The sequence below is a fragment of the Rhizobacter sp. SG703 genome (assembly GCF_012275445.1).
Classification (GTDB): domain Bacteria; phylum Pseudomonadota; class Gammaproteobacteria; order Burkholderiales; family Burkholderiaceae_C; genus Rhizobacter.
The window spans coordinates 171,505-227,564 of sequence record NZ_JAAZQK010000005.1 but is presented as its reverse complement, the minus strand read 5'-3'; the positions used below and the strand labels follow the sequence as shown (position 1 = coordinate 227,564).

Annotated in this window: 51 protein-coding genes (2 of these 51 only partly in view); 14 read left to right on the top strand and 37 right to left on the bottom strand. The window is 68.4% G+C overall.

The window, feature by feature from the left end; genetic code table 11:
• The 15 genes from sucC to araD1 form a co-directional block, all read right to left on the bottom strand.
• Positions 1–468, bottom strand: the start of a protein-coding gene (gene sucC / locus FHT26_RS11730; protein WP_168560314.1) for an ADP-forming succinate--CoA ligase subunit beta. Its footprint begins 696 nt before the window's first position; 468 of the gene's 1,164 nt are visible here — the first part of the coding sequence; its start codon is at positions 466–468; the stop codon falls past the left edge of the window.
• 32 nt (positions 469–500) lie between these two features.
• Positions 501–1,088 (bottom strand): DUF2889 domain-containing protein, encoded by a 588-nt coding sequence (locus FHT26_RS11725; protein ID WP_168560313.1) that lies wholly within the window; start codon positions 1,086–1,088, stop codon positions 501–503.
• A gap of 121 nt (positions 1,089–1,209) precedes the next feature.
• Positions 1,210–1,974, bottom strand: a complete 765-nt coding sequence (locus tag FHT26_RS11720) for an ATP-binding cassette domain-containing protein (protein ID WP_168560312.1) — start codon at positions 1,972–1,974, stop codon at positions 1,210–1,212.
• The gene (locus FHT26_RS11715; protein WP_168560569.1) at positions 1,974–3,104 is read right to left on the bottom strand and encodes an ABC transporter permease subunit; all 1,131 of its coding nucleotides are present in this window, start codon (positions 3,102–3,104) and stop codon (positions 1,974–1,976) included. The genes FHT26_RS11720 and FHT26_RS11715 overlap by 1 nt, the downstream gene beginning before the upstream one ends.
• A 53-nt stretch (positions 3,105–3,157) precedes the next feature.
• A complete protein-coding gene (gene xylF / locus FHT26_RS11710; protein WP_168560311.1) occupies positions 3,158–4,192 on the bottom strand; it encodes a D-xylose ABC transporter substrate-binding protein in 1,035 nt (344 codons plus the stop codon).
• Between the two features lie 199 nt (positions 4,193–4,391).
• Positions 4,392–5,648: a carbohydrate porin gene (locus FHT26_RS11705; protein WP_168560310.1), complete on the bottom strand. Its 1,257-nt coding sequence runs from the start codon at positions 5,646–5,648 to the stop codon at positions 4,392–4,394.
• A 77-nt stretch (positions 5,649–5,725) separates the two neighbouring features.
• Positions 5,726–6,745 (bottom strand): galactofuranose ABC transporter, permease protein YjfF, encoded by a 1,020-nt coding sequence (gene yjfF / locus FHT26_RS11700; RefSeq protein WP_168560309.1) that lies wholly within the window; start codon positions 6,743–6,745, stop codon positions 5,726–5,728.
• Positions 6,742–7,782: an ABC transporter permease gene (locus tag FHT26_RS11695; protein ID WP_168560308.1), complete on the bottom strand. Its 1,041-nt coding sequence runs from the start codon at positions 7,780–7,782 to the stop codon at positions 6,742–6,744. The genes yjfF and FHT26_RS11695 overlap by 4 nt, the downstream gene beginning before the upstream one ends.
• A complete protein-coding gene (locus FHT26_RS11690; RefSeq protein ID WP_168560307.1) occupies positions 7,779–9,299 on the bottom strand; it encodes a sugar ABC transporter ATP-binding protein in 1,521 nt (506 codons plus the stop codon). Before FHT26_RS11690 ends, FHT26_RS11695 begins: the two co-directional genes overlap by 4 nt.
• Positions 9,299–10,492, bottom strand: a complete 1,194-nt coding sequence (gene mmsB, locus FHT26_RS11685) for a multiple monosaccharide ABC transporter permease (protein WP_168560306.1) — start codon at positions 10,490–10,492, stop codon at positions 9,299–9,301. The genes FHT26_RS11690 and mmsB overlap by 1 nt, the downstream gene beginning before the upstream one ends.
• Positions 10,482–12,083 carry a multiple monosaccharide ABC transporter ATP-binding protein gene (gene mmsA, locus FHT26_RS11680; RefSeq protein WP_168560305.1) on the bottom strand — a complete coding sequence of 534 codons (1,602 nt, stop codon included), beginning with the start codon at positions 12,081–12,083 and terminating at the stop codon, positions 10,482–10,484. Before mmsA ends, mmsB begins: the two co-directional genes overlap by 11 nt.
• 80 nt (positions 12,084–12,163) lie before the next feature.
• Complete coding sequence (chvE, locus tag FHT26_RS11675; protein ID WP_168560304.1) at positions 12,164–13,252, bottom strand: multiple monosaccharide ABC transporter substrate-binding protein; 1,089 nt, start codon at positions 13,250–13,252, stop codon at positions 12,164–12,166.
• A 99-nt stretch (positions 13,253–13,351) separates the two neighbouring features.
• Complete coding sequence (locus FHT26_RS11670) at positions 13,352–14,284, bottom strand: ABC transporter substrate-binding protein (protein WP_210427349.1); 933 nt, start codon at positions 14,282–14,284, stop codon at positions 13,352–13,354.
• 163 nt (positions 14,285–14,447) lie between these two features.
• Positions 14,448–15,884 (bottom strand): aldehyde dehydrogenase family protein, encoded by a 1,437-nt coding sequence (locus FHT26_RS11665; RefSeq protein ID WP_056807798.1) that lies wholly within the window; start codon positions 15,882–15,884, stop codon positions 14,448–14,450.
• A 13-nt stretch (positions 15,885–15,897) separates the two neighbouring features.
• Positions 15,898–16,899 carry an AraD1 family protein gene (gene araD1, locus FHT26_RS11660; protein WP_168560302.1) on the bottom strand — a complete coding sequence of 334 codons (1,002 nt, stop codon included), beginning with the start codon at positions 16,897–16,899 and terminating at the stop codon, positions 15,898–15,900.
• A gap of 159 nt (positions 16,900–17,058) precedes the next feature.
• On the opposite strand from araD1, the gene FHT26_RS11655 reads away from it, so the two are divergent.
• On the top strand, positions 17,059–18,027 hold the full coding sequence (locus FHT26_RS11655) for a LysR family transcriptional regulator (RefSeq protein WP_168560301.1): 969 nt from the start codon (positions 17,059–17,061) through the stop codon (positions 18,025–18,027).
• Between the two features lie 76 nt (positions 18,028–18,103).
• Here FHT26_RS11655 and FHT26_RS11650 read toward each other — a convergent pair whose 3' ends face one another.
• A complete protein-coding gene (locus tag FHT26_RS11650) occupies positions 18,104–18,886 on the bottom strand; it encodes an SDR family NAD(P)-dependent oxidoreductase (RefSeq protein ID WP_168560300.1) in 783 nt (260 codons plus the stop codon).
• A gap of 174 nt (positions 18,887–19,060) precedes the next feature.
• Between FHT26_RS11650 and FHT26_RS11645 the strand changes: the two genes are divergently transcribed.
• Positions 19,061–20,794, top strand: coding sequence for an IlvD/Edd family dehydratase (locus tag FHT26_RS11645; protein WP_168560299.1), 1,734 nt, complete (start codon positions 19,061–19,063; stop codon positions 20,792–20,794).
• Positions 20,795–20,798: 4 nt separating this feature from the next.
• Positions 20,799–21,716, top strand: a complete 918-nt coding sequence (locus FHT26_RS11640) for an SMP-30/gluconolactonase/LRE family protein (RefSeq protein ID WP_168560298.1) — start codon at positions 20,799–20,801, stop codon at positions 21,714–21,716.
• A gap of 104 nt (positions 21,717–21,820) precedes the next feature.
• On the opposite strand, the gene FHT26_RS11635 is transcribed toward FHT26_RS11640, so the two are convergent.
• Together FHT26_RS11635 and FHT26_RS11630 are read right to left on the bottom strand one after the other, a co-directional pair.
• Positions 21,821–22,087: a hypothetical protein gene (locus FHT26_RS11635; protein ID WP_168560297.1), complete on the bottom strand. Its 267-nt coding sequence runs from the start codon at positions 22,085–22,087 to the stop codon at positions 21,821–21,823.
• 19 nt (positions 22,088–22,106) lie between these two features.
• Positions 22,107–22,379: a hypothetical protein gene (locus FHT26_RS11630; RefSeq protein WP_168560296.1), complete on the bottom strand. Its 273-nt coding sequence runs from the start codon at positions 22,377–22,379 to the stop codon at positions 22,107–22,109.
• Positions 22,380–22,536: 157 nt separating this feature from the next.
• On the opposite strand from FHT26_RS11630, the gene pyrF reads away from it, so the two are divergent.
• The 4 genes from pyrF to FHT26_RS11610 are packed head-to-tail and all read left to right on the top strand — an operon-like array spanning position 22,537 to position 24,969.
• The gene (gene pyrF, locus FHT26_RS11625) at positions 22,537–23,238 is read left to right on the top strand and encodes an orotidine-5'-phosphate decarboxylase (protein ID WP_168560295.1); all 702 of its coding nucleotides are present in this window, start codon (positions 22,537–22,539) and stop codon (positions 23,236–23,238) included.
• Positions 23,229–23,789, top strand: coding sequence for a GNAT family N-acetyltransferase (locus FHT26_RS11620; protein WP_168560294.1), 561 nt, complete (start codon positions 23,229–23,231; stop codon positions 23,787–23,789). Before pyrF ends, FHT26_RS11620 begins: the two co-directional genes overlap by 10 nt.
• 19 nt (positions 23,790–23,808) lie before the next feature.
• Positions 23,809–24,285, top strand: coding sequence for an SET domain-containing protein (locus tag FHT26_RS11615; protein ID WP_168560293.1), 477 nt, complete (start codon positions 23,809–23,811; stop codon positions 24,283–24,285).
• Between the two features lie 18 nt (positions 24,286–24,303).
• Positions 24,304–24,969 carry a DNA-3-methyladenine glycosylase I gene (locus FHT26_RS11610; RefSeq protein WP_168560292.1) on the top strand — a complete coding sequence of 222 codons (666 nt, stop codon included), beginning with the start codon at positions 24,304–24,306 and terminating at the stop codon, positions 24,967–24,969.
• 3 nt (positions 24,970–24,972) lie between these two features.
• On the opposite strand, the gene malZ is transcribed toward FHT26_RS11610, so the two are convergent.
• Genes malZ through FHT26_RS11595 form a run of 3 tightly spaced genes read right to left on the bottom strand, consistent with a single transcriptional unit; the run spans position 24,973 to position 28,398 of the window.
• Complete coding sequence (malZ, locus tag FHT26_RS11605; RefSeq protein WP_168560291.1) at positions 24,973–26,796, bottom strand: maltodextrin glucosidase; 1,824 nt, start codon at positions 26,794–26,796, stop codon at positions 24,973–24,975.
• A 48-nt stretch (positions 26,797–26,844) separates the two neighbouring features.
• The gene (locus FHT26_RS11600; protein ID WP_168560290.1) at positions 26,845–27,744 is read right to left on the bottom strand and encodes a pirin family protein; all 900 of its coding nucleotides are present in this window, start codon (positions 27,742–27,744) and stop codon (positions 26,845–26,847) included.
• 51 nt (positions 27,745–27,795) lie between these two features.
• Entirely contained in the window at positions 27,796–28,398 is a 603-nt protein-coding gene (locus FHT26_RS11595; protein ID WP_168560289.1) for an FMN-dependent NADH-azoreductase, read from the bottom strand.
• A gap of 124 nt (positions 28,399–28,522) precedes the next feature.
• Between FHT26_RS11595 and FHT26_RS11590 the strand changes: the two genes are divergently transcribed.
• Positions 28,523–29,515: a LysR family transcriptional regulator gene (locus tag FHT26_RS11590; RefSeq protein WP_168560288.1), complete on the top strand. Its 993-nt coding sequence runs from the start codon at positions 28,523–28,525 to the stop codon at positions 29,513–29,515.
• Between the two features lie 85 nt (positions 29,516–29,600).
• On the top strand, positions 29,601–30,125 hold the full coding sequence (locus tag FHT26_RS11585) for a LapA family protein (RefSeq protein ID WP_168560287.1): 525 nt from the start codon (positions 29,601–29,603) through the stop codon (positions 30,123–30,125).
• 62 nt (positions 30,126–30,187) lie between these two features.
• On the opposite strand, the gene FHT26_RS11580 is transcribed toward FHT26_RS11585, so the two are convergent.
• From FHT26_RS11580 to FHT26_RS11515, 14 genes are all read right to left on the bottom strand, one after another.
• The gene (locus FHT26_RS11580; protein ID WP_168560286.1) at positions 30,188–30,703 is read right to left on the bottom strand and encodes a hypothetical protein; all 516 of its coding nucleotides are present in this window, start codon (positions 30,701–30,703) and stop codon (positions 30,188–30,190) included.
• Positions 30,704–30,887: 184 nt separating this feature from the next.
• Positions 30,888–31,178: a YrhB domain-containing protein gene (locus FHT26_RS11575; protein WP_168560285.1), complete on the bottom strand. Its 291-nt coding sequence runs from the start codon at positions 31,176–31,178 to the stop codon at positions 30,888–30,890.
• The gene (locus FHT26_RS11570; RefSeq protein ID WP_168560284.1) at positions 31,178–34,804 is read right to left on the bottom strand and encodes a toxin glutamine deamidase domain-containing protein; all 3,627 of its coding nucleotides are present in this window, start codon (positions 34,802–34,804) and stop codon (positions 31,178–31,180) included. The genes FHT26_RS11575 and FHT26_RS11570 overlap by 1 nt, the downstream gene beginning before the upstream one ends.
• Before the next feature lie 11 nt (positions 34,805–34,815).
• Positions 34,816–37,854 (bottom strand): SpvB/TcaC N-terminal domain-containing protein, encoded by a 3,039-nt coding sequence (locus FHT26_RS11565; protein ID WP_168560283.1) that lies wholly within the window; start codon positions 37,852–37,854, stop codon positions 34,816–34,818.
• A 198-nt stretch (positions 37,855–38,052) separates the two neighbouring features.
• On the bottom strand, positions 38,053–38,748 hold the full coding sequence (locus tag FHT26_RS11560) for a Bax inhibitor-1/YccA family protein (RefSeq protein WP_168560282.1): 696 nt from the start codon (positions 38,746–38,748) through the stop codon (positions 38,053–38,055).
• Positions 38,749–38,759: 11 nt separating this feature from the next.
• Positions 38,760–39,521, bottom strand: a complete 762-nt coding sequence (locus FHT26_RS11555; protein ID WP_168560281.1) for a TerC family protein — start codon at positions 39,519–39,521, stop codon at positions 38,760–38,762.
• Between the two features lie 118 nt (positions 39,522–39,639).
• Complete coding sequence (locus FHT26_RS11550) at positions 39,640–39,999, bottom strand: hypothetical protein (RefSeq protein ID WP_168560280.1); 360 nt, start codon at positions 39,997–39,999, stop codon at positions 39,640–39,642.
• A 47-nt stretch (positions 40,000–40,046) separates the two neighbouring features.
• Positions 40,047–43,145: an efflux RND transporter permease subunit gene (locus tag FHT26_RS11545; RefSeq protein WP_210427348.1), complete on the bottom strand. Its 3,099-nt coding sequence runs from the start codon at positions 43,143–43,145 to the stop codon at positions 40,047–40,049.
• A 34-nt stretch (positions 43,146–43,179) separates the two neighbouring features.
• The gene (locus FHT26_RS11540; RefSeq protein WP_168560279.1) at positions 43,180–44,331 is read right to left on the bottom strand and encodes an efflux RND transporter periplasmic adaptor subunit; all 1,152 of its coding nucleotides are present in this window, start codon (positions 44,329–44,331) and stop codon (positions 43,180–43,182) included.
• A 43-nt stretch (positions 44,332–44,374) separates the two neighbouring features.
• Positions 44,375–45,835: an efflux transporter outer membrane subunit gene (locus FHT26_RS11535; protein ID WP_168560278.1), complete on the bottom strand. Its 1,461-nt coding sequence runs from the start codon at positions 45,833–45,835 to the stop codon at positions 44,375–44,377.
• On the bottom strand, positions 45,832–46,578 hold the full coding sequence (locus tag FHT26_RS11530; RefSeq protein ID WP_168560277.1) for a CerR family C-terminal domain-containing protein: 747 nt from the start codon (positions 46,576–46,578) through the stop codon (positions 45,832–45,834). Before FHT26_RS11530 ends, FHT26_RS11535 begins: the two co-directional genes overlap by 4 nt.
• 54 nt (positions 46,579–46,632) lie before the next feature.
• Positions 46,633–46,824 (bottom strand): helix-turn-helix transcriptional regulator, encoded by a 192-nt coding sequence (locus FHT26_RS29865; protein WP_168560276.1) that lies wholly within the window; start codon positions 46,822–46,824, stop codon positions 46,633–46,635.
• Between the two features lie 38 nt (positions 46,825–46,862).
• On the bottom strand, positions 46,863–47,258 hold the full coding sequence (locus FHT26_RS29860) for a hypothetical protein (RefSeq protein ID WP_246867839.1): 396 nt from the start codon (positions 47,256–47,258) through the stop codon (positions 46,863–46,865).
• 157 nt (positions 47,259–47,415) lie between these two features.
• On the bottom strand, positions 47,416–48,588 hold the full coding sequence (locus tag FHT26_RS11515) for a hypothetical protein (protein ID WP_168560275.1): 1,173 nt from the start codon (positions 48,586–48,588) through the stop codon (positions 47,416–47,418).
• 171 nt (positions 48,589–48,759) lie between these two features.
• Here FHT26_RS11515 and FHT26_RS11510 point away from each other — a divergent pair, with 171 nt between their 5' ends.
• On the top strand, positions 48,760–49,749 hold the full coding sequence (locus FHT26_RS11510) for a helix-turn-helix transcriptional regulator (RefSeq protein ID WP_168560274.1): 990 nt from the start codon (positions 48,760–48,762) through the stop codon (positions 49,747–49,749).
• A gap of 18 nt (positions 49,750–49,767) precedes the next feature.
• On the opposite strand, the gene FHT26_RS11505 is transcribed toward FHT26_RS11510, so the two are convergent.
• On the bottom strand, positions 49,768–51,609 hold the full coding sequence (locus FHT26_RS11505) for a diguanylate cyclase domain-containing protein (RefSeq protein ID WP_246867862.1): 1,842 nt from the start codon (positions 51,607–51,609) through the stop codon (positions 49,768–49,770).
• 172 nt (positions 51,610–51,781) lie between these two features.
• On the opposite strand from FHT26_RS11505, the gene FHT26_RS11500 reads away from it, so the two are divergent.
• The 4 genes from FHT26_RS11500 to FHT26_RS11485 all read left to right on the top strand — a co-directional run bounded on the left by FHT26_RS11500 (position 51,782) and on the right by FHT26_RS11485 (position 55,249).
• On the top strand, positions 51,782–52,060 hold the full coding sequence (locus FHT26_RS11500) for a DUF427 domain-containing protein (RefSeq protein ID WP_168560272.1): 279 nt from the start codon (positions 51,782–51,784) through the stop codon (positions 52,058–52,060).
• A gap of 204 nt (positions 52,061–52,264) precedes the next feature.
• A complete protein-coding gene (locus tag FHT26_RS11495) occupies positions 52,265–53,158 on the top strand; it encodes a transporter substrate-binding domain-containing protein (RefSeq protein WP_168560271.1) in 894 nt (297 codons plus the stop codon).
• 40 nt (positions 53,159–53,198) lie between these two features.
• The gene (gene cuyB, locus FHT26_RS11490; protein WP_210427347.1) at positions 53,199–53,996 is read left to right on the top strand and encodes a cysteate racemase; all 798 of its coding nucleotides are present in this window, start codon (positions 53,199–53,201) and stop codon (positions 53,994–53,996) included.
• Positions 53,993–55,249 (top strand): D-amino acid dehydrogenase, encoded by a 1,257-nt coding sequence (locus FHT26_RS11485; RefSeq protein ID WP_168560270.1) that lies wholly within the window; start codon positions 53,993–53,995, stop codon positions 55,247–55,249. The genes cuyB and FHT26_RS11485 overlap by 4 nt, the downstream gene beginning before the upstream one ends.
• Here the strand turns inward: FHT26_RS11485 and FHT26_RS11480 are convergent.
• On the bottom strand, positions 55,233–56,060 hold the 3' portion of the coding sequence (locus FHT26_RS11480; RefSeq protein WP_168560269.1) for a LysR family transcriptional regulator. It continues 78 nt past the right edge of the window; only the last 828 of its 906 coding nucleotides appear in the window; its start codon lies off the right edge, out of view; it ends in the stop codon at positions 55,233–55,235. The genes FHT26_RS11485 and FHT26_RS11480 overlap by 17 nt on opposite strands.

The following is a 56,060-nucleotide window of genomic DNA, read 5'->3' as shown; positions in this document are numbered from 1 at the left end:
GGTCATGCCGGTCAGCGGGTCGATGAAGACCTTCAGGATCTTGTCGGGCGTGTTGTGGGCCACCTCTTCGATGTCCATGCCGCCTTCGCTGCTGGCCATCATCGCGACCTTCTGCGTCGCACGGTCGGTGACGGCGGCCACGTAGTATTCCTTCTTGATGTCGGCGCCTTCCTCGATCAGCAGGCGGCGCACCTTCTGGCCTTCGGGGCCGGTCTGGTGGGTCTTCAGCTGCATGCCGAGGATCTCGCCGGACAGCTTCTTCACGTCGTCGAGCGAGCGCGCGAGCTTGACGCCGCCGCCCTTGCCGCGACCGCCGGCATGGATCTGCGCCTTCACGACCCAGACCGGGCCGCCCAGCTTCTGGGCCGCCTCGCCGGCTTCCAGCACGCTGAATGCCGGGTAGCCCTTCGGCACCGGGACACCGGCCTGGCGCAGGATTTCCTTGCCTTGGTACTCATGGATTTTCATCGCGGACTCTCTCGCTCAGTTTCTAAAAATGTTCAACGGGCAGGCCCGTCGATGGGAGTGCCTGGCACAGGCAACGCTCGGTACCAGCGGGGGTAGAAGGTGCGCACCACCGGCCCGTCGGTGCGCAGCGCGTGGCAGCGGTCGAGCTGGAACGGCTGGCGGCCGGACGCATTGTCCTCCCGCGTGTCCAGCACCTCGCCGGCAAAGGCCTGCACGACCGCGGTCGGCAGCACCTGGGTCATCTCGGTCAGGTGGGTGCAGCCCTGCACGCCGCCGAGCCGCTCGCGCACCGCGGCGCGGAAGCCCTGCAGCAGGTTCAGGCCGACCAGCGCGGCGTAGGCGTCACCCAGGTCGTCGCAGTGGCCGGGGTACGGCATCCAGCGGGTTTCGGAGCCGGCCTCGAGGATGTTGAAGGCCTCGTCGATCACCAGCCGCAGCAGCATGTCGTGGATCGGGTCGCCGGCATGGCGGACCTGGCCGGCCAGCGTGGCGTCGCGGGTCTTGATGTCGCTCAGGTGGGCGTCGACTTCCCACAGGCCGTTGCCGCGCGCATAGACGCGCACGTCGATGCTGCGTCGATGCTTGAGCTGACGCTCGGGCGCGGCGGTGGGCAAGGCCATCAGGTTGGGTTTCAGGGTGGTTACAGCCGCGGACGAGCCGGGAGGCGTCGGTCCGCGCGGCCCCTAGGGCAAACCCCCGAAATGTAGCATCCCGCACCGCAACAAGCGGCCGGGCGGGTCGTCAAACCGGTGCGAATGCCTGCGTTTTGCCCGCCGGTTGCTTGCCGAGGATGATCATGCCGAGCACCTCGTCCTCGGTGACGTCGCTGGTGCGGTAGGTGCCCACCAGCTTGCCGTTCTTCATCACCGCGAGCCGGTCGCTGAGCTCGAACACGTCGGGCATGTCGTGGCTGATCAGGAAGATGCCGACGCCCTCGGCCTTCAGCTGGCGCACCAGGTTGCCGACCATGCGCGTCTCCTCCGGGCCGAGCGCCGCGCAAGGTTCGTCCATCACCAGGATGCGCGCATTGAAGTAGATGGCCCGCGAGATCGCGACCACCTGCCGCTGCCCGCCCGACAGCCGGCGCACCGGCGTGCGGATGTTGGTGAAGTTCTTGTTCAGGCGCTGGAAGACCTGCCGCGCCTGCACTTCCATGAAGTGGTCGTCCAGCGTGCGCCACGGCGTCAGCTTCTCGCGGCCGAGGAACAGGTTGGCCACCGAATCGAGGTTGTCGGCCAGCGCGAGCGTCTGGTAGATCGTCTCGATGCCGTGCGACTGCGCCTCGGCCGGCGTGCGGATCTGCACCTTCTGCCCGCCGATGCGGGTCTCGCCGCTGTCGATCGGGTAGGCGCCGGCCAGCATCTTCATCAGCGTGGACTTGCCGGCGCCGTTGTGGCCGAGCAGCGCGACCACCTCGCCCGGGTACAGCGTCAGGTTGACGCCCTCGACGGCGCGCACGCCGCCGAAGGCCTTGTGGATGTCGACCAGTTCGACCAGGGGTTCCATCAGCTTTCCTGCACGTAGCGGCGGTACAGCACGTCGAACACGACGGCCACGATCAGCACCTGTCCGATGATCACCATGCGCTTGCCGATCGGCACGTCGAGCAGCAGCATGCCGCTGTCGAGCGACTGCATGATCAGCGCGCCCAGCACCGAGCCGAGGATCGAGCCGCTGCCGCCGGACAAGGCGGTGCCGCCGATCACCGCGGCGGCGATCACGTAAAGCTCCATGCCGCTGCCCAGCGAGTTGGTGCCGGCGTTCAGCCGCGCCACCGACACGATCGCGGCCACCGTGATCAGCACGCCCAGCAGCGCGAACAGCATCAGCGTGACGCGCCGCACCGGGATGCCGACCAGCGCGGCCGCATCGGGATTGCCGCCCATCGCGAACACATAGCGGCCGAAGCGGGTTCGGTGCACGATGAACGACAGCGTGCCGGCCACCACGCCCCAGATCAGCACCGGCACCGGGACGCCCTGCGCCTCGGTCTTCGACGAGATCCGGTAGGCCGACATCACCGCAACGAAGCCGAGCAGCAGCGCGATCGTCAGCCCGACCAGCAGCCCGTCGACCCACAGCGGCTGCAGCGCCATGCCGTGGCGCTGCTTGGCGCGCCGGCGCAGCAGCATGCGCACGACCAGCGCCGCGCCCAGCAGCCCGCCCAGCACCCAGCTCGGGCCGACGCCGATCGCGCCGTCGTAGCCGCCGCCGAGGTTGACGAAGAAGTCGTCGCTGACCGGTTGCGTCTTGCCGTCGGCGACCAGGAAGGCCGCGCCGCGGAACGACATCAGCCCGCCCAGCGTCACGACGAACGACGGCACGCCGAGCACCGCCGTCAGTCCGCCCTGGTACACCGACACCAGCAGCGCGACCGCGAGGCCGGCCAGGCACGAGGCCTGCCACGACCAGCCGGCGGTGTACTGCAGGTACGCGATCAGCACGCCGACGAAGCCCATCGTCGAGCCGACCGACAGGTCGATGTGGCGCGCGACGATCACCAGCACCATCACCGTCGAGACGATGCCGACCACTGCCGTCTGCTGCGCGATGTTGTAGAGGTTCTCCGGCGACAGGAAGATGCCGCCGGACATCGCATGGAACACCACCGACATCACGGCGAGCACCAGCCCCATCAGCACCAGCCGCCAGTCGACGGCGGCGTGGCGCAACTGCTGAAGCAATGAACTCACTTGCAGGCCGAGGGCACCTTGTCGCCCGTCACGCCCTTGCACAGCTCGTCCTTCTTGATCCAGCCGGCCTTGACGACGACGTCGAGGTTGTCGCGCGTGATCGCGACCGGCGCCAGGAAGCGCGACTGCAGCGCGATCTTCTTCTCGCCGCCGTTCCAGCTGACGGCCTTCTCGGGCGACTTGCCGCTGCCGAGCGCCACCGCCGCGCTGGCTGCTTCGCGGCCCAGGTCGCGCGCGTCCTTCCAGACCGACACCGTCTGCGAGCCGGCGGCCACGCGGTTCAGCGCGGCGAAGTCGCCGTCCTGGCCCGACACCGGGATGCCCTTGATGCCCTTGCTGGTGAGCGCGGCCACCACGCCGCCGGCGGTGCCGTCGTTCGACGCGACGACCGCATCGATCTTGCCGCCGTTCTTCGTGATGATCTGCTCCATGTTCTTCTGCGCGACCTCGGGCTTCCAGCCGTCGGTGTACTCCTCGCCGACGATCTTGATGTCGCCCTTCTTGACGGCCGCGTCGATCACCTCCTGCTGGCCTTCGCGCAGGAAGTTCGCGTTCGGGTCGGTCGGCGAGCCCTTGATCATCACGTAGTTGCCCTTCGGCTGGGCCTTGTAGACGGCACGCGCCTGCAGGCGGCCGACCTCCTTGTTGTCGAAGGTGATGTAGAACACGCCCGGCGCCTCGATCAGCCGGTCGTAGGCCACCACCGGCACCTTCTGCTTCGCGGCCTTGTTGACGGCCGGCAGGATCGCGTCCTTGTCCATCGCCAGCACGATCAACACCTTGGCGCCCTTGGACATCAGGCCCTCGATGTCGGCCAGCTGCTTCTCGGGCGAGCCGCCGGCATCGGCGCTGACGTACTTGGCGCCGAGCTTCTCGAGCTGGGCCTTGATGGCCGCCTCGTCGGTCTTCCAGCGCTCTTCCTGGAAGTTCGACCAGCTGACGCCGACGGTGAGTTGCGCCTGCGCGGCGCTGCTGAGGCCGCCAAAGGCGAGCGCGAAGGCGACGGCGCCCAGGGTGTGCTTGATCTGCATGTCTCTCTCCAGTCTTGTGGGGTGCATCACTTCGGTCGTCGGCGGGCGCAAGTTCGACCGCACCGACATAGTTTGAGTGACGAACGAAATGTCGCTTCAGATGGTTTTGGCGTCATCGGGACAAGCCCTGATGCCAAGCGCGGACAACAAAAAAGGGCCCCGCAGGGCCCTTGGAAAAGGAGTCGTCAGCAGTCGTGCATCAGAACCAGATCTCGGCCTGGGCACCATAGGAGGTGCCCTTGGTCTTGCCGTCGGCGTTGCCGGTCAGGCCGTTGGCGCCGGAGGCGGCGTTGGCGGCGTTGTTCCACTTCGCGGTGGTGACGTACAGGCGCAGTTCCGGACGGTTCCAGAAGCCCGGGCCGGTCGCCAGCGTCGGCGCAAAGGTGAACTTCGCCAGCTTCTGCGTGTCGCTGTCGTCCGGCTTCTTCTGCACGTACGCCGCTTCGGCCACCAGCTTGAAGTTCTTGGTCAGCGCGTACGAGCCGCGTCCGCCCACCGACACCGACTTCACGTTGGTCGTGTTGCCCAGGCCGTCGTCCAGCTTGTCGTGCTGGAACATCACCATGCCCTGCCCGCCGAACGGGCCGACCTGCCAGCCCGGGCTCTCGACGATGCGGTAGCTCTTGTTGCCCGAGTTCGCACCCAGGTTGCCGAAGTTGCCGTTCAGCCCGGCCGAGCCTTGCGCGTACTGCACCCACAGGATGTTGGTGCCGCCCAGGCCCAGCGCGTTGTCCTGGTTGTGCTGCGCGGTCAGCCCGAAGCCGTTCTTGCCGTCGGTGAAGTCGCCCTTCGTGATCGTGCCCACGATGCGCAGCTTGCCGCCCGGGTTCACCACCAGCTCCGAGAAGTCCACGTTCACGCGCGAGCCCGGCTTGGTCGAGTCGGCGCTGTCCGAGCGGAACGCCGCGATCGCCAGCTTGCCGCCGCCGACGTCCATGCTGTCCGCACCGGCGCCCACGCCCGACAGGTTCACGAAGAACGTGTCGACGATGTGCACGTCCGCACGGCCGTAGAAGCGCTTGCCGATCCAGAAGTTCGTGTTCGGGGCGATGTCGTAGCCCTTGCCCTCGACATACATCTGGTTGATGCCCAGCTTGCTGTGGTCCAGCGACTGGTTCGTCGCCGGCTGCCCGCTCAGGCCGCGGTCCACCGCGCCGGTGTCGGTGCCGTTGCTGTACAGGTTCGTCATCAGCGCGGCCTTGTATTCCACGCCATCGGCCTTGAAGCCCTGGCTCAGCAGGAACTCGCCGTAGAAGTCGCACTCGTTGCCGAGCCGGTACTTCATGCCTTCTCCGCCCAGCCCGTAGCATGCGCGCGACGAGTCCTTCGACGTGGCACCCGGGCCGGTGCGGAAGTAGCCGCCCCAATCGACGGCTTGTGCAGAGGTGGCGCTCAACACGCTGGCTGCGGCGGCAGCCAGGGCGAGCACGGTCTGGCGGTGGGGGAATGTCTTCACGGAATGGTCTCCTTGGTTTTTGGATGCACAGGTGGAACACAGGGCCTGGGGGAGCCCTGTCGGGGGAACGGGGAGCGTCAACCGCGCTTGCGGCTCGATTCGAAGAGGCGTTGCAGCAGGCAGAACACGAACAGCAGCCCGCCGATCACGATGCGGGTCCACCATGAGCTCAGGCTGCCGTCGAACATGATCAGCGTCTGGATGATCCCGAGCATCAGCACGCCGAACAGCGTGCCCAGCACGTAGCCGACCCCGCCGGTCAGCAGCGTGCCGCCGATCACCACCGCCGCAATCGCGTCCAGCTCCAGCCCGACCGCGTGCAGGCCGTAGCCCGACAGCATGTAGAAGGTGAACACCACGCCGGCCAACGCCGAGCAGAAACCGCTGACGGTGTAGACGCCGATCAGCGTGCTGCGCACCGGCAGGCCCATCAGCACCGCCGAATGTTCGTTGCCGCCGATCGCGTAAACCGTGCGGCCGAACTGCGTGTAGTGCGCGACGAACACCGCGAGCAGCACCACGGCGACCGCGATGATCGCGCTGACCGACAGCTCGGCGCCTTCCCACAGCGGCACGCGCAGCTGCGACAGCGCGGTGTAGAACGGGTTCGTGATGCTGATCGAATCGATGCTGATCAGGTAGCACAGCCCGCGCGCGAGGAACATGCCGGCCAGCGTCACGATGAAGGGCTGCAGCCGGAAGCGCTGGATCAGCACGCCCTGCAGCGCGCCGAAGCCGATGCCCATCAGCAGCACCAGCGGGATCACCACGGCCGGGCTCCAGCCGTGCTTCTCGACCAGCGACGCCGACACCATCGTCGTCAGCGCGATCACCGAGCCCACCGACAGGTCGATGCCGCCCGACAGGATCACGAAGGTCATGCCGACCGCGACGATGCACAGGAAGGCGTTGTCGATCAGCAGGTTCAGGAACACCTGGGCCGAGAAGAAGCCGGTGTAGAGCACCGAGCCGAGGATCGCCATCACGACGAACAGCGAGATCGTCGCCGCCAGCGGGATGAACTTCGGGTCGAAGCGCAGGCGCTTCGCAGCGGCCGTGGCCGGCATCGGCGCCATCGGTTGCACGTGCGCGTTCATGCGCGTCCTCCCGCCGGCGGCCGCTGCACCAGCGCGCGCAAGCTCTGGCGGAACTCCGGCGACTGCAGCAGCATCACCGCGAACACCACGCCGGCCTTGACGACCAGGTTGACCTCGGGCGGCACGCCCAGCGAGTAGATGGCATAGGTGAGCGTCTGGATGATCAGCGCGCCGATCACGCTGCCGGCCAGGCTGAAGCGGCCGCCGGTCAGCGCGGTGCCGCCCAGCGTCACCGCGAGGATCGCGTCCAGCTCCATCAGCTGCCCGGCGTTGTTGCCGTCGGCGCTCTTGACGTTCGAGCTGACGATCAGCCCGGCCGCGCCGGCGCACAGCCCGCAGAATGCATACACCCACACCGTGATGCGGCGGGCGCGCACGCCGGCCACCCGCGCGGCCGACGGGTTCACGCCGACCGCCTGGATGAACAGCCCGAGCGCGGTGCGCGTGGTCACCCACCACAGCAGCACGAACACCGCCGCGGCGATGAACAGCGAGAACGGCAGACCGAGCAGGTAGCCGCTGCCGAGGAAGAAATACGGCCCGTAGTAGATCGTGATGATCTGCCCGCCGGTGATCAGCTGCGCGATGCCGCGCCCGGCCACCATCAGGATCAGCGTCGCGATGATCGGCTGCATGCCGACGCGCGCGACCAGCACGCCGTTCCACACCCCGCACACCAGCGCGACGCCGAGCGCGCCGGCCACCGCCGCCCACATCGGGAAGCGGCTCGCATGCGTGGCCACGCCGTCGACGATGACCAGCGAGCCGCCGATCATCCAGGCCGCGATGGCCGCGGCGATCGCCACCACCGCGCCGACCGAGATGTCGATGCCGCGCGTGGCGATCACCAGCGTCATGCCGAGCGACACCAGCATCAGCGGCGCCGCGCGGTTCAGGATGTCGACCAGGCTGCCGTACAGGTGGCCGTCGCGCCACTCCAGGTGCAGGAAGCTGCTGTTGAACGCCGCGTTCAGCACCAGCAGCAGCAGCAGCGTGACCAGCGGCCACGCGAGGCGGTGTTTGAAAAGCTTGCTCATGCCTGCGCCGCAATCACGTGGTAGACCGCCTGCTCGCTGCTGCCGGCCGGCAGCTCGGCGACCTTGCGGCGATCGCGCAGCACCGCGATGCGGTGCGAGACGCGGACGACCTCGCTCATCTCCGACGAGATGAACAGCACCGACATGCCCTGCTGCGCGAGCCGCAGGATCTCGTCCATGATCTCCTGCTTGGCTGCGACGTCGATGCCGCGCGTCGGCTCGTCGAGGATCAGCAGCCGCGGCTCGGTCGCGAGCCAGCGCGCGAGCATCGCCTTCTGCTGGTTGCCGCCGGACAGCAGCCCGATCGGCGTGTCGATGCTGGCGGTCTTGATGCCCAGCGCCTTCACGAAGCGCTCGGCCATCTCGGCCTGCTGCTCGCGCGACAGCGTCTTCGCGAGGCCGTGGCGGGCCTGCAGCGCGAGCGCGATGTTCTCGCGCACCGACAGCTCGGCGACGATGCCGTCGGTCTTGCGGTCTTCGGGGCACAGGCCGATGCCGTGGCGCACCGCGTCGGCCGGACTGCGCAGCTGGACCGGCTGCCCGTCGACCTGCAGCGTGCCCTGGTCGTTGGCCGCCAGGCCGAACAGCAGCCGCGCGAGTTCGGTGCGGCCCGAGCCGAGCAGGCCGCCCAGCCCCAGCACCTCGCCGGGGTACAGGTCGAGGTCGACCGGCTGCAGCTGGCCTTGCTGGCCGAGGCCTTGGGCGCGCAGCAAGGGTTGGCCGTCGTGCGGGCGTGCGCTCGGGACGACCTCCGACTGGCTCGCCAACTCCCGCCCGATCATCGCGGTGATCAGCGCCGGCGCGTTCAACTCGGCGGCCGGCTTCTCGCAGACGAACTCGCCGTTGCGCAGCACCGTGATGCGGTCCGAGATCGCGTAGACCTGCTCGAGGAAATGGGTCACGAACAGGATCGCGAGGCCCTCGCCGCGCAGCTGGCGCAGCACCGCGAACAGCCGCTTGACCTCGTCCTCGTCGAGGCTGGAGGTCGGTTCGTCGAGGATCAGCACCTTGGCCTCGACGCTCAGCGCGCGGGCGATCGAGACCATCTGCTGCACGGCCACCGAGTACGTCGCCAGGCCGCGCGTCACGTCGATGTCGAGGTTCAGCCGCGTCAGCAGCTCGCGCGCCTGCGCGTTCATGCGCGGCCAGTCGATGCGCCAGCCGCCGCGCGCGCCCTTGCGCGGGTAGCGTCCGGCGAAGATGTTCTCGGCCACCGACAGGTTGGTGCAGAGGTTCACTTCCTGGTAGACGGTGCTGATGCCCAGCTGCTGCGCCTGCTGCGGCGTGGTCGGCCGGATCGCGGCACCGGCCAGCGTGAACTCGCCGGCATCGGGCGGATGCACGCCGGTCAGCACCTTGATCAGCGTCGACTTGCCGGCGCCGTTCTGGCCCATCAGCGCATGCACCTCGCCGGGGAACAGCCGCAGGCCGACGTTGCTGAGCGCGCGCACGCCGAGGAACTGCTTGCTGACGCCGCGCAGTTCCAGCACGGGAGACGGTTCGGCGCCAGTGCTCATCACTTGTTCTTGTTGTAGACGTCGAGGAACACGGCCGCGAGCAGCACCAGGCCCTTGATGACCTGCTGGTAGTCGATGCCGATGCCCATGATCGACATGCCGTTGTTCATCACGCCCATCACGAACGCGCCGATCACCGCGCCCATCACCTTGCCGACGCCGCCCGAGGCCGATGCGCCGCCGATGAAGCAGGCCGCGATCACGTCGAGCTCGAAGCCGACGCCGGCCTTCGGCGTCGCGGTGTTCAGTCGCGCGGCGAACACCAGCCCGGCCAGCGCCGCCAGCACGCCCATGTTGACGAAGGTGTAGAACGACAGCCGCTCGGTCTTGATGCCCGACAGCTTGGCCGCCTTCTCGTTGCCGCCGAGCGCGTAGATGCGCCGCCCGATCGTGCTGCGCCGCGTGACGAAGTCGTACGCCACCATCAGCAGCACCATGATGATCAGCACGTTCGGCAGCCCGCGGTACGAGGCCAGCAGGTAGCTGAAGAACAGGATCACCGCGGCGAACGCCGCCGTCTTCGCGAGGAAGAACGGGTACGGCTCTTCTTCCATGCCGTGGCGCGTCTGCGCGATGCGCCCGCGCACCTTCAGCACCACCATCACCAGCACCGTGATGACGCCCAGCAGCAGCGAGGTCAGCCGCAGCTCGGCACCGGCGAACAGGTCGGGGATGAAGCCCGAGCTCAGGCGCTGGAACTCGACCGGGAACGGCCCGACCGACTGGCCCTCCAGCAGCGCCAGCGCCAGGCCCTTGAACACCAGCATGCCGGCCAGCGTGACGATGAACGACGGGATGCGGAAGTACGCGACGAACCAGCCCTGCGCGGCGCCGATCAGGCCGCCCACCAACATGCAGCCGAGGATGGTCCAGATCCAGTGGATCTCGTGGTTCACCATCATCACCGCGGCCAGCGCGCCGATGAAGCCGGCCACCGAGCCGACCGACAGGTCGATGTGCCCGGCCACGATCACCAGCAGCATGCCCAGCGCCATGATGACGATGTAGCTGTTCTGCAGCACCAGGTTGGTCAGGTTCAGCGGCTTCAGCAGCGTGCCGTCGGTCAGGTACTGGAACAGTCCCATGATCGCGACCAGCGACAGCAGCATGCCGTACTCGCGCACGTTGTTCTTCAGGAAGCCGCGGTACTCCTTGGGCGGCACGGGGGCCGCCGCGGCGATGTCAGTTGCCATGATTCGTCTCTCCGGCCAGGGGGCCGTGTTCAGTGTCCAGCTTCGGTGGCGCGTCCATGCCGTCGTGCGAGCCGGCCCGCATGATGGCGCGCATGATCCGCTCCTGCGACGCCTCGGCCGCCGGGAACTCGCCGACGAAGCGGCCTTCGTTCATCACGTAGATGCGGTCGCACATGCCCAGCAGCTCGGGCATCTCCGACGAGATCATCAGGATGCATTTGCCCTCCGCCGCCAGCGCGTCGATGATGGTGTAGATCTCGTACTTGGCGCCGACGTCGATGCCGCGCGTCGGCTCGTCGAGGATCAGCAGCTCGGGCTGCGAGAACAGCCACTTGCTCAGCACCACCTTCTGCTGGTTGCCGCCCGACAGGTTCACCACCGGCTGGTAGACGCTGGCCGAGCGGGTGTTCAACCGCTTGCGGAAATCGTTCGCCACCGTGAACTCGCGGCCGTCGTCGATCACGCCGTGGCGCGACACCGCGGTCAGGTTCGCGAGCGTGGTGTTCTTCTTGATGTCCTCGCCGAGCACCAGGCCCAGGCCCTTGCGGTCCTCGGTGACGTAGGCGATGCCGTGGCGAATCGCCTTCTGCACCGTCGAGGTGTCGATCGCCTCGCCGTGCATGCGCACCTCGCCGCTGATGCGCTGGCCGTACGAACGGCCGAACACGCTCATCGCGAGTTCGGTGCGACCGGCGCCCATCAGCCCGGCGATGCCGACGATCTCGCCGCGCCGCACGTTCAGGTTCACGCCCTTCACGACCAGCCGGTCGGCGTGCACCTGGTGGTGCACCTTCCAGTCGCGCAGCTCGAACACGGTGTCGCCGATCTTCGGCGTGCGCTTCGGGTAGCGGTCGGCCATCTCGCGGCCGACCATGTTGCGGATGATGCGGTCTTCGCTGATCGCCTCGGCGCGGCAGTCCATCGTCTCGACGGTGGCGCCGTCGCGCAGCACGGTGATCGAATCGGCGACCTTCGAGACCTCGTTCAGCTTGTGCGAGATCAGGATCGCCGAGATGCCCTGCGCCTTCAGCGCGAGCAGCAGCTCGAGCAGCGCATTGCTGTCGCTTTCGTTCAGGCTCGCGGTCGGCTCGTCGAGGATCAGCAGCTTGACCTCCTTCGACAAGGCCTTCGCGATCTCGATCAGCTGCTGCTTGCCGACCCCCAGGTTGGTGATCAGCGCCGACGGCGATTCCTTCAGCCCGACCTTCTCCAGCAGCTCCTGCGTGCGGCGGTGCGACTCGAACCAGTCGATCACGCCCAGCTTCGCGCGTTCGTTGCCGAGGAAGATGTTCTCGGCGATCGACAGCAGCGGCACCAGCGCGAGCTCCTGGTGGATGATGATGATCCCGAGTTTCTCGCTGTCGGAGATGCCGGCGAACTTGCGCAGCTCGCCCTGGTAATGGATCTCGCCGGTGTAGGAGTCGTGCGGGTAGACCCCGCTCAGCACCTTCATCAGCGTCGACTTGCCGGCGCCGTTCTCGCCGACCACCGCATGGATCTCACCCTGGCGCACGACGAGGTTGACGTCGTTCAGGGCGGTCACGCCGTGGAATTTCTTGGTGATGCCGCGCATCTCCAGGATGGCTTCCATCCTTGGTCCTCTGGATCGTTCCGACTGCAAAAAAGGGTTCTGCGCACGCTGCGCAGAACCCACGCCGCGCCAAGAGGCGGTTACTTCAATTGCGCTTCGGTGTAGTAGCCGCTGCCGACCAGCACCTGCTTCCAGTTGCTCGCGTCGACGCTGACCGGCTTCAGCAGGTACGAGGGCACGACCTTCACGCCGTTGTTGTACGTCTTGGTGTCGTTGATCTCGGGCTTCTTGCCGCCCAGCACCGCGTCGACCATGCCGACCGTGACCTTGGCCAGTTCACGCGTGTCCTTGAAGATGGTCGAGGTCTGCTCGCCCTTCTGGATCGACTTGACCGACGGCACCTCGGCGTCCTGGCCCGTGATGACCGGCATCGGCAGCTTCGGCGTGCCGTAGCCGACACCCTTCAGCGACGAGATGATCCCGATCGACAGGCCGTCGTACGGCGACAGCACGGCGTCGACGTGGGCGCCCGAGTAGTACGCGCTCAGCAGGTTGTCCATGCGGGCCTGGGCGACGGCACCGTCCCAGCGCAGCGTGGCGACCTTGTCCATGCCGACCTGCTTGCTGCGAACGACCAGCTTGCCGCTCTTGATGTACGGATCGAGCACCGACATCGCGCCGTTGTAGAAGAAGAACGCGTTGTTGTCGTCGGCCGAGCCGCCGAACAGCTCGATGTTGAACGGGCCCTTGCCGCTCTTCAGGCCGAGCTTCTGCTCGATGTAGCTGGCCTGCAGCACGCCGACCTGGAAGTTGTCGAACGTGGCGTAGTAGTCGACGTTCTTCGAGCCCTTGATCAGGCGGTCGTAGGCGATGACCTTGACGCCCTTGTCGGCCGCCTTCTGCAGCACGTCGGTGAGGGTCGTGCCGTCGATCGCGGCGATCACCAGCACCTTGGCGCCCTTGGTGATCATGTTCTCGATCTGCGCCAGCTGGTTCGGGATGTCGTCCTCGGCGTACTGCAGGTCGGTCTTGTAGCCCTTCTCCTGCAGGTACTTGACCATGTTGGAGCCGTCGGCGATCCAGCGTGCGGACGACTTGGTCGGCATCGAGATCGCGATCGAACCCTTGTCCTGCGCATGCGCAGCCAAGGGTGCGATGGCCACAACGGCAAAAGTGGCCAGCGTGGCCAGGATCGTACGGATGGTTTTCACTTCTCTGTCTCCAGTCATGGGGGGTTCGTCATCGCCGCTCCACTGGGCGGCGGCCGGAGCGCGGCCTGCTCCGACAGGCTTCGCGCGTTGCTGCGAAGCCCAGTCTCACCCCATCGCTCAATACTTGCGATTGGGGAATTCCTTGGCTGCGACTTCCATCGGGAAGACGCCTTCCTGCGTCACGATGCGCTTCGGGATCGGCTTGCCGGCGACCAGGTCCTTGGCGGCTTGCATCAGCTGCGGGCCGAGCAGCGGGCTGCATTCGACCGACACGTTCAGCTTGCCGGCGATCATCGCCTCGAAGGCGCCCTTCACGCCGTCGATCGAGATGATCACGATGTCCTTCGCCGGCTTCATGCCGGCTTCCTCGATCGCCTGGATCGCGCCGATGGCCATGTCGTCGTTGTGCGCGTAGAGCACGTTGATCTTCTTGCCCTCGGCCTTCAGGAAGGCTTCCATCACTTCCTTGCCCTTGGCACGGGTGAAGTCGCCGGTCTGCGAGCGGATGATCTTGAACTTCGGGTCCGCCTTGATGATTTCCTCGAAGCCCTTCTTGCGGTCGATCGCCGGCGCCGAGCCGACGGTGCCCTGCAGCTCGACGATGTTCACGTCGCCCTTCTGGTCCTTCATCTTGTCGACCAGCCAGCGGCCGGCGCGACGGCCTTCCTCGACGAAGTCGGACCCCATGAAGGCAACCCACAGGCTGTCGTCCTTCTCGTCGACCGCGCGATCCGACAGGATCACCGGGATCTTGGCGGCCTTGGCCTCGCGCAGCACCGTGCCCCAGCCGGATTCGACGACCGGCGAGAACGCGATCACGTCGACCTTCTGCGCGATGAAGCTGCGGATGGCCTTGATCTGGTTCTCCTGCTTCTGCTGCGCGTCGGAGAACTTCAGGTCGACGCCGGCCTCCTTGGCGGACGACTTGATCGACTCGCTGTTCGCGGTGCGCCATTCGCTTTCGGCACCGATCTGGCTGAAGCCGAGCACGATCTTCTTCTGGGCGAAGGCCTTGAACGGCAGCGCCGCGGCCAGGGATGCCGCAGCCATCGCTGCAAACAGGGAACGTCTTTGGAATTTCACGGTTGTCTCCTCTTGGTGGGTGGCATGAAAAACGCACGGCTTGTTCCGGCGGTGCCGGGGTGCCGCATCAAAGCGCAAGGGCGGTGAAGCTCAGGCGTGGGGTGGAACTCCTCTGTCTGTCGTTCCAGGATCAGGCCAGCGTGTACGCCGTCTTGACCGTGGTGTAGAACTCGGCGGCGTAGCGGCCCTGCTCGCGCGGGCCGTGGCTCGATCCCTTGCGGCCGCCGAACGGCACGTGGTAGTCGACGCCGGCGGTCGGCAGGTTGACCATCACCATGCCGACCTTGGCTTGCCGCTTGAATTGCGTCGCGAGCTTCAGCGACTGCGTGCAGACGCCAGCGCACAGGCCGAACGGCGTGTCGTTCGCGAGTGCCAGTGCATGCTCGAAGCCGTCAGCCTTCAGCACGCAGGCGACCGGCCCGAAGATCTCCTCGCGCGCCACGCGGTGCTGCGGCTGCGCGAGCAGCAGCGCCGGCGCCATGAAGTGGCCGCGCGTCGCGCGCTGCAGCAACTCGCCGCCGGTGACGAGCTCGGCACCTTCGTTGCGCGCGATCTCCAGGTAGCCGAGGTTGGTGTCGAGCTGGCTGCGGTCGACCACCGGGCCGATGTCGATGCCGCGCTCCAGCGCATGGCCGACCTTCAGCCCGCGGGTGCGGTCGCGCATCTTCGCGACGAAGCGGTCGTGCACCGTCGCGTCGACGATGATCCGGCTCGACGCGGTGCAGCGCTGGCCGGTCGAGAAGAACGAGCCTTGCACCGCGCATTCGACGGCCTGGTCGAGGTCGGCATCGGCCAGCACCACCAGCGGGTTCTTGCCGCCCATCTCCAGCTGCACCTTGGCGCGCCGCGCGGTGGCTGCCTTCAGGATCTGCTCGCCGGTGCCCACCGAGCCGGTGAAGCTGATCGCATCGACCAGCGGGCTGTCGACCATCGCCTGGCCGACCTGCCGGCCGCTGCCCATCACCAGGTTGAACACGCCCGCCGGCAGGCCGGCGCGGCTGATGATCTCGGCCAGCGCCGCGGCACAGGCCGGCACCAGCTCGGCCGGCTTGAAGACGACGCTGTTGCCATAGGCGAGCGCCGGCGCGATCTTCCATGCAGGGATGGCCAGCGGGAAATTCCACGGCGCGATGATGCCGACCACGCCCACCGGCTCGCGCGTGATGTCGACCTCGACGCCCGGCCGCACCGACGGCAGGTGCTCGCCGGCCGCGCGCAGCGCCTCGCCGGCAAAGAACTTGAAGATGTTGCCGGCACGCGCGGCCTCGCCGATCGCCTCCGGCAGGGTCTTGCCTTCCTCACGGGCGAGCAGCTGGCCGAGTTCGTCCTTGCGGGCGAGGATCTCGCTGCCGATCTGGTCGAGCGCATCGGCGCGCCGCTGCGGCGTGCTCAGGCCCCAGGCCGGCGCGGCATCGGCCGCGGCGCGGATCGCCACCTCGGCCTGGTTGCCGTCGGCGCGGGCGTATTCGGCGACCACCTCGTCCAGGTCGGACGGGTTGCTGCTCATGCCGGTCGTGACGCCGGTCTCCCAGCGGCCGTTGATGTAGTTCTTGTAGCTCTGCGTCATGTTCCGCACCGGGTCAGAGGGCGCGCACGCCGCCGATCGCGAAGCCGCGATCGACCAGCGCCAGCGGGTTGACCAGCGGCGCACCGAGCGCCGGCAGGTCGATCTCGAAGCGGTCGCCCGGCTCGACGCGGATGTTGTCCGAGAAGCTGAGCGTCGCGGTGCCGAAGAAGTGCAGGTGCACGTCGCCCGGCTGGCGATGCGCCTCGTACTTGAAATGGTGGTACTCGAGGTTGGCCAGCGAATGGCACATGTTGGCCTCGCCGGTCAGGAACGGCTTTTCCCAGCGGACCTCGCTGCCGCGCCGGATGCGGCTGGTGCCTTCGAGGTGGGCCGGCAGCGCGCCGCTGCGCAGCTCGGGGCCGATCGCGCAGACGCGCAGCTTCGAATGGGCCAGGTAGAGGTAGTTCTGGCGCTCGGTGACGTGGTCGGAGAACTCGTTGCCGATCGCGTAGCCGAGGCGGTACGGCTGGCCGTCGGGGCCGATCACGTACAGGCCGACCAGCTCGGGCTCCTCGCCGCCGTCGAGCGCGAAGTCGGGCATCGCGAGCGGGGCGCCGGGCGCCGCGACGATGCTGCCGTTGCCCTTGTAGAACCACTCGGGCTGCACGCCGGGCAGGCCGTCGGCCGGGCGGCCGCCTTCCATGCCCCACTTGAAGATGCGCATCGAATCGGACAGCGATTCCTCGCCGCCCGACAGCTTCTGGTGCATCGCGTCGCGCGCCGACGCGCTGCCGGTGTGCGTGAGGCCGGTGCCGGTGACGAAGCAGTGCGCGACGTCGGGATGCGCCAGCGGCGTCAGCACGCGCTGCTCGCGCAGCAGCACGTCGTACGGCAGCGCCTCGCCGGTGAGCGCCGGCTGCGCCAGCGCATCGACCGATACGCGGCGGGCAATCGCCGCCTGCGCCAATTCGTAGCTGCTGACGAAACCGCCGACCGCGCGCACCGAACGGCCGTCGTCTGCCACGCAACCCACATGCTGCGTGCCGTTTTCGGCGAGGAACTGGATCAGTCTCATGGGGGCAGGCGCTTCTCGTCTGGCGAGCGAGGCTCGGGTGAAGGTGCCGCATCCTAATGAGCGGAGCTATAACTTTCTAATAGATATTTGCCGAAAACACATATACGATCCGGCATCGATAAAAACCCCTAGTGGCGCGCCGAGACAACGCCCTTTCGCATGACGAACTACACCCATTGGTTCATCCGCGCCCGCCTGAAGACGCGGCAGCTGCTGCTGCTGGTGGCGCTCGACGAAGAGGGCAACATCCACCGCGCGGCCCAGGTGCTCAACATGACGCAGCCGGCCGCGTCGAAGCTGCTGAAGGACCTGGAAGACGTGCTGGAGGTGCCGCTGTTCGAACGGCTGCCGCGCGGCATGCGGCCCACCTGGTACGGCGAGACGATGATCCGCCACGCGCGGGTCGCGCTGAGCAGCCTGAACCAGGCGCACGACGAGCTGGAGGCGATCAAGGCCGGGCGCTACGGGCAGGTCAGCGTCGGCGCGATCACCGCGCCGGGGCTGGTGCTGCTGCCGCCGGCGGTCGCGCTGGTCAAGCAGGAGCACCCGAGCCTGCGCATCGGCGTGCAGATCGAGACCAGCGACGTGCTGCTCGACCGGCTGGCGCAGGGCAAGCTCGACATGCTGGTCGCGCGGCTGTTCGCGCAGCACGACAAGACCGACCTGCGCTACGAGACGCTGACCGAGGAAACGGTGTGCGCGATCACCCGGCCGGGGCACCCGCTGCTGTCGGTGGCGCACCTGGGGCTGCGCGACGTGGTGAACGCCGGCTGGATCGTGTCGCCCAGCGGCAGCGTGCTGCGGCACCGCTTCGACCTGATGTTCCAGGAAGAGGGGCTGGAGGCGCCGATGAACGTGATCGAGACCTCGGCGCTGCTGTTCATGACGAAGATGCTGCAACAGAGCGACATGATCGCGGTGGTCGCGACCGACGTGGCGCGCTACTACGCGGCGCACGGCATCGTGTCGCTGCTGCCGATCGCGCTGCCCTGCCAGATGGATGCGTTCGGCATCATCACTCGCACCGACCGGCTGCTGTCGCCGGCGGCGAAGGTGATGCTGAAGGCGCTGAAGACCACGGCGATCACGGTGTACGGCGCGAAGTTCGACCTGGGCGCCGAACTTTGACCCGCCTCTGAAACCCGTTCGGGCTGAGCTTGCCCTTCGACAGGCTCAGTCCCAGCTCAGGGCGAACGGTGGAGTGTCACGACCAACCCGCATCGACCTTGAACTCCTGCGCGGTGCACATCGCCGAGTCGTCAGCCGCGAGGAACAGCACCATCCGCGCCACGTCGCCGGGCTGCAGCTTGTCCGGCAGGCACTGGTTGCGCTTCAGCACCTCTTCGCTCTCGGCGGTGAACCACAGCTTCACCTGCCGCTCCGTCATGACCCAGCCCGGCGACACCGTGTTGATGCGGATGCGGTGCTCGCCGAGCGGCTTCGCCAGCCCGCGCGTCAGCCCGTTGACCGACGACTTCGCGATCGCGTAGCAGGGGTACGCCCCGTCCTTGCCCTGCCAGCCGGTCGAGCCGAAGTTGATCACCGAGCCGAAACCGAGCCGCTTCATCCCCGGCACCACCGCCTGGATCGCGAAGAAGGCCGGCCGCTCGTTGATCGACATGCGCTGGTCGTAGTACGCCGGCGTCACCGATTCCAGCGTGTGGCGGTCGTCGCTCGCGACGTTGTTGACCAGCACCGCGAAGTCGCCGAGCGCCGCTTCGGCATCGGCGATCGTCTGCTGCAGCGCCGGCACGTCGCGCACGTCGCAGGGCCGGAACCACGGCGCCGGGTGCCCGGCCGCCTCGATCTGCTGCACCAGCTCGCGGCTGGCCGCTTCGGCGACGTCGACGAAGGCCACCAGCGCCCCTTGCTCCGCGAACGCGCTGACGACGGCCGCACCGATGCCGGTGCCACCGCCAGTGATGAAAACGCGGCGTCCGCGCAGGCTGGGGAATGACGCTAGAACGGCTGTCGTGGCACTTGCCATGGGGGTTTATCCTTGATCTATTGCAATTCAGGTATGTGAGAAGCGAATTTATTTATTTTTCTATTATCAATGTGCCTTGATACGATCCGCCGCGTCAAGGGCCTTGTACGACGACTGACTCGACGACCGCCTGAACAAGGCCGGCCCCGCCCCCCTCCGGAGACAACAGACCCCATGGATTCGAAGAAACCGCCCGCTCCGCCGAAGCGGCGCAGCCACGCCTGGTTCGGCAAGCAGGACCGCGATGGCTTCGTGCACCGCAGCTGGCTGAAGAACCAAGGCTATCCGCACGACCTGCTCGACGGCCGCCCGATCATCGGCATCTGCAACACGTGGAGCGAGCTGACCCCTTGCAACGGGCACTTCCGCGAGCTGGCGGAGTTCGTCAAGCGCGGCGTCTACGAAGCCGGCGGCTTCCCGCTCGAGTTCCCGGTGATGTCGCTCGGCGAGACCCAGCTGCGCCCGACCGCGATGCTGTTCCGCAACCTCGCGAGCATGGACGTCGAGGAATCGATCCGCGGCAACCCGATCGACGGCGTCGTGCTGCTGATGGGCTGCGACAAGACCACGCCGTCGCTGATGATGGGCGCGGCCAGCTGCGACCTGCCGACCATCGGCCTGTCGGGCGGGCCGATGCTGAACGGCAAGTTCCGCGGCAAGGACATCGGCTCGGGCACCGGCGTGTGGCAGATGAGCGAGATGGTGCGCGCCGGCGAGATGACGATGGACGAGTTCACCGCCGCCGAATCGTGCATGCACCGCTCCAAGGGCAGTTGCATGACGATGGGCACCGCGTCGACGATGGCCAGCATGGTCGAGGCGCTCGGCATGTCGCTGCCGGAGAACGCCGCGATCCCGGCGGCCGACACGCGACGCAACCGGCTCGCGCAGCTGACCGGCCGGCGCATCGTCGAGATGGTCAAGGAAGACCTGCGCATGTCGAAGATCCTGACGCGCGAGGCCTTCGAGAATGCGGTGCGCACCAACGCCGCGATCGGCGGCTCGACCAACGCGGTGATCCACCTGATGGCCATCGCCGGGCGCATCGGCGTCAAGCTCGACCTGGACGACTGGGACAAGCTCGGTGCCGACGTGCCCTGCCTGGTGAACCTGCAGCCGTCGGGCAAGTTCCTGATGGAAGACTTCTATTACGCCGGCGGGCTGCCGGCGGTGCTGACGCAGATCGCCGACAAGTTGCACACCGGCGCGCTGACCGCCAACGGCAAGACGCTGGGCGAGAACATCACCAACATCCCCTGCTACAACCGCGAGGTGATCATGACCCCCGAGGAGCCGTTCATGGCCTCGGCCGGCATCGCGGTGGTGAAGGGCAACCTGGCGCCCAACGGTGCGGTGATCAAGCCCTCGGCCGCGTCGGCGCACCTGCTGAAGCACCGCGGCCGCGCGGTGGTGTTCGAGACCATCGAGGACTTCCACGCCCGCATCGACGATCCGGAACTGGACATCGACGAGCACTGCGTGATGGTGCTGAAGAACTGCGGCCCGAAGGGCTACCCCGGCATGGCCGAGGTCGGCAACATGCCGCTGCCGCCGAAGGTGCTGCAGAAGGGCATCACCGACATGGTCCGCATCTCGGATGCGCGCATGAGCGGCACCGCCTACGGCACCGTCGTGCTGCACACCTCGCCGGAAGCGGCCGCCGGCGGCCCGCTGGCGCTGGTGCGCGACGGCGACATGATCGAACTCGACGTGCACGAGCGCAGGCTGCACCTGGAGGTGTCCGACGAAGAACTGGCCGTGCGTCGCGCACAATGGCAGCCGCCCGAGCCGCCGAAGCGGGGCTGGTACAAGCTGTACGTCGAGCACGTGCAGCAGGCCCACCTGGGTGCCGACCTCGACTTCCTGGTCGGTGGCAGCGGTGCCGAAGTGCCCCGCGATTCGCACTGATCTGATGACCCTGCCCTTGCCTGCCGCCGCGCCGACGCTGTTGTCCGAACCCCGCGTGCGGTGGCCCGCGGGCGCCACGCTCGGCGAGGGCACGCTGTGGTCGGTACGGCGGCAGTCGCTCTACTGGGTCGACATCCTCGGCAGGACGCTGTACCGCTACCACCCGGCGACCGACGCGCGCGAGCAGTGGCCGTTCGACGAGGAGATTTCGGCGCTGGCCGAGCGCGCCGAAGCGCCCGGCCTGCTGGTGACGCTGCGCAGCGGCTTCGCGCTGTTCGACACCGACACCGGCCGGGTGCAGAAGCTGCACGATCCCGAGGCGCACCTGCCGGGCAACCGCTTCAACGACGGCAAGTGCGACCTGCAGGGCCGCTTCTGGGGCGGCACGATGGACTTCGGCTGCACCGAGCCGACCGGCTCGCTGTACCGCTTCGATGCGAAGCGGCACTGCGAGAAGGTGTTCGATGCGCACTTCGCGGTGACCAACGGGCCGACCTGGTCGCTCGACGGGCGCACGATGTATTTCAACGAGACGGCGCAGCAGCGCATCCATGCGTTCGACTTCGACACCGCCACCGGCGCGATCTCGAACCAGCGGCTGTGGCTGCGCTTCGCGAAGGACGACGGCCATCCCGACGGCATGACGACCGACGCCGACGGCCGGCTGTGGATCGCGCATTGGGGCGCGGCCTGCGTGACCTGCCACGACCCGGTCAGCGCCAAGGAACTGCTGCGCATCGCGCTGCCGACCAGCCACATCACGAACGTCGCGTTCGGCGGGCCTGAGCTGCGCACGCTGTTCATCACCAGCGCGCGATTCGAATTGACGGACGAGCAACTGGCGGCGCAGCCGCTGGCCGGCGCGCTGTTCTCGGTGGAGGTGGACGCCCGCGGGCGTCCGGCGACCGCCTGGGAAGGCTGAAGGGATGACGCCCCTCGGTCGATGAGTACATCGACCGATCCCCCGCGGGGATGCGGGCCGGCTTGGGGCGGCCCGGCGCTCGGCCCGCCGCGCTGATGAAAGCTCTACTTGCCGAAGAAGTGCTGGAAGATTTCCGGCTCGTCGACTTCGCGCATCGACAGGCCGTCGAGCGCTTCGCGGAACGGCCTCGGCGGCTGCGCGACGTCCATCATGCTGGCCGGCATCGTGTTCTTCCACGCCGGACCGTCCTCGGGCTGCGCGGCCTTGTGGCGCACCGGCAGCGTCGGCATCTCTTCCCACTCGATGCCTTCGTTCGACGGCAGCGCGCGGAAGTTGATCGGGGCGGAAGGGGTGGCGGTCGGGCGGTTCATGGTGCAGGCCGGTGATCTGTCAGACGTCAGTTCGTCCTGGGATGAAGCGTAGCGGGCGCCGCGCCGGGCCAAGCATCGAAAAACGGGCCAAGCCCGCCCCAGTTCCGATCGTTCGGCGCCATGCATCACCGAGATCGCCCAGCGCCAGGCCTAGGACCGGGTGACGCCGCCAGGCCAGCAGCCCGGCGCACAGGACCATCCCCTTCGACACGCGTCGGCCGGCCGTCACCAGGTCGCCGTCGGCCAGCCGGGCGAACGGCACGTCGGTGGTGGCAGCGGGGCACTTCGTCATGCTGGCGCATCGTCGCGCGACCGGGCTGCCCGCAGCGGCCGGAACAAGGCGGCGGCGTCGACCGCGGTGTCGAGGCGTATCAGCCGTATCAAGCCGGGCGGCGGCTGGGACAGAATCGCACGCAAGCGGGCCGGCCCCAGGCGCGCGGAGGAAGCCCATGACCGTCGCCGAGCGCGTGATCGTCGCGCTGGACCTGCCCGATGCCGACGGCGCCCGCCGGCTGGTGGCGCAACTGGGCGACGGCGCCGTCGCGTACAAGATCGGCCTGCAGTTGCTCGCGGCCGAGGGGCCGGCGCTGGTCCGCGAACTGGTCGCGGCCGGCAAGCAGGTGTTCCTGGACCTGAAGCTGCTGGAGATCCCGAACTCGGTCGCCGGCGCGGTGAGCGCGGCCGGTGCGCTGGGCGCGACGATGGTGACGGTGCATGCCTGCGGCGGCTCGGCGGTGCTGCGCGCCGCGGTCGACGCGGCGCGGCCCTACCCGCGGCTGAAGGTGCTGGCGCTGACGGTGATCACCAGCCTGCGCGATGCCGACCTGCCGGAGATCGGCCTCGCGCCGAGCGTCGAGGACCAGGTGCTGCGCCTCGCCGGGCTGGCCGCCACGGCCGGCTGCGACGGCGTCGTGGCCTCGGCCCATAAGGCGCGCCTGCTGAAGCAGCGGCTGCCGGCCGGCACGCTGATCGTCACGCCCGGCACGCAAGCGGCCGGCAGCCCGCGCAACGACCAGGCGCGCACTGCGACGCCGGCCGACGCGCTGCGTGCCGGGGCCACGCACCTGGTGGTGGGGCGCGCAATCACCCAGTCGGCCGATCCGCGCGCGGCCTTCGAGGCCGTTCTCGACGAGGTGCGCTCATGCCGTTGACCGTCCCCGCCCCGATCGAGACGCCGCGCCTCGTGGTGCGGCAGATCGCCGAGCCCGACCTGCCCGGCTTGATGGCCGTCAATGGCGACGACACGGTGACGCAGTTCCTGCCGTACGCCACCTGGCGCTCGATGGACGACGCCACCGCCTGGTACCGGCGCATTGCCGGCATCCAGGCGACCGGCAACGCGGTGCAGTTCGCGATCGTGTCGCGCGACGAGGCCAGCGTGATCGGCGCCTGCCTGCTGTTCAACTTCAACGAGGGCAGCGCCCGCGCGGAGCTCGGCTATGTGCTGGGCCGGGCGCACTGGGGCCGCGGGCTGGCGCGCGAAGCGGCCGGCGCGCTGGTCGGTGCCGCGTTCGGGCCGATGGGCCTGCGCCGGCTCGAGGCCGAGGTCAACCCGCTGAACCGGCCGTCGGTGCGGCTGCTGCAATCGCTCGGCTTCACGCGCGAGGGGCTGCTGCGCCAGCGCTGGGTCGGCAAGGGCGCGGCCTACGACGTCGAGCTGCACGGGTTGCTGCGCGACGAGTGGCAGCAGCCTGGCACCTGACCCCGGCGACAATCGCCGGATGCCGCGCCTGTCGACCCTTGTCGCTCCCGAACCCGCGAGCGCCCCACCCCGCCCGCGCGGCGCACCGGCCGACCCGCAGAAATTCGCGCTGGCCATCGCCCCCAGCCCGATCGATGGCCAGGGCGTGTTCGCCGCCGAGGCCATTCCGGCACGCCGCAAGATCGGCGAGTTGCGCGGCGAGCCGATCAGCGTCGCCGAAGCCCGCCGCCGGGCGCGCGGGCAGGCGCGCATCATGATCGTCGAAGTGTCCGAGCGCCGCGCGATCGATGCCTCGCGATCGGTCGACGCGCTGCGCTTCGCCAACCACTCGTGCCGGCCCAATGCGACGCTGAAGCTGCAGCAGGGCCGCGTCGCCTTCCATGCGCTGCGCGACATCGCGCCCGGCGAGGAACTGACGGTCGACTACGGCCGCTCCCACCATCAAGGCCGGCTGGCCTGCCGCTGCGGCGCACCCGGCTGCGCCGGCACGCTCTGACTTCCCCGAGGACCCCGCATGACGACCCCCGTCCAGCACGCGGCCGCCGAACGCCGCGGCCTCTTCATCGCCGATGACGGCGTGGCTCGCTGCCATTGGTGCCGCGCGACGCCCGCCTACCAGCATTACCACGACCATGAATGGGGCTTCCCGGTCACCGACGACCGGCGGCTGTTCGAGAAGATCTGCCTCGAAGGTTTCCAGGCCGGGCTGAGCTGGCTGACGATCCTGAACAAGCGCGAGGCGTTTCGGGCCGGCTTCGCGAACTTCGACGCCGAGCAGGTGGCGCGCTTCACCGCCCAGGATGTCGAGCGGCTGCTCGGCGATGCCGGCATCGTGCGGCACCGCGGCAAGATCGAGTCGACCATCAACAATGCACAGCGCGTGCTGGAGATGCGAGCCGAGTTCGGCTCGCTGGCCGCGTATGCATGGAAGCACGAACCGGCGGCGCACACGCGGCCGAAGAAGCTGACGCACGAGGCGCTGGTCGCGATGACCACCTCGCCTGAAGCGATCGCGATGTCGAAGGACCTGAAGAAGCGCGGCTGGAGCTTTGTCGGGCCAACCACGGTCTATGCGTTCATGCAGGCGATGGGGCTGGTGAACGACCACCGCGAAGGGTGTGCGTCGCGCGAGGCGGCGTTGCAGGCGCGCGCCGCACTGACGGTGCCCAGGGCGCGCTGAGCGTCAGGCGTCGGCGCTCCACAACCAGACCGCGTCGCAGGCCGGCAGCGGCAGGCGGACCGTGCGGCCGTCCAGCGTCCACGCGTGGCCGCTTGGCGAGTCCCAGCGGTCGACGTCGAACGGCAACGCATCGAGCGGCAACACCGCATCGACCGCATCGCCCCGGTTCAGCAGCAGCAGCGTGACGGCCGTCGCGTTCACGCGCGCGAAGGCCACCCAGTCATTGCCGTGCGCCAGCGTGATGCACGCGCCCTCGCGCAGCTCGGCGCGGTCGCGGCGCCATGCGGCGAGCTGCTTCACGCGCTCGAGAATCCCACCGCGCCAGCTCGCCCCGCTCCAGTCGAAGCAACGCCGGTTGTCCGGATCGTTGCCGCCTTGCAGCCCGACCTCGTCGCCGTAGTAGATGCACGGCACGCCCGGGTAGCCGAACTGCAGCGCGAGCGCCAACGCGTGCCTCGCCTCGTCGGTGCCGAGCAGCGTGAACAGGCGCTGCGTGTCGTGGCTGTCGAGCGCGTTCCATTGCGCGAGCGCCACCTCGTGCGGCACGACCGCACGCGATTCGCCGAGCCAGTCGACCAGGTCGGTCGTCGCGATCGGCGCCGCGCGCCCGCCGAAATCGACCCCCGCGAGCCACTGCCACAGCGGCAGCGTGAAGCCCCAGTAGTTCATCGCGGCGTCTTCCTGGTCGCCCTGCAGCCAGGGGCTCGCCTCGCTGAAATGCTCGCCGACCAGGATGGCCTCGGGGTTCTCGTCGCGCACCGCATCGCGCATCGCGCGCAGCATCGCGGCGTTGTTGCCGGCACCAGGGCCTTCACCGAGCATGTGCACCGCATCCAGCCGCCAGCCGTCGGCCGACACCGGTGGCTGCAGCCAGCGCCGCAGCACCGAATCGGGCGCGCGGATGAAGGTGTCCAGCACCTCGGGGTGCGCATAGTCGAGCACAGGCAGCGACTGATGGCCCTTCCAGTAGACCGGGCGCCCGTGCTCGTCGCGGGCGTACCAACCCTGCCAGCGCGAGCCGGCCGATTGCCATGCACCGGGCACCTCGTGCTGCGCGAAGCGGTTGAACCACGGGTGGTTCGCGCCGGTGTGGTTCAGCACCGCATCGAGCACCAGGCGCATGCCGTTCGCATGCAGCTGCCGCGACAGCGCGACCAGCGCCTCGTCGCCGCCGAGCCCGGCGTCGACATGGTCATAGTCCTCGGTGTCGTAGCGGTGGTTGCTGCCGGACGCGAATACCGGCGTCAAGTAGACGGTCGTCACGCCGATCGCCTGCAAATGGCCGAGGCGTTCGCCGATGCCGGCCAGGTCGCCGCCGTAGAACGCGCTCCACGACGGTTTCACGTCGAGCGGCGCGCCCCAGTCGAGCGCATGCACCGGCGCCTTGCCGTAGCCGAAGGCATGCGGCGGACGCTCGCGCGGCGCGTCGGGCCCGCGTGCGAAGCGGTCCGGGAAGATCTGGTAGATCAGCTGCTGCCGTGCCCAGGCCGGCACCAGCGGTTGGCGCGCGATGCGGAAATGGTGGGCCTCGTTCGGCACGCGGCGCTGCGGGCCGGTGGCGGCAAGCCAGTACGGCACGCCGTCGCGCAGCACACGGAAGCAGTAGCGCGTGGTCGGCCCGGTCGGGCACCACGGGATCGTCGCCTCGAAGCACGCGAAGCGGCCGCGGTCGGCAGCGCGAGCCAGCGGCTGCCAGGTCTCTTCGTTGTCGAGCAGGAAGCGCACGTGGACCTCGTCGAGGTCGGGCGTGTCGCTGAGCAGCGTGAGCCGCAGGCCGGCGCCGGTGCGCTCGGCCCACGGGGCGAGGGGCAGGTGCTGGAGGAACATCGGGCAACGCTCGCTGAGAGGATCAGCGCAGCGTAACCCGATGCAGTGTCACGCGGTCAGCGGGCCGAATTTTCCTGAGCGGTAATCCTCCACCGCCTGGAAGATCTGCTCGTGCGTGTTCATCACGAACGGCCCGTACTGCGCGATCGGCTCGTTCAGCGGCTGGCCCGCGATGATCAGCGCCTTCGCCGGCGCATCGCCCGCCTGCAGCACGGTGCCGTCGCGGTCGGCGCCGTTCTTCAGGATCGCCATGCGCTGCGAACCCACGCGCGCGCCACCCACGTCGACCTCGCCGCGGTACACGTAGACGAACGCGTTGTGCGACGCCGGCAGCCGCTGCTCGAAGCGCGCACCCGGCGCCAGGTGCACGTCGAGGTACAGCGGCTGCGTCGCCTCGCGCTGCATCGCGCCGGCCACGCCGTGCGACTCGCCCGCAATCACGCGCACCGTCGCGCCGTCGTCGGTCGTGAACTCCGGGATCTCGTCCGACTGGATGTCGCGGTACCACGGGTCGGCCAGCTTGCGCTCGGCCGGCAGGTTCAGCCACAGCTGGAAGCCTTCCATGCGGCCGGCGTCCTGCTCGGGCAGTTCGGAGTGCACGATGCCGCGTCCGGCCGTCATCCATTGCACGCCGCCGTTCTGCAACAGGCCTTCGTGGCCGGCGTTGTCGCGGTGGCGCATGCGCCCGGCGATCATGTAGGTGACGGTCTCGAAGCCGCGGTGCGGGTGGTCCGGGAAGCCGCCGACGTAGTCATCGGCGTTGTCGGTGCCGAAGGCGTCGAGCATGAGGAACGGATCGAGCCGGCGCTGCAGCGGCTGCGTCAGCACCCGCGTCAGCTTGACGCCGGCCCCGTCCGACGTGGGCTGTCCGCTCACCAGGCGCTCCAGCTCGCGCGGGCGCGCGACGGCCTCGGTCACGGGGTGGAAGACGGTGGTGGCGGAAGACATGTCGAACTCCTTGGGTGGTGAAAGCGTGTTGAGAGAGCGGTTCAAACGGGATCAGGCGTGCACGACTTCGTCGATCTGGGCGCGGGCGAAGGCCAGGCCCTTCTCGGCGGCGTCCGGGCCCATGTTCAGGCCTTCGGCGTAGAAGAACTCGACGTCGGTCATGCCGAGGAAGCCCAGCACCGACTTCAGGTATGGCACCTGCGTGTCGGCCGGCGTGTTGCGGTACAGGCCGCCGCGGGTCAGCGCGACATAGACCTTCTTGCCGGTCAGCAGGCCCTGCGGGCCCTTGTCGGTGTACGCGAAGGTGACCTTCACCTTGGCGATCGCGTCGATCCAGTTCTTCAGCTGGGCCGGCACGCCGAAGTTGTACATCGGCACGCCGAGCACGACGATGTCGGCCGCCTGGATCTCGGCGATCAACGCGTCGTCCAGCGCGACCCGGGCGGCCTGCGCCGGCGTGCGGGCTTCGGCCGGCGTGAACAAGGCCTGCAGCGCGGCTTCGTCGAGCACCGGGTGCGTCGTGACGGCCAGGTCGCGCAGCGTCAACGTCGCGTCGGGGTGCACGGCCTGCAGGCGGGCGGTCAGTTCACGGGCCAGCACGGTCGATTGCGAACCTTGGGTGCGGGCGCTGGAGTTGATCTGGAGGATGTTCATGGTGGGCTCCGAGGGGGTTGAGTGGGGTCGGGACGCGATGGAAGGACTCTAGGCGTCCCACAATCCAACCGGAAGCCATCGGATTGGATAACATTGTTCCACCAGTGAGACAGTGGAGCCCCAGATGAGCCTCGAAGCCAACGACCTGATGCTGTTCGCCCGCGTCGCCGAAGAAGGCAGCTTCAGCCGCGCCGCCGAGCGTGTCGGCCTGCCGAAGTCGACCGTGTCGCGGCGATTGGCCGCGCTGGAAGCGCAGCTCGGCGAGCGGCTGCTGCTGCGCACCACGCGCAAGCTGACCGTCACCGATTTCGGCCACAGCGTGCTGGAGCATGCAAACCAGGTGCTGGCCGAGGTGGAGGCGGCTGCATCGCTGGCGCAGCACCGGCAGGTGGAGCCGAGCGGGCGGCTGCGTATCTCGATGCCAGCGGACTTCGCCAATGTCGTGCTCGGCGAAATGCTGAACGAGTTCCTGGTGCGCTACCCGGCGATCACGCTGGAGCTCGACCTGTCGCCCCGGCGCGTGGACCTGATCGGCGAGAACTTCGACGTCGCGATCCGGATGGGCGACCTGCCCGACGATGCGAGCCTCGCGGCGCGGCGGCTCGCGGCGATGCAGGTCGGGTTGTATGCGTCGCCCGCCTACCTGGCGCGACGCGGCGAGCCGAGCGAGCCCGAAGCGCTGATGGAGCACGACACGCTGCAGCTGCTGACGCGCGGCGGCGAGCCGGCGATGTGGACGCTGCAGCGCGGCGAGGCGCAGTGGCAGGGCACGCCGTCGCCGCGCGCGACCGCGAACTCGCCCGAGATGCTGATCCGCATGGCGCGGGCCGGCGCGGGCATCACCGTGGTCTCCAGCCACTTCGCGGTTCACCATGTGCGCAGCGGCGAGTTGGTGCCGGTGCTGCCGGGCTGGTCGCTGCCCGACGTGACCGCGTGGGCCGTGTTTCCCGGCCGGCGGCTGATGCCGGCGCGCACGCGGGTGCTGCTGGAAGCGATGGCGACTCAATTCTCCGGACCCGCCTGCGCGCGGGCGCTGGAGTCGATCGAGCGCGACCACCTGGCCGCCGATCGCCACCGCGACGCGGCCTTGCCGGGCCAGCCTGCGGCGGCGGCTTAGCGAACGCCGGGCGCTTGTCCTACAGCCTCGGCGAGGGGTCTGGTCTTACGCTCGGGGTCCTGATCGTCATTTCGAGGAGACCGCCATGGTCCGCGTGCTCGTGCTGTTTGTGGCCTTGCTGGTAATGGCCGTCTTCACGCTGCTGAACTGGCAGGCCTTCGTCGCGCCGACACCGCTGTCGCTCGGCTTCACGACGGTGCAGGCGCCGCTGCCGATGCTGCTGCTCGGCGCCTTCGTGTTCATCAGCGTCTGGTTCGTCGTGTGGGCGCTGCAGCTGCAGGGCAAGGCGATGCTGGAGGCACGCCGGCTGTCGAAGGACCTGCAGGCGCAGCGCGAGCTGGCGGACAAGGCGGAGGCGTCGCGCTTCACCGAGCTTCAGTCGTTCCTGTCTGCGGAACTGGCGCGTCTGAACCAGTCGGGGCTCGATGCGCGGGCCGCGGTGAACGCGCGCTTCGACCAGCTGCGGCGGGAGCAGCAGGTGGCGCTCGAAGAAGCGACGAATGGGATCTCGGCGCACTTGGGGGAGTTGGAGGATCGGCTGGAGCGCTCGCATGGGTTGGTGGCTGAGATGGACAGCATGCAGCCGCGGGGGGTTCGCCCTGGGACGTGATTGGCAGGTGCGTGTTCACGGATCCACCATTCAGCCTCCGCAACTCCTTCGACACCCGATACTCACACCCCCGATATCAATTGGGGCAGCCGACGTAATTCGCGTCTCGCCGCATCCGCAACGGATTTCTTTTCAGAATCGACAAAACCTTCCAAAGCGCGTATTGACTCCGCTGTTCCGATCGCTCCGAGCGCAGCAATCGTCTTAGTTTTCAATCCTTGGCCACCGTCATAGTCCAAATAAGGAAAGTGAAGATCCATGACGTTGACGAGATAAGACATGACCGCAGGGTCTTTTAGATCTTTGAGGATCAGTGCGATGTTTTCATGTTGCCTATGCCACTCTTCAACCAACAACTGGGCCAGTAGATCGCTGCTTTTCGCGGCACCTCCGAATTTGAACACCAGAATCAACACACATTCGACAGCAACGTCGTCCTTGTCATGAATTGCTTGGAGCAACTCCTGCCGGACGTATTCTGGATCTCCGTTGACGTTCAAGCCACAATCCTGAAGATCAGCCGCGTTGGTGTTTCCGAGGGCAAAGTCCAACACCTTCTGTTGTTGCAGTTGGAACATCTAGGGAGGCCTCTCTTCGCTTAGCGTGCCACCGATGCATTGATCGAGCCCCTCAGCCCCTCCTGTTCTTCTGGTCAGTAGAGTTTCCACCGCAGAATAGGCCAACCTCTACCTTTCAACCCCTTCGTTTCGACAAATATTCCCATATCCACTCCCTTAGCAGATTTGAGAGACCTCAAAGCTTTCAGCCTCTGCGAAGCAGGTATTGCCTTAATGAATCCTCCCAGGGAATTGTAGATGGAAGACTCAGAATTTTTCCTTCAAGCGAAACAAAGATAGGGCCGTTACCTGCCAAGGCATACAATGGATTCCGGGTGCGCACAAAGTCGACGCTATTAAAAAAGAAGACCCACCCTTGCTCAACCTCTCTGGTTTCATCAACCAAGAATTCGAATTGCTCGTTGGCGGACCGGGCCAACTGAGTGAGCCTCTCTTGCGCAAGACTGAACGCATCGGCAGCAGTGATCGCGGGCATCAATTTGTCCTCAACAATAGAAAATAGTTATATCCCTCTAGGGATGCAGCCTTTCCCGATTGGCCATCCAAGAATCTTATAACACCGTTTTGGTTGACACCGTTAAAAACGTGACCAACTTCACTTCCTCTAGATCCAAATACGATCCCACGAGCCCCAGGGCCGGCTACAGAAAGAGCCTCTGATACTTGGCTGATAGACCAAGGGGAGCTGAATCGAGTACCAAAAAGTTTCTCAAGTGTGATAATTCTGTACGGCCCTCCCGGCAATGCCGAAGCAGGCCGCCCAGCAAGAATTGCATCCGTTGCAACCGCACAATTTACACAGTTCATATCTCCACCAACGACGTTCACATTTCGAATGGATCCGGCCTCCTTGGTGGCCGTTCCCGATTTCATAAAACCGCCAGCCATAACCATGGCCGTTGCGATCGTCGCATCCTTATCTTTCTTCAAAAGAGCGTTGGCCGAATCAGCAGCCCATTGTGAGTCTCCCGCTGCACCGGCACCGAGAAAGTTGACGAAATTTTTAGCTGTAATACCAACAGCCATCGCTAGATTCTTACCCAAACCGATCCAGTTATCTCCTCGATTCCATAGATCCGAAGCGATATCTCCAGCTGAAATCGCTTTTCTGGAATTAGACGAACTCTCAGCGGTCTCCGACCAAGCATCGACCGTCCCATACGTGTTCGCATTGATCGAAAGCCCCAGCCCCGCCAACGGATCTTGGTAGGTGTACGCACTGGCATTCGCGCTCGACAACGAAATGCTCGCCGAATAACCAGATCCGTAGCTGTAGCTGCTGGAGTTGTAGCCGTAGTAGTACGAGCTGCTGCCCGACGATGACCCGCTGCTCCCCCACGTACCTCCCCACGGCGAACCGCAGTCATCGCAATCCACCGCAATGTCGAACCCACTCGGGTCGTAGAAGCTCAACGGGTTGTTGACCGTGTAGCTGTAGCGGTTGTAGTCCTGCATGAACTGCGGCGCCTGGATGCCCGGGTCCGCGCTCAGGAAGCGGCTGATCGCCGGGTCGTAGATGCGGCCGTTCATGTTGATCAGGCCGACTTCGTCCAGCTGCTCATGCTCGGTGTAGCCGCGCGCCGTGGTCAACGCAACGAGGGTGCCGTTCGCATCGGTCACGCCATTCGCATTCCGGCGCTTGCCGAAGGGCTCATACGCGAGCCGCTCGATCACGTTGCCGTTCGCGTCCGTCACCGCCACCAGCGAGCCCAGGTGGTCCTTGTGCCAGTACTGCGTGGCGGTCAGGTTGTTGTTGGCATCGAACAGCAGCACGCCGATGGTCTGTCCCGCGGCGCTGAGGTACACCTTCTTCACGATGCCCGCCGGGCCGCTCTCCTGCTCGTAGAACAGGCCTGCGCCTTGCGCCGGGTTCATGTAGTCGGTGACGCGCGTGGTCACGCCATCCTTGATCGCCGTCTCGCGCACGCGCTCGCGGTCCGACCCGTACAGGAAGTCGACCCGGCTCGTGTGCCCACCGAAGACACGCGTCAGGTTGTCGACCATGTTGAAGCTGTTCCAGCCGGCCACATGCGTGCCGCCGGCTGCGTTCGTCGTCGTCAGGTTGCCGTTGGCGTCGTACTGGTAGCCGGGGCTGCCCTCGCCGTTGACCGTGCCGGCCACGCCGGTGACGGCGTGTGGCCGCACGCTGCCCGCACCCGACGGGTTGTAGGCATAGGTTCCGACATCCGACCGGCTCGTGATGTTGCCGATGTCGTTGTAGGTCCAGACGATGCTCTGCGCCGACGGCACGCCGGCGCCGCTGCGGTTCTCCGTCGACAAGCGGTTCAGCGCGTCGTAGCCGTACGACGTGTTGAGCCCGGTCACGAAGTCGTTGCGCGCCTTCAGGTTGCCAACCGTGTCGTAGTCGTACGACAGCGCCTCCACGTTGCCCTGCGGCCCGGTCGCCGTGGTGACCCGCAGGCGCGACGTCAGTGGGTCGTAGCTGCTCACGGTCACCACGTTGTTGCCGGTCGTCTGCTGCGTGACGCGCCCTTGGGCGTCCGCCGCGTCCGCACGCCAGTAGGCGAAGGCCGTGTTGTTCCCGTTGACCACCTGCTTCAGGTACCCCAGCGGGCTGTAGACGTTCTGCAGCTTGAACTGCGTCGGGTAGGTGGTGGTGGACGGCCGTCCGTTGGCGTCGTAGCTCACCAGGGCGCTGTAGCTCGACGCACCCAAGGTCAGCACTTCCGTGCCGGGCCGTCCGAGGCTGTCGTAGCTCAGGCTGCGGCTGTAGCCGTTCGCCGCCGATGAAGCGCACAGCGCACCGAGCCCCTGCGGACAGGTGTCGTAGGTCCAGCTGGTGTTCAGCGAGGGCTCTTCCCGCGTCCGCAGCCGGTTCAACACGTCGTAGCCCAGCTTCGTCACCTGCGAACGCGCATCGACCTGGCGCGTCAGGTTGCCGGCAGCGTCGTAGTCATAGCTCCATGCGCCCATGTCCGGGTCCTGCATGTCCAGCTTGCGGCCCCGCACGTCGTAGTGCATCGCCGCCACGTTGCCGGCCGAATCGGTGGACTGCGACAGGTTCCCGAGCGGGTCGTAGGCCAGCGTCAGCACCTTGCCATTGGCGTCGATCACCTGCGCCACCTGACCCAGCAGGTTGCGCACTTTCGTCGTCGACTGGTTCAGGTCGTTCGTGACCGTTGTGCGCAGCCCGTCGTAGGTGGTCGTTGTGCGGCTTCCGTCGGGAGCCGTCGCCAAGGTCACACGACCGAGCTTGTCGTACTGGAAGCGTGTGGTGGCCTGACTCGCCTGCCCGTAGTACGGTGCCGTGGTGCTGATGACGCGACCCAGCGCGTTGTAGGTGAACAGCTGCAGCACACTGCGCGAAGCACCCGCGACATCCGAACCTTGGGTCACGGTCTGCAACGGGCGATCGAGCTCGTCGTAGAGGGTCCGCGTGTAGGGGCCGTTCTGCGCCCCGGTGGTCTTCGCCACGAGATCGATCGGGCCTGCCACCGGCGTCGTGGTGATCTGGTAGACGGGAGAGCTGGCGTTGTCGGCAATACAGTTGTCGTTGAAATAGGGACAGGCCTCGTACGTGATCGACGTCCCGTTCCCGTCCGGCCGATTCTCGAGCACCTTGCGGCCGAAGGCGTCATACGCCCATTGGCTGTAGACGATCTGGTTGTTGCCGTCGCGGTAGGTGTTGGGACCTTGTTGCGTCAACAGTGCGCCGTGGGCCGCATCGTAGGTCGTGGTCTGCCGATGCCCGGCCGCGTTCGTCGTCACGACGGTGACGCTGCCATCGGCAGCGTAGCTGTAGGTCGTCGTGACGATGCGCGGCGCAATGCCGTTATCCGCCGGCGCTGCCGCCTCGACCTGCGTCGAACCGGGGAAGGTGCTGCCAGACCCGTTGCAGTTGCGCTGTGTCGTCTTCGCCTTGTTGCCGAACGCGTCGTAGACGTACTCGGTCACCAGGCACAGCTTGCTCGACCCCGGCTCGATGACTTCCTTGATCAACAGGCCCGTGGTCGGCGCGTAGTCGAAGCTCCGCGTCTGCGTGACTTGTGCGGCCCATGCTGCTTGTTCGCCGCCAGCAAGCAGCGCAATGGCCAGCGCCGCCTTGGCCGCGCGGGAGAGGATGGCATGCAGGTGATTCATGAAGTCTCCCCTCACAGTGACGACGCCTGGCCCGGCTTGACCGGCTGAATGGTTCTTCGGTTGCCCGACGCGTCGCCGCCGGTTCCGGCCGCCGCGGAGATGCAGCCGGTCACGGGTTCGGCGATGAAGGGAGCCTCCGTGGATGTCGTCACCGTGCTCGACATCAATCGCCCGAGGCGCCAGCCGGCCAGGTCGTTGATGTAGTTGTTGGTCGTGACGGTGTTGACACCCGCCGGGTTGTTGTCGGGGTCAAGAACCTGCGACACCACGCGCGTCGCATTGCCGTAGCCGTCCATCACCCGCGTGGTGCGATTGCCCGGCAGGCCTCCGCCCGCGCCGCCTGCTGGATTGACATCGCGGTTGCCGATGCTGTCCGTCTGGTTCTGGTAGACGAAGTAGCGCATGCCGGGACTGGTGCGGCAGTTGCCCGAGAAGTTCTCGAACACGTACTGGTTGACCGTGACGCCCAGGTTCGACCAGTTGGCCAGGCTGGTGCCGGTCGCCGTCTGGTACTCCAGCCCGGCGAACGGAAAGTCGCGCCGCCAGGTGCTGCGGCTCACCAGGCCGGTAGCGAGGTCCTGCTTCTGCACGTAGTTGAAGCCGCTGAAGCCGCGCCCCGTCGACACCTCGATCACCGCGGAGTCGTACCAATAGCTGGTTCGCGTCTGAAAGGCGCCGACGTCCACATCGGTGACCACCGGCCAGGTGGGCGCCACCGCCACTTGCGGTGCCACCGCGGCCACCGACTGGCTGTAGCGGCTGCCCAGCAGCTGCGACGGCGTGCCGTAGGTGATCTTCGCGTCCGGTGTCCTGGAATCCCTGAGCTTCGATGTGATCTCCGTCATCAGGTGGTGGCCGCTTTGGGACAGCAGGCGCCACTGGGCCCTGTGCCAGTAGGCGAAGTCGTCGCGCCCGTCGCCGGTGAAGTCGCCGACCAGGTGGAACGGCACGGTGGCGCTTTGCGCATAGTCGGTCCAGTAACCGGCACCGGTTCCCGGGCCGAGCCATTGCGGCTTCCACCCCTGGCCAGTGCTCAGCAGGGCCTTCCAGCCCGCGTGGTCCTCCCAGTAGAGGAAGTCCGATCGGCCGTCACCGTTGAAGTCCCCGACGAACTGGAAGGGTTGCGACGACGGGCTGGCATGCGCGCTCCAGAAGCCCAGGCCGTCACCGCGGCCGAAGTTCTGCGTGACCCAGTCCTTGCCGGTGCTCAGAAGGACCTGCCAAGTGGTGTCGTCCCAGTACATGAAGTCCGTCTTGCCGTCGCCATTGAAGTCACCGATGAAATGGAACGCCTGGGTCGTCGCATTGGCCCAGCCGGCCCAGTAGCCGCGCCCGGAGCCTTTGCCCCAGCTCTGTTCGAACCATCCTGATCCCGTGCTCAGCAGCACCCGCCACGCGGTGTTGTCCCAATACATGTAGTCGCTCTTGCCGTCGCCGTTGAAGTCGCCGACGAACTGGAACTGCTGGGCGCGGGACGCATAGCCCTGGAAGTAGCCGAGGCCGCTCCCCTTGCCCCAGACCTGCTCGCTCCATCCGCTGCCGGTGCTCAGCAGCACGCGCCAGGCGGCGTTGTCCCAGTACATGAAGTCGGTCTTGCCGTCGCCGTTGAAATCGCCGGTGAAGTGGAAGGGCTGCGACGACGCCCCTGCGTAGCCCGGCCAGTAGCCGCTGCCGCTGCCCTTGCCCCAGGCCTGCTCGGTCCACCCGGCTCCGGTGCTGAGCAGCACCCGCCAGCCTCCGCCGTCCCAGTACATCAGGTCGGTCTTGCCGTCGCCGTTGAAGTCGCCGGTGAACTGGAACCTCTGCGAAGACGCGGTGTTGAAGCTGGTCCAGTAGCCCGGCCCCGTGCCGTTCCCCCAATTGCTGCCCGACCACGCGCCGTTGCTGCGGGTCAGCACGTTCCAGCCGTTGTTGAAGAACGCGACATCGGCCTTGCCGTCGCCGTTGAAATCGCCGACGAAGTGGAAAGGCTGGTTGTTCGAGGAGAGGTAGCCGGGCCAGTAGCCGGGCGAGGCCCCGACGCCGAGGGCCGTGTCGTCGAATGTCGGGCTGGTCGTGCCGTAGGTGGCGGAGGTGGCCAGCAGGCAGGTGCCTGCGGCATCGCAGTCCGTGATCCTCACGAGGCGGCTCGCATCGCTGTCGGGATCCGCCTGGCCATAGAGCATCGAGTAGGTGTGCACAGGAACATTGCCAGACCCGGTCGTCATCCTGATGGCGCTGAGGCGAAGCAGCATGCGGATGGTGCCGCCACCTTGGTAGACCGCGGCGGTGTCGGCGCGGCCGGATTCGAAGTCGAAAAAGACCGTCTTCGTCGGCGCGAGCGCGGGCGAGGAGCCCGCGTTGCCGGTGTAGTCGATGCGCGAGGGGTAGTGCTGTCCGTTGGCGGAATCCGGCGTGGCGTAGGTGAACGTCATGTAGTTGCCGGACGCGTCGGTGACCTTGCTGAGCGCCCACACCCGGATGCCCAAGAAGGTGGACGCCCAGATTTTGGAATCCGCCGCGGTCCCGTACTCCATCGTCAGGCCCGTCGCGGTCTTGACGACGAACGATGCCGCCCCGCCCAGGTTGCCGATGCCCGCGTAGCCGATGGACTGCACCCGCGAAAAACTCTCCCGCTCCGTGCTGTAGAAGGTCTTGTCGGCACCGTAGGCGCCGGCCACGGCGTTGGCGCCGCCGTTGGGATCGGGCACCGCGACCAGGCGCTGTCCATCCAGGCAGAAGCGGTCGACCGCGTAGTCGAGGCCGCCCCGCCAGTTGGGGCCGTCCTGCGCCGCCGTCTGCGGGCAGCGCGTGATCGACGAGAGCCCCGCGAGCGACCAGCCGACCCCGAGATAGCCGTTGCCGGCCTGGCTGCTGTACGTCAGCGACAGCTTGGGCTCGAGCCCTGCGACGCCCGGAGGCACCTGCAGCGGGATGGTGTAGGTCGCAGCGCCCGACTGACTCACCGCGAACTTGCCGGGCAGGCTCATCTGGGCCTGGGCGCCCAGCGCGACAACAGCGAACACAGCGGCAGTCGCACGTGCGAACGACGTGCGGATCAAGCAGGTCATGGATCCTCCTCAGACACCGCGTTGCATGCGGTGCCTCACTCACGAATGGGGTGGCGTTGCCCGTCGCCGGTGCCCCGCCACCTTCGTGTGGTGGAGGGCCCGGCGCTCTTCTAGGCGGACGCGAGGGTAGGGATTGCCGGTCGTACTGGCAACTGTCAATTCGTACGATGGCGACGCAAGGCCACTGCTGCTAGCGCATCACTCTTCCCGGCTCCCGCCGAAGATCCCCAGCAGCGCGAGCAGCGACTGGAACACGTTGTAGATGCTCAGGTAGACGCCGAGCGTCGCGCTGATGTAGTTGGTCTCGTGCCCGTCCTGCACGCGCTTCAGGTCGTGCAGGATGAAGGCCGAGAAGATGCCGATCGCCAGCACCGACAGCGTGATCATCAGCGCGCTCGACTGGATGAAGAAGTTCGCGATGCCGGCGACCAGCAGCAGAATCGCGCCGATGAACAGGAACTTGCCCATCGACGACAGGTCGCGCTTGATCACCGACGACAGCGTCGCCATGCCGAGGAAGATCGCGCCGGTGCCGGCGAAGGCCGTCATGATCAGGCTCGCGCCGTTCGACAGGCCGAGCACCGCGCCGACCAGGCGCGACAGCATCAGCCCCATGAAGAACGTGAACGCCAGCAGCACCGGCACGCCGGCCGCCGAGTTCTTGGTCTTCTCGATCGCGAACATCAGGCCGAACGAGCCGGCCAGGAAGACCACCAAGCCGACGCCCGGCGACATCGCCCGCGCGATGCCGGTCGACACGCCGATCCAGGCGCCGAGCACGGTCGGCACCATCGACAGCGCAAGCAGCCAGTAGGTGTTGCGCAGCACCTTGTTGCGCTGCTGGACGGAGCTGTCGACATAGCCTGTCGACGCGATGTGGGAAAGCGGATTCATGGAGGATTCCTTCAATTCGAAGTTTCAGGAGTGTTCGCACGGCGCTTCGCGCGCGCGCGGATGTTGAGCGCCTCGACCGCGAGCGAGAACGCCATCGCGGCATAGATGTAGCCCTTGGGCACGTGGGCGTCGAAGGCCTCGGCCGTCAGCGCCATGCCGACCATCACCAGGAAGGCCAGCGCCAGCACCTTGACCGACGGGTGGCGGTCGACGAACTCGCCGATCGGCTTGGCCGCTACCAGCATCACGCCGACCGACGCGACCACCGCCGCGACCATCACGCCGATCCGGTCGACCATGCCGACGGCGGTGATCACCGAGTCGAGCGAGAACACGATGTCGATCACCGCGATCTGGCCGATCACGCCCCAGAACAGCCGCTGGCCGGCCGCCTTCAGCGCGGCGGCATCGGCGACCGGTGCCGGGCCGTGCTGCTCGCGCGCCTCGACCTCGACGAAGATCTCGTGCGACGCCTTCCACAGCAGGAACAGCCCGCCGAACAGCAGCACCAGGTCGCGCCCGCTGATGCCCTGGCCGAGCACCGTGAACAGGTCGGCGGTCAGCCCCATCACCCAGCTCAGCGAGAACAGCAGCAGCAGCCGCGAGACCATCGCGAAGCCGAGGCCGAGGCGGCGCGCCTTGTCGCGCAGCTCGGGCGGCAGCCGCCCGACAAGGATGGAAATGAAGATGATGTTGTCGACGCCGAGGACGATTTCCAGGGCGGTGAGCATCGCGAAGGCGATCCAGAGATTGGGGTCGAGGACAGATTCCATGGCGTGGCAGTGGTGGTCCGTGGGGCTGCCAGGATGGCATGGCCGCGGACGCACGGGGGCGAAGACGAGCGGGGATCGAGACGGAACCGCAGGCCGCGGACGCGCCGCGGCAGGGTTCTCAGGCGCGCAGGGCGGGCGCCTTCGGCGGGCGGCGCAGGCCGTCCAGCCAGGGCGGCTGGCGCGCGGGTTCGGCGTGCCGGTGCGGCCGGGCCAGCGAGAAGCCGGGGTCCGGCACCGGCAGCGTGCCGGTCAGCAGGTCTTGCACGTCGGCGACGGTTTCGCCGGCCGACTGGATGCGGTCGTCGAGCTCATGCTCCGGGCTGTCTCGGTCCTGGGGATTGCGGTCCTCGGTCGACGCATCGTCGATCGCCGCCACGGCCTGTGCCGAGGACGGCACCGTGCTCGCCTGCGGGCGGGCCATCAGGCCGGCTGCCAGCAGGAAGAGCGTCAGGACGAGGACGAGGCCGCGGGAGATCATGGAAGGCGGCAGTGTACCGGGCCGGTGCGCCGCACCGGCCCGAAGGGCTACTTCGCGACCACCGCGGGCGGCGCGTCGCCGCTCGCGTGGTGCGGGCGCCGGAACTTGCCCGACGTCCACTGCACCACGTCGTCGACGAAGGTGAACAGCACCGGGATCACCAGCAGGCTCAGGAAGGTCGACGTGATCAGCCCGCCGATCACGACGATCGCCATCGGCGCGCGGAAGCTCGAATCGACGCCGATGCCCAACGCGATCGGCAACATGCCGGCGCCCATCGCGATCGTCGTCATCACGATCGGGCGGGCCCGCTTGTGGCAGGCATCGAGCACCGCGTCCCAGCGCGACAGCCCGTGCTCGCGGCGCGCCATGATCGCGTACTCGACCAGCAGGATCGAGTTCTTGGTCGCGATGCCCATCAGCATGATCAGGCCGATCATCGACGGCATCGACAACGCGGTGTGCGTGACGAACAGCGCGAGGAACGCGCCCGGCACCGACAGCACCAGCGCCGCGAGGATGGTGACCGGCTGCACGAAGTCGTGGAACAGCAGCACCAGCACGATGTAGATGCACAGCACGCCGGTCAGCATCGCGAGGCCGAAGCCGGAGAACAGCTCCTGCATCGCCTCGGCATCGCCGACACCGGCCAGCGACACGCCGGCCGGCAGGCTGCGCAGGCTGGGCAGCTGCTCGGCGGTGCTCTGCACATGCTCCAGCGACTGGCCGTTCAGCTCGATCTCGAAGTTGATGTTGCGCTTGCGGTCGAAGCGCGCGATCTGCGCCGGGCCGCTGTCGATCGACAGCGTCGCGACGTTGGCCAGCATCACCGGCCCCTTCGCGCCCGGCACCGCGAGCCGCGACAGCAGCTCCAGGTCGGTGCGCGCATCGGCCGCCAGCTTGACGACGATCGGCACCTGGCGCTGCGACAGGTTCAGCTTCGGCAGGCTCTGGTCGTAGTCGCCGGCGGTCGCGATGCGCAGCGTGTCGGCGATCGCCGCCGACGTGACGCCCAGGTCGGCCGCGCGCGCGAAGTCGGGCCGCACGATCAGCTCCGGGCGCACCAAGCTCGACGTGGACGTGACCGCGCCGATGCCGGGGATCGTGCGCAGCTCGCGCTCGACCTGCTTCGAATGCGCGAGCAGCACGTCGCCGTCCTCGCCGGCCAGCACCACCACGTACTTCTCGCCCGAGCCGCCGAAGCCGACCGCGACCCGCGCGCCCGGCAGCCCGGCCAGCGCGTCGCGCAGCTGCTGCTCGATCACCTGCTTCTTCGGCCGGTGGCCGCGCTCGGTCAGGTTGATGCTGAGCGAGGCCTTGCGCACCTCGGCGGCGCCGGCGCCGGCGAACGGATCGGCACCGGTGTTGCCGCCGCCGACCGCGGTGTAGACCAGCTTCACGTACTGATTCTTCTGCACGATCTCGCGCGCCTGCTCGGCCACCGCCAGCGTCTGTGCGAAGGTCGCGCCCGGCGGCAGCGAGATCGAGACCTGCGACTTCGACAGGTCGTCCGGCGGGATGAAGCCCTTCTCGAGGATGGCGGCGAGGAAGATCGAGCCGACGAAGAACACCACCACCGCAACCGTCGTGATCACCCGGTGGTGCAGCGCGGCGGTGACCCAGCGCATGTAGACGTCGATCCAGCGGCCTTCGTGGTGATCGCCCTTCGGCGGCTTCAGCAGGTACGCGGCCATCATCGGCGTCAGCATGCGCGCGACCACCAGCGACATGAACACCGCGATCGCCGCGGTCCAGCCGAACTGCACGAAGAAGCGGCCGACCACGCCGCTCATGAAGGCCGTCGGCAGGAACACCGCGATCAGCGTGAAGGTGGTCGCGATCACCGCCAGGCCGATTTCGTCGGCCGCCTCCATCGCCGCCTGCATCGGCGTCTTGCCCATGCGCAGGTGCCGCATGATGTTCTCGATCTCGACGATCGCATCGTCGACCAGGATGCCGACCACCAGAGACAGCGACAGCAGCGTCACGCCGTTCAGCGTGAAGCCGGCCAGCGCCATGAACGCGAAGGCCGGGATCACCGACAGCGGCAGCGCGAGCGCCGACACCAGCGTCGCGCGCCAGTTGCGCAGGAACAGCCACACCACCAGCACCGCCAGCGCGGCACCTTCGTACAGCATCGCCATCGAGCTGTCGAAGTCCTCCTGCACGTTGTCGACGAAGTTGAAGGCCTCCTCGAACTTCACCTCGGGGTGGGCCGCCTTCATCGCCTCGATCTCGGCGCGCACGCCGGCCGCCACCTCGGTCTCGCCGGCGCCGCGGGTGCGCGTGATCTCGAAGCCGACCACCGGCTTGCCGTTCAGGAGCGCGGTCGAGCGCTGCTCGGCCACCGTGTCGCTGACGCGCGCGACCTGCTCCAGCCGCAGCCGCCGGCCGTCGGCCAGCGAGATCTCCATCTTCGCGAGCTCTTCGGCCGAGCGCACGGTCGCGATGGTGCGCACCGACTGCTCGGCGCCGCCGACATCGGTGCGGCCGCCCGAGGCTTCCTGCTGGATCTTGCTGAGCTGGTGCGAGATGTCGGCCGCGGTCGCGTTCAGCGCCAGCAGCCTGGCCGGGTCGAGCTCGACGCGCACCTCGCGCGTGACGCCGCCGACCCGCGCGACGGCACCGACGCCGCGCACGCTGAGCATCTGCTTGCCCACCGTGTTGTCGACGAACCACGACAGCGATTCCTCGTCGAGCCGGTCCGACGCGACGGTGTAGGTCAGGATCGGCGAGCCCGACAGCTCCATCTTCGTGACCACCGGGTCGCGCAGGTCGGCCGGCAGGTCGGCGCGCACCCGCGAGACGGCGGCGCGCATGTCGTCGACCGCCTCCTGCACCGGCTTCTCGAGCCGGAACTCGCCGGTGATCGTGACCAGGCCGTCGGTCACCGAGGTGTAGACGTGCTTCAGGCCCTGCAGCGTCGCGACCGAGTTCTCGATCTTGCGCGCGACGTCGGTCTCGAGCTGCGACGGCGACGCACCCGGCAGCGCGGCCGAGATCGTGACCGTCGGCAGCTCGATGTCCGGGAAGTTCTGCACCTTCATGCTCTTGAAGCTGTACAGCCCGAGCAGGGTCAGCAGGATGAAGAGCAGCACCGCGGGGATCGGGTTGCGGATCGACCAGGCGGAGACGTTGATGTTCATGGGGCGTCGTCCTTCAGCAGTTGCCGGCGCGCGCTCAGCGCGAGGCCGTGGCGGCGGCAGAGGCGGCGGCCGGCACCGGCAGCGCGTCGACCACGTGCACCGTGTCGCCGTCGCCCAGGAAGCCGCCGCCGGTGGCGACGACGCGGTCGGCCGGCTGCACGCCGCCGAGGATCTGGATGCGATCGCCCACCCGCTGGCCGACCTTCACCTTGACCAGCGTGACCTTGTTGTCGGCGCCGACGCGCAGCACGTAGCTGAAGCCTTCGCGCAGCAGCACCGCGCTCTGCGGCAGCGTCATGCCCTGCTGCGAGCCGATCTCGAACTCGCCGCGCGCGAACATGCCGGCCTTCGCGGTGCTGCTGCCGCCCGGCAGGTCGACGTAGACGATGCCGTTGCGCGTCTGCGCGTCGACGGTCGGCGCGACGATGCGCAGCTTGCCGGTCACCGGCTCGCCGCTGGCCGGCAGCACGCGCACCGCCATGCCGGGCTTCAGCGGCCCGATCTCGGACGACGGCACCTCGGCGCGCCATTCGAGCCGGCCGCCGCGGATCAGCCGGAACAGCTCCTGGCCGGCCGGCAGCACCGCGCCGACGGTGGCGCTGCGCGACGAGATCACGCCGTTGTCGGGCGCCAGCACCTGGGTCTGCTGCAGCCGCAGCTGCTGCACCTTGGCGGCAGCGCGCTGGGCTTCGAGCCGGGCCTGCGCGGTGCGCTCGGCGGTCAGGTACTGCGTGGTCTGCTGCGCGCTCAGCGCGCCGGTGGGCTGCAGGTCGCGCGCGCGCTGCGCATTCGCGGCCGCCTCGGCGGCCGTCGCCTCGGCTTCGGCCACCGCGGCACGGGTCTGCGCGAGGTCGGCGTGGATGGTGTCGGACGCAAAGGTCGCGAGCACCTGGCCGCGCTTGACCACGTCGCCGACGTTCACCTTCACGTCGGCCAGGCGCAGGCCGTTGGCTTCGGTGCCGACGATCGCCTCCTGCCAGGGGGCGATGCTGCCGTTGGCGGCCAGCAGCGTCGGCAGGCTGGCCGGCTGCAGCTGCGTCACGGTGACGGTCAGCGCGGCTTTCGCGGCGGCGGGCTTCTTGTCGTCGGCGGCGCGCACGGTGCTCGTCACCGAGACGGCGAGCAGCGCGGCCAGCACGCCGGCGGCGGCGAGGGACAGCAGCAGGGGCTTCAGTCGTGGGGTCATGGTGGGCTTGATCGGTGGATCGTGTGGGTCGTGTGGACCGTGTTCAGGGGGTGGCCTTCGTCGGGCCCGAGGGGTTGCCGGCCGCGGCGGCATCGGCCACCGGCGTGCCGGTGCGCCAGCCGCCACCGAGCGCGCGGTACAGCGTGATCCAGGCCGCGACGCGTTCGCGCTGCAGGTCGATCAGCGTGCCGTGCGCCTGCACCGCGCTGCGGCGGGCGTCTTCCAGCTCGAACAGGCTGGCCAGGCCGCCCTTGAAGCGGGCCTCGGTGGCGCGAAACGATTGCTCGAAGCCTTCGTCGGCGATGCGGGCGTTCTCGTTGCGCGCCGCGCTGCTGTCGAGCTGCACCAGCGCCTGCTCGACCTCCTGCACCGCGGTGCGCAGCTTCGCGCGGTACAGCGACGCGGCCTCGTCGTAGCGGGCGCGGGCGGCGTCGACATTGGCACGGCGCACGCCGGCGTCGAAGATCGGCAGCGTGACCGCCAGCGGCCCGACCGACCAGACGGTGCCGCTCTGCGCGGCGTCGCCGGTGTCGACGCGGAGCCGCGAAATCGACCCGGCCAGCGTGACGCGCGGCAAGCGCTTCGCACGGGCCTGCGACACCTCGGCGCTGGCCGCGCCGAGTTCGCGCGCCGCGTTGAACACATCGGGCCGCTGGTTCAGCACCTCGGCCGGCACGCTGTCGATCGCCAGCTCGGCCGGCTGCGGGATGCGGGCGGTGCCGGCGGCCAGCGTCGCGCGCAGCGTGGGCTCGTCGATCGCCGTCAGCGCGACCAGGCCCTTGACGGCGATGTCGCACTGCGCGCGCTGCGCGGTCAGCAGGCTCGCGCCCTGCGCGGCACTGGCGCGAGACAAAGCCGCGGTGGCCGGCGGCTCGAAGCCGGCCTGCGCGCTGAGCCCGGTCAGGCGCGCGGTCTCGGCGCGCGAGCCGGCGTCGGCCTCGGTCTGCACCAGCTGCGCCTCGCAGGCGCGCAGCCCGAGGTAGGCGTTCGCGGTCTCGGCGGCGACCGACACGCGGGCGTCGTGCCACGACGCTTCGGCGCCTTCGAGCCGGTACTGCGCCGCATCGCGGCCGGCCCGGCCGGCGCCGAACACGTCGATCTCCCACGCGGTCTGCAGGCCTGCCGACGTGGTGGTGGACAGCGGCGTGACGAAATCGCTGCGGCCGCGCGATGCGCTGGCGCTGGCATCGAGCGTCGGCAGCAGCGCCGCGCCGGCGCCGGTGCGCGTGGCCTGCGATTGCGCAACGCGCGAGCGCGCGCTCGCCAGCGTCGGGCTGACGGCCTGCGCGGCGTCGATCAGCTGCGACAACACCGGGTCGTCGAACTGCTGCCACCAGCCGCTCAGGTCGGCGAGGCGACCGTTGTGCGGCAGCGGGGCGTACCACTGCGCCGGCAGCAGGGCGGGGTCGGCGGCCGGCTCGGGCGGCGCGCTCGCGCAGCCGGCCAGGGCGGCCGCGGTGGCCAGCGTGGCGGCCAGCAGCGCGCGGCGGGTCGGTGTCGTCATGTCCTGTCCTCTCTCTTGTCTGCTGTCTTGTCTGCTTTCTTGTCTGCTCTCCGGCCTGCCCGCTTCAGCGCCGCGCGGCGCGCCCCTTCGGCACCGACCATCGCCAGCGCATACGTCACCAGCCGCTCGGACCACAGGTCGAGCGCGCGCGGGTGGCTGTTCAGGCGCGGCGCCAGCGCGTCAGTCACGTCCTGCGCGATCTGCAGGTGCACGCCGAGCGCCGCGATGCAGATCGCCAGCCGGTGCAGCTCGTCGTCGGCGCGGCGCAGCCCGAGGTGTCGCGCCAGCAACGCGACCAGCGCCTCATGGCGCGGCTTGATGCCGTTGACGATCTCGTCCTGCCACACACCGGTCGGCTCCAGCATCTCGCGCACATGCAGCCGCATGCACTGCTGCGTCATGTCGCCATGCTTCAGCGGCTCGATGAAGCCGGCATACAGGCCGTGCAGCGCGTCGGGCAGCGTCATCGCCGGGTCGTCGTAGCGGGCGATGTCGTCGTGCGGCGTGCTGAGCGGGCCGGCGAACACCGCGCGGTACAGCCCTGCCTTGTCGCCGAAGTAGTAGCTGATGGCGGCGATGTTGACCTGCGCCGCCTCGGCGATCTCGCGGGTGGAGGTCTTGTTGTAGCCGTGCTGCGCGAACAGCCGCAGCCCGGCCAGCAGCAGGCGCATGCGCGACTGCTCGCCATCGCTGCGCGGTGCGCGCGGGGTGTCACGGGCGGTTTCAGGGGGGCGGGCCGACATGGCCGGCACTCTATCAAATAAATCAAACGATTGATTGAGTTTTCAGGGGTCGGTTCACGGCGCTTCGAAGATGTCCTCGATCGGCACGCCGAAGGTGCGGGCGATCCGGAAGGCCAGCGGCAGGCTCGGGTCGTAGCGCTCGTTCTCGATTGCATTGACCGTCTGGCGCGACACCTGCAGCCGCTCGGCCAGCTCGGTCTGCGACCAGCCCCGCTCGGCGCGCAGTGCCTTCAGGTGGTTCTTCAATTGTTCTTCGCCTGTTCTTACCGGTTTCTTACCCGTTCCTACCGGTAGCGCCGTGCAGCGATCACGCCGCCGACCACCCACAGCACCGCCATCACCGGCCACACGGTGAACATCGACAGCGGCCGCCAGCCGACCCCTTCGAGAAAGCCGTAGCTGAAGCTCAGCAGCGCGGTGCCGGCGAACGCGAAGCCGAGCGCTTCGAGCTGCACGCGCATCTGCAGTTCGTCGAGCCGGCGGAACTGCCGCAGGACCGCCCAGCAGGCGGCGATGCACGGCAGCGTCGGCAGCAAGGCCACCAGCGTCGCGAACGGGCCGTCGAAGTAGCCGGTCTTCAGCAGGAAGATCGACAGGCACAGCACCAGCGCGTAGACCAGCATCGCGGCACCGAGCTCGATCAGATAGCGGCGGGGGATGGGCGAGAAGCATTTCATCATCGGCTGGCCATGTAAAGGTTGCTTTCCATGCCATCTTAGGACCGAGGTCCGTCGATGTAAAGCACCTTTTACAGACCGCCGTGCTCCCTGCGCTTCCCGCCCACCCCGGCGGCGCTCCGCTTCCTCCCCGAGAACCCGTCCCCACGCCCCGTGCAGCTCACTGCAGCGGCAGGCTCGCCTGGCGCGGGTCGCCGGCCGGCGGGAATGCGTCGGGCCGCAGCCGGCGCGGCACGCCGCCGGCACTGCGGCGCATCAGCACCGCATGCGGCACGTAGCCGCGCGAATCGATCTGCCAGCCGTCGATGGCCTGTTCGTCGCTGACGCATTCGATGCGCACCGTGCCGAGCTGGCGGGCGCTCGCCCGTTGCACCAGCGCTTCGCACTGCGCCGCCGTCAGCTGGCGCGCGAACAGCGTCCAGCGCTGCTGCACCAGCGGCTGCCGCCAGGCGTCTTCGATCGCCCAGCGCAACGCCTGTGGCGTGCTGTTGCGGCCGGCCTCGAGCACGCGCGGCAGCAGCGCATGGAAGAAGGTCTGGAACGCGCGCCGCAGCAGCTTGCCCGGCAGCAGGTCTTCGAGCCGCGTCATGCGGTGGCTCCAGCCCGGCGCGGTGAGCTGCTGGCTGATGAAGGCCTGCAGCGCCTGCACCGGGTTGAACAGCCGCAGCCGGTTCGGCGGCAGCACCAGCAGCGGCAACGCGCTGGCTTCTTCATGCGTCAGCGGCTCGACGAAGCTGCACAGCACCGCGACGCGCGACCACTGCTCGGCCGTCAGCCCGTTGAGCCCGCCGAGCGGCCCGCCTTCGATCAGCTTGACGAACTGCAGCGCATCGCGATACCCGTGCGCCGCCTTCGCATGGTTGGCCTTGGTGCTCATCACCACCAGGTTGCCGGCGGCATAGCCGGCATCGCTGCGCACGCGGTCGACCGATGCGGTCGCCAACATCGATGTTTCGGTCGACTCGGTGCCGTCGGACGTGTCGGACGACAGCGGCTGGCGAGTCACCGGGCAGTGGCTCACGTCGATCTGCTGCAGGTAGTGCGGCGTCACCTGCACCAGCTCGACGCTGCGGCCGCGCAGCCAGGCATGCAGCCGCAGCTGCAGCCACTTGCGCACCTGCGGTGTGGCCTGCAGCGTGCGCGTGCCGAACGCGGCCTGGCCGGACAACCAGCCATTGCGCAGCGGCGAAGGTTCGTTGGCATACGGCGCCGGCGGCACGACGGCGTAGTGGCCGTAGTCCCAGCCCAGTTCGAAGCCGATGTGCTCGTGCGCAGTCAGGCTGTTCGGCAGCGCGGGGGACGGCAGGGCGGGGGTCGGCAGTGAAAGCGTCATCGTTCGGCTCCGTGGGTTCCGCTGCGCGATGCAGCAATGGAGCGAAGTGTTGCGGCCGGGTGGCTCACCAGATGAGCCACCGGGTCGCGTGGCCCCGAAAAGACATCCAGGTATGCTCGCGCGGCTGGCTCATCTGGTGAGCCACCCGACTGCTAACCGCCCCCGCCGCCGATGGACCGCACCGAACGCTTCTACAAGATCGAACTGCTGCTGCGCAGCCGCGGCTGCGTCGGCTTCGATGCGCTGCTCGATGAGCTCGACATCTCGCCGGCCACGCTGAAGCGCGACCTGCAGTACCTGCGCGACCGGCTCAGCGCGCCGATCGTCTACGACCGTTTCGAGAACGGCTACCGCTTCGAGCATGCCGACACCCACGCGCTGCCGGGCGCGCGCCACGAGCTGCCGGGCGTCTGGTTCAGCGAGAAGGAGATCCATGCGCTGCTGACGATGCACCAGCTGATGGCCGGGCTCGACGACGACGGCGTGCTGTCGCGCCACCTGCAGCCGATGGTCGACAAGCTGCAGGGCATGCTGGGCGCCGACGAGAGCGAGGCGCGCGAGCTGATGCGGCGCGTCAAGATGATCGCCACCGCGCGCCGCCGCACGCCGAGCCGCCATTTCGAGCTGCTGGGCAGCGCGCTGGTGCAGCGCAAGCGCATCTGGCTGCGCTACTTCAAGCGCACCGACCGCAGCACCAGCGAGCGCGAGGTCTCGCCGCAGCGGCTGGTGAACTACCGCAACACCTGGTACCTCGACGCCTGGTGCCATGCGAGCGAAGGCCTGCGCCGCTTCGCGCTCGATGCGGTGCAGGAGGCACGGCCGCTCGACACCCGGGCCCGCCATGTCGCGGTGAAGGACCTCGAGGCCGAGCTCGATGCCGGCTACGGCATCTACAGCGGCGCCGGCAGCACGCTGAAATGGGCGACGCTGGTGTTCCAGGCCGATGCGGCGCAGTGGGTCGCCAACGAGGAATGGCATCCGCAGCAGAAGGCGCGCTGGCTGGACGACGGCCGCTACGAACTGCAGGTGCCGTACAGCGACCCGACCGAGCTGACGATGGACATCCTGCGCCACGGCGACAGCGTCGTCGTGACCGGCGACAAGGCGCTGGCCACGGCCATCGCGGCCAGGCTTGCGAAAGCCGCGGCACGCTACGCGTAGCCCGGATTCGCATCCGGGCTACAGCAACGACAGCTGGAAGGTGTTGCGCCCGGCCGTCTTCGCCGCATAGAGCGCGCCGTCGGCCCGCGCCAGCAGCGCGGCCGGGTCGAGGTTGCCGTGCCGGTGGAACGCGACGCCGATGCTGGTCGTCACCAGCAGCGTGTGGCCGTCGACCTCGAACGGCCGGTTCATCTGCGCGACGATCTTCTGCGCCACCGCGGTCGGCTCGACGTCGGTGCCCAGCCCTTCGAGCACGATCACGAACTCGTCGCCGGCCAGACGTGCGACGGTGTCGGTCGCCCGCACGCTGCCGCGCAGCCGGTCGGCGAACTCCTTCAGCACCCGGTCGCCGATGCCATGGCCGAGCCGGTCGTTGATGTCCTTGAAGCGGTCGACGTCGAGGAACATCAGCGCGAGCAGGTCGCCGCTGCGCTCGGCACGCGCCAGCGCCTCGTGCAGCCGCTCGTTCAGCGCGCGGCGGTTCGGCAGCCCGGTCAGCGCGTCGACGCGGGCCAGCGCCGACAGCTGCCGCTCCACCGACTTCTGCGCCGACACGTCGCTGCTGAGCGCGTACAGCCCGCGGATGCGGCCGTCATGCGCACGGTCGGGGATGTAGACGTTGTGCAGGCAGCGGATCTCGCCGTGCACCGGCGTCTCGACGTCGAACTCGACGCGCTCGCCGGCCAGCGCCCGCTCCACCGCGCCGCGCCGCGCCTCGTACATCGCCGGGCCGAGCACCTCGGCCATCGGCCGGCCGGCCTGGGCCGCCGGATCGAGCCCGAGCCAGTGGTGGAAGGTCGCGTTGCAGAACTGGAAGCACTGCGCGGTGTCGATGTAGGCGACCAGCGCCGGCAGGTTGTCGGTGACCTCGCGCAGCCGCCGGTCGGCGAGGTGGCGTTGCACCTCGCTGCGCCGCAGCCACTGCACCAGCACGCTCAGCGCACCGAACACGATCAGCAGCACCGCGCTGGCCACCGCGGCCAGCGCCAGCTCGGCGGCGCGGCGCGCCTCGTGCTCGGCCAGCACCTCTGCTTCGGCCAACCCGGTGAACACGACGAAGGGCCGGTCGGCGAGCTGCTTGTAAGCGAGCAGGCGCGGCACGTCGTCGAGCCGGCTGGTCGCGCGGTAGGTGCCCTCGGGGGCGCGCGCCAGCTCGTGGACCAGGAAGTTGTTGCCGGCCGTCTCGCCGAACCACAGGCGGTCGCCGGAGCGCCGCGCCCGCACCGTCCAGTCGAGCCCGACGAAGCTGATGACGCCCTGGCGGCCGAATTGCTGCTCGTCGTAGAAGCGGGTGAAGTACGACGGGTCGGTCAGCACCACCACGACGCCGGCGAACGCGCCTTGCGCGGTCTGCAGCCGCCGGCTCAGGTGGATGGTCCAGGCCTGGCTGACGCGGCTGACCAGCGGCTTGCTGATGTAGAGCCCCTGCGCCGTGCCGTCGGCATGCACCTTGAAGTGATCGCGATCGGCCACGCTGAGCCCGACGCCCTGCCCGGTCGATGCAATCACGCGGCCGGCGGCATCCGTCACATACAGCGCGATCAACCCGGGCTGGCGGGCGAGGCTCTGGCGCAACAGGCCCGGCAGGTCGACCGCACGCCCCGGCTGCTCGACGCTGTAGGCGACGAAGCCGCTGATCTGGTCGACCTGCGTCAGTGCGCGTTCGGTGTACTCCTCGAACGCGCGGGTCAGGTTGCGCGCCTTCGCGTAGGCGTCGGCGATCACCCGGGTGCGCTCGGCTTGCAGCCCGTGCAGCACGAAAGCCCACATGAAACCGATCACCAGCAGGCCGACGGCCGGCAGGACCCAGGCGATCCAGGCCAGGCTGCGTCGGCGGAAACGGGCCTGCGCCGTGAGCATGTTCAACGACTCTCTTTCGCGATGGTGTCGTCCCCCCATGCGGGCCGGTCGAGCGGTCGCACCCACGATAAGCCCAAACGGCCTTGGCACGACAGCGGGCTTTTCCTTCAGTCGAGGGGGTCGGCAGGCCCGCCGCTACCATCGTCGGCGTCGGCAACACGAGGGGAATGCGATGAAAGCAGTGTGGAACGGCGTGACCATCGCCGAGAGCGACGACACGGTGGTCGTCGAGGGCAACCACTATTTTCCGGAGAGCAGCCTGAAGCGCGAGTACGTCAGCTTCAGCAACCACCGTACCAGTTGCCCGTGGAAGGGGCAGGCGCACTACTACAGCCTGCTGGTGAACGGCGAAGCGAACCCGGACGCCGTCTGGTACTACCCGGAGCCGAGCGAGGCGGCGGCGCAGATCAAGGGCCGCGTCGCGTTCTGGAAGGGCGTGCAAGTGACCTGAGCCCCCCGTCGCTGGCGCTCCTGCCTTGCAGGCCGCGCTGGGCCAGAGGCCAAGCCGGTTCCGCGGGAGTTGCTTGATCTGCACGAGGCAAGCCTGTGCGTATGCATCAGCGGGGCTTATGGTCTGTGGGGAAGTTCCGATGCCCGGGCAGGCACGAAGCTGGCTAGCATCCGCTTACCGCAACCGCTGTCCGAGGATGTTCCCATGTCGCTGAAATCCGTTGGTGCACTGTCGCTGCTGGCCGTCTCGCTGGCCGGTCCGCTGCTCGCGCAGGCGCAGACCACGCTCGAGAAGGTCAAACAGAGCGGCGTGATCGGCGTCGCGTACCGCGAGTCGTCGATCCCGTTCTCGTACCTCGACGACAAGGCGCAGCCGGTCGGCTTCGGCGTCGACATCTGCAACAAGGTGGTCGACGCGGTGAAGAAGACCACCGGCCGCGCCGACCTGAAGGTGCAGCTGCAGGCGGTGACCTCGGCCAACCGGATCCCGCTGCTGCAGAACGGCACCATCGACATCGAGTGCGGTTCCACCACCAACAACAGCGAGCGCGGCAAGCAGGTCGCGTTCGCGACCAACTACTTCTACACCGGCACCCGCTTCCTGGTGAAGGCCGGCACCTCGGTGAAGTCGCTGGCCGACCTGGCCGGCAAGCCGGTCGTGTCGACCACCGGCACCACCAACTACAAGATCCTGCGCAACCTGAACGAAGAGAAGAAGCTGGGCATCGAGCTGCTCGGCGCGAAGGACCATGCCGAATCGGCGCTGATGGTGCAGACCGGCCGCGCGGTCGCGTTCGGCATGGACGACATCCTGCTGTACGGCCTGAAGGCGAGTGCCGCCAACCCGGCCGAGCTGGCGGTGGTCGGCGACCCGATCCAGGTCGAGCCGTACGCCATCATGGTGCGGCGCGAGGACCCGGCGTTCAAGAAGCTGGTCGACGACACGATCGCCGGGCTGATCCAAAGCGGCGAATTCGAGACGCTCTACAAGAAGTGGTTCCAGTCGCCGATCCCGCCGAAGGGCATCAACCTGCAGGCGCCGATGAGCCAGGAACTGCGCGACAACCTGAAGGCGCTGAGCGACAAGCCGGCGACCTGAGCGGCCCCGCCCTCCCCTCACTTCTCGACAAGACACAGCCATGAACGATGCAGCGTGCCACGCACGCGGCACGGACGCGTTCGCGCCGTCGCTGTCGCCGGCCGCCGCCCCCGGCTTGGTCGGCGTGCTCGGCGGCATGGGCCCGCTCGCGACGCTCGATTTCCTGCACAAGGTGCTGGCCGCGACGCCGGCGCAATGCGACCAGGACCACGTGCCGATGATCGTCAGCAGCATCCCGCAGGTGCCCGACCGCACCGCGGCGTTCCGCGGCGAAGGCGAATCGCCATTGCCGGCGCTGCGCGCCTGCGGCGAGCGGCTGGCGGCCGCCGGCGCCGGGCTGGTCGTGCTGCCGTGCAACACCGCGCACCTGTGGTTCGATGCGCTGCAGTCGGCGCTCGGGTTGCCGATGCTGCACCTGGCCGACGCCGCGCTGGCCGAACTGGCGCGGCGCGCGCCCGGCGCCCGCGTCGGGCTGCTGGCCACCGATGCGACGCTGGCCTCGGGTCTGTACCTGAACCGCCCGCCGCTGCACCCCCGTCCGCCGCACTGGGTGCTGCCGACCGCGCCCGAGATGCTCGACTGGGTGATGCCCGGCATCGCCGCGGTGAAGGCCGGCGCGCCGGAGCAGGGCCGCCGCCTGCTGCTGCAGGCGGCGCAGGCCCTGCAGCGGCGCGGTGCCGACGCGCTGCTGCTCGGTTGCACCGAGCTGCCGCTGGTGCTCGACGAAGCGGCGCTCGGCCTGCCGGTGATCGATGCGACCGATGCGCTGGCGCGCGCCGTCGTTGCGTGGTCGCAGGCGCAGCGCGCGGCCGAGCCCGGCGCGGCGGTGCCCGCATGAAGCACGTCTGCGTGGTCGGCGCCGGCGTGATCGGCAGTGCGACCGCGCTGGCCCTCGCGCGCGAGGGCATCGAGGTCACGCTGGTCGACGCCGCCGACCGCCCCGGCCAGGGCGCAAGCCGCGCCAACGGAGCGCAGCTGAGCTACAGCTATGTGGAGCCGCTGGCCACGCCGGCCGCACTGCGCGCGCTGCCGGGCTGGCTGCTGTCGCGCGACAGCCCGCTGTCGTGGCAGCCGCGCTGGCAGGCGTCGCACTGGCGCTGGCTGGCCGCGTTCATCGGCGCCTGCTCGCAGGCGCGCGTGCAGCAGACCACCGAGGTGCTGCTGCGCCTGTCGTTCCTGAGCCGCGACGTGCTGGCGCGCTGGCAGCATGAGCACCCGCTCGGCGTGCAGGTGCGCCAGGCCGGCAAGCTGGTGATCCACCGCGACCCCGCGAAGCGCGACGCGGCGCAGCGGCAGGTCGACTGGCAGGCCCGCTTCGGCTGCCGGCAGCTGCTGCTGGACGCCGACGCCTGCCGGCAGCGCGAGCCGGCGCTCGCGCACGACCGCGCGCCGATCGCGTTCGGCATCTGGACGCCGGACGAGGCCGTCACCGATGCGCAGCAGCTGAGCCGCGCGCTGGCCGAGGCAAGCCGCGCGCGCTGGCGCATGGACACCCGCGTCGCCGGCTTCGTGCAGCGCGACGGCCGCGTGCAGGCGCTGCGCTGCGTGTCGGCCGGCGGTGCCGAGCGCGAGATCGAGGCCGATGCCTTCGTCGTGGCGGCCGGCCCCGGCGCGGCCGCGCTGCTGCAGCCGCTCGGCATCCAGCTGCCGATCGAGCCGATCAAGGGCTACAGCATCAGCCTGCAGGTCGCGAATGCCGCGCGCGCGCCGCAGGTCAGCGTGACCGATGCGGCGCGCAAGCTGGTCTATGCGCGGCTCGGCGAGCAGGTGCGCATCGCGGGCTTCGCCGAGCTGCGCGGCGCCGACCTGCGCATCGACCCGCGCCGCATCGCCGCGATGCTGCAGGCCGCGACCGACACCTTTCCCGGCGCGTTCCAGACCGGCGACCCGCAGCCCTGGGCCGGCCTGCGGCCGGCGACACCGGGGTCGCGGCCGCTGATCGGCCCGACCCGCGTCGGCGGCCTGTGGCTGAACACCGGCCACGGCGCACTCGGCCTGACGCTCGCTTGCGGCAGCGCGTGGCTGCTCGCGCAGCTGATGCAGGGGCGGAGCGTGCCGATCGACGCGTCGCCATTCAAGCTGGCGAGCTGACGACCCGGCGGAACGCGTCGATCAGGTCGTCGGCCGGTTGCGGCGAGCGCTCGCCCTGCGGCAGCAGCGCGCTGATGCCGACCGGCACCTCGGGCACCAGCGTGCGCACCTGCAGCGTGTCGTCGGCGGCAGCCGCGGTGAACGAATCGACCAGCGCCGGCCCGAAGCCCTGGGCCGCCAGCGTCATCGCGATGTGGTGCGTCTGCACCGTGATGCCGCCTTCGGGCGCCAGGCCTTCGCGGGTGCACTGCTCGGCCAGCATCGCGCCGATCGGGTCGCGTTCGTCGATGCGGATGAAGCTGCTGCGCAGCACCTCGGCCAGTTCGACCGTGCCCACGGTGCCGGCAGTGCCGCGCCGACCCGCCCGGGTGGGCGGCGCCGGAGACACGCAGACCAGGCGGCCCTGCGCCACCGGCACCTGCTGCACCGCCGGATGCGGGCTGTGGCCGAACACGATCCCGACATCGCCCTCCCGCAGCGCGATGGCCTGCGCGATCTCCGGCGAATGCAGCGTGCGGATCGCCACCGGCAGCGACGGGTGCCGCTTGCGGAACAGCGCGAGCGCCTGCGGCAAGGCATGCACCGCGAGCGACGGCACGACCAGGATGCGCAGCGCCGCCTGCTGGCCGCCGCGCAGCGCCCCGGCCAGCCGCCGCACCGATTCGAGCTGCGACACCAGCCGCTGCACCTCGGGGTACAGCGCCTGCGCTTCGCGCGTGGGCACCAGCCGGTTGCGCTGGCGGGTGAAGAGGGCATAGCCGAGCTGCAACTCGGCATGCTGCAGCGTCTGCGTGACGGCCGGCTGCGTCAC

Bases quoted from the DNA above. Each gene is read 5' to 3' on its own strand.
- FHT26_RS11725 (WP_168560313.1), bottom strand. From the start codon at position 1,088: ATGGCCTTGCCCACCGCCGCGCCCGAGCGTCAGCTCAAGCATCGACGC.
- FHT26_RS11720 (WP_168560312.1), bottom strand. From the start codon at position 1,974: ATGGAACCCCTGGTCGAACTGGTCGACATCCACAAGGCCTTCGGCGGC.
- FHT26_RS11715 (WP_168560569.1), bottom strand. From the start codon at position 3,104: ATGGGGCTGGTGCTCGCCGTGATGTCGGTGGTGTTCCATGCGATGTCC.
- xylF (WP_168560311.1), bottom strand. From the start codon at position 4,192: ATGCAGATCAAGCACACCCTGGGCGCCGTCGCCTTCGCGCTCGCCTTT.
- yjfF (WP_168560309.1), bottom strand. From the start codon at position 6,745: ATGAACGCGCACGTGCAACCGATGGCGCCGATGCCGGCCACGGCCGCT.
- FHT26_RS11695 (WP_168560308.1), bottom strand. From the start codon at position 7,782: ATGAGCAAGCTTTTCAAACACCGCCTCGCGTGGCCGCTGGTCACGCTG.
- FHT26_RS11690 (WP_168560307.1), bottom strand. From the start codon at position 9,299: ATGAGCACTGGCGCCGAACCGTCTCCCGTGCTGGAACTGCGCGGCGTC.
- mmsB (WP_168560306.1), bottom strand. From the start codon at position 10,492: ATGGCAACTGACATCGCCGCGGCGGCCCCCGTGCCGCCCAAGGAGTAC.
- mmsA (WP_168560305.1), bottom strand. From the start codon at position 12,083: ATGGAAGCCATCCTGGAGATGCGCGGCATCACCAAGAAATTCCACGGC.
- chvE (WP_168560304.1), bottom strand. From the start codon at position 13,252: ATGACTGGAGACAGAGAAGTGAAAACCATCCGTACGATCCTGGCCACG.
- FHT26_RS11670 (WP_210427349.1), bottom strand. From the start codon at position 14,284: ATGGCTGCGGCATCCCTGGCCGCGGCGCTGCCGTTCAAGGCCTTCGCC.
- FHT26_RS11665 (WP_056807798.1), bottom strand. From the start codon at position 15,884: ATGACGCAGAGCTACAAGAACTACATCAACGGCCGCTGGGAGACCGGC.
- araD1 (WP_168560302.1), bottom strand. From the start codon at position 16,899: ATGAGACTGATCCAGTTCCTCGCCGAAAACGGCACGCAGCATGTGGGT.
- FHT26_RS11655 (WP_168560301.1), top strand. From the start codon at position 17,059: ATGACGAACTACACCCATTGGTTCATCCGCGCCCGCCTGAAGACGCGG.
- FHT26_RS11650 (WP_168560300.1), bottom strand. From the start codon at position 18,886: ATGGCAAGTGCCACGACAGCCGTTCTAGCGTCATTCCCCAGCCTGCGC.
- FHT26_RS11645 (WP_168560299.1), top strand. From the start codon at position 19,061: ATGGATTCGAAGAAACCGCCCGCTCCGCCGAAGCGGCGCAGCCACGCC.
- FHT26_RS11640 (WP_168560298.1), top strand. From the start codon at position 20,799: ATGACCCTGCCCTTGCCTGCCGCCGCGCCGACGCTGTTGTCCGAACCC.
- FHT26_RS11635 (WP_168560297.1), bottom strand. From the start codon at position 22,087: ATGAACCGCCCGACCGCCACCCCTTCCGCCCCGATCAACTTCCGCGCG.
- FHT26_RS11630 (WP_168560296.1), bottom strand. From the start codon at position 22,379: ATGACGAAGTGCCCCGCTGCCACCACCGACGTGCCGTTCGCCCGGCTG.
- pyrF (WP_168560295.1), top strand. From the start codon at position 22,537: ATGACCGTCGCCGAGCGCGTGATCGTCGCGCTGGACCTGCCCGATGCC.
- FHT26_RS11620 (WP_168560294.1), top strand. From the start codon at position 23,229: ATGCCGTTGACCGTCCCCGCCCCGATCGAGACGCCGCGCCTCGTGGTG.
- FHT26_RS11615 (WP_168560293.1), top strand. From the start codon at position 23,809: ATGCCGCGCCTGTCGACCCTTGTCGCTCCCGAACCCGCGAGCGCCCCA.
- FHT26_RS11610 (WP_168560292.1), top strand. From the start codon at position 24,304: ATGACGACCCCCGTCCAGCACGCGGCCGCCGAACGCCGCGGCCTCTTC.
- malZ (WP_168560291.1), bottom strand. From the start codon at position 26,796: ATGTTCCTCCAGCACCTGCCCCTCGCCCCGTGGGCCGAGCGCACCGGC.
- FHT26_RS11600 (WP_168560290.1), bottom strand. From the start codon at position 27,744: ATGTCTTCCGCCACCACCGTCTTCCACCCCGTGACCGAGGCCGTCGCG.
- FHT26_RS11595 (WP_168560289.1), bottom strand. From the start codon at position 28,398: ATGAACATCCTCCAGATCAACTCCAGCGCCCGCACCCAAGGTTCGCAA.
- FHT26_RS11590 (WP_168560288.1), top strand. From the start codon at position 28,523: ATGAGCCTCGAAGCCAACGACCTGATGCTGTTCGCCCGCGTCGCCGAA.
- FHT26_RS11585 (WP_168560287.1), top strand. From the start codon at position 29,601: ATGGTCCGCGTGCTCGTGCTGTTTGTGGCCTTGCTGGTAATGGCCGTC.
- FHT26_RS11580 (WP_168560286.1), bottom strand. From the start codon at position 30,703: ATGTTCCAACTGCAACAACAGAAGGTGTTGGACTTTGCCCTCGGAAAC.
- FHT26_RS11575 (WP_168560285.1), bottom strand. From the start codon at position 31,178: ATGCCCGCGATCACTGCTGCCGATGCGTTCAGTCTTGCGCAAGAGAGG.
- FHT26_RS11570 (WP_168560284.1), bottom strand. From the start codon at position 34,804: ATGAATCACCTGCATGCCATCCTCTCCCGCGCGGCCAAGGCGGCGCTG.
- FHT26_RS11565 (WP_168560283.1), bottom strand. From the start codon at position 37,854: ATGACCTGCTTGATCCGCACGTCGTTCGCACGTGCGACTGCCGCTGTG.
- FHT26_RS11560 (WP_168560282.1), bottom strand. From the start codon at position 38,748: ATGAATCCGCTTTCCCACATCGCGTCGACAGGCTATGTCGACAGCTCC.
- FHT26_RS11555 (WP_168560281.1), bottom strand. From the start codon at position 39,521: ATGGAATCTGTCCTCGACCCCAATCTCTGGATCGCCTTCGCGATGCTC.
- FHT26_RS11550 (WP_168560280.1), bottom strand. From the start codon at position 39,999: ATGATCTCCCGCGGCCTCGTCCTCGTCCTGACGCTCTTCCTGCTGGCA.
- FHT26_RS11545 (WP_210427348.1), bottom strand. From the start codon at position 43,145: ATGAACATCAACGTCTCCGCCTGGTCGATCCGCAACCCGATCCCCGCG.
- FHT26_RS11540 (WP_168560279.1), bottom strand. From the start codon at position 44,331: ATGACCCCACGACTGAAGCCCCTGCTGCTGTCCCTCGCCGCCGCCGGC.
- FHT26_RS11535 (WP_168560278.1), bottom strand. From the start codon at position 45,835: ATGACGACACCGACCCGCCGCGCGCTGCTGGCCGCCACGCTGGCCACC.
- FHT26_RS11530 (WP_168560277.1), bottom strand. From the start codon at position 46,578: ATGTCGGCCCGCCCCCCTGAAACCGCCCGTGACACCCCGCGCGCACCG.
- FHT26_RS29860 (WP_246867839.1), bottom strand. From the start codon at position 47,258: ATGATGAAATGCTTCTCGCCCATCCCCCGCCGCTATCTGATCGAGCTC.
- FHT26_RS11515 (WP_168560275.1), bottom strand. From the start codon at position 48,588: ATGACGCTTTCACTGCCGACCCCCGCCCTGCCGTCCCCCGCGCTGCCG.
- FHT26_RS11510 (WP_168560274.1), top strand. From the start codon at position 48,760: ATGGACCGCACCGAACGCTTCTACAAGATCGAACTGCTGCTGCGCAGC.
- FHT26_RS11505 (WP_246867862.1), bottom strand. From the start codon at position 51,609: ATGCTCACGGCGCAGGCCCGTTTCCGCCGACGCAGCCTGGCCTGGATC.
- FHT26_RS11500 (WP_168560272.1), top strand. From the start codon at position 51,782: ATGAAAGCAGTGTGGAACGGCGTGACCATCGCCGAGAGCGACGACACG.
- FHT26_RS11495 (WP_168560271.1), top strand. From the start codon at position 52,265: ATGTCGCTGAAATCCGTTGGTGCACTGTCGCTGCTGGCCGTCTCGCTG.
- cuyB (WP_210427347.1), top strand. From the start codon at position 53,199: ATGAACGATGCAGCGTGCCACGCACGCGGCACGGACGCGTTCGCGCCG.
- FHT26_RS11485 (WP_168560270.1), top strand. From the start codon at position 53,993: ATGAAGCACGTCTGCGTGGTCGGCGCCGGCGTGATCGGCAGTGCGACC.